Source organism: Pseudomonas sp. D(2018) (genome assembly GCF_005502555.1).
GTDB classification, from domain to species: Bacteria; Pseudomonadota; Gammaproteobacteria; order Pseudomonadales; family Pseudomonadaceae; genus Metapseudomonas; species Metapseudomonas resinovorans.
Window position 1 is genome coordinate 1 of sequence record NZ_SCOK01000038.1, and the last position, 55,587, is coordinate 55,587.

Here is a 55,587-nt window from a genome sequence, read left to right on the forward strand (position 1 = left end):
GGTCGGGTGGGGGTGGCAGGTGAGGGCGATGTCTTCGGCCGAGGCGGAGAACTCCATGGCCACGCAATACTCGCCGATCATCTCGCTGACGCTCGGGCCGACCATGTGCACGCCCAGCACTTCGTCCGTGCGCTCGTCGGCCAGCACCTTCACGAAGCCTTCGGTCTCATGGTTGATCTTGGCCCGGCTGTTGGCGGTGAAGGGGAACTTGCCGACCCGGTAGGGGCGTCCTTCGGCCTTGAGCTGTTCTTCGCTCTTGCCGACGCTGGCCACTTCCGGGCGGGTGTAGATCACGTTCGGGATGAGGTTGTAGTTCACCTCGGCGGCTTGTCCGGCGATGCGCTCGATGCAGACGATGCCTTCGTCTTCGGCCTTGTGCGCGAGCATTGCGCCGGAGGTCACGTCGCCGATGACCCAGACGCCGGGGGCGGTCGTCTGGTGGCGTTCGTTGGCGAGCATGCCGCGCGAATCCGTGGCCAGGCCCACTGTCTCAAGGCCCAGCCCTTGGGTGTAGGGGCGGCGACCGATGGCCACGAGCACGTAGTCGGCCTTGAGGGTTTCCGCGAGTCCGCCGGCAGCCGGTTCGATGGAAAGCTCAACGCCGGTCTTGCTGGATTTGGCGGCGGTGACCTTGGAACTGAGTTTGAAGCTCATGCCTTGCTTGGTGAGCGCGCGCTGCAGGGTTTTGGCGGTCTCGTCATCCAGGCCCGGACAGATGCGGCCCAGATACTCGACCACTGTCACCTGGGCGCCCAGGCGGCGCCAGACCGAGCCCAGCTCCAGGCCGATCACCCCGGCGCCGATCACCACCAGGTGCTTGGGTACTTCCGGCAGGGATAGGGCGCCGGTGGAATCGAGAATGCGCTCGTTGTCGATGGTCACACCGGGCAGGGGCGTCGGCTCCGACCCTGTGGCGACGACGATATTGTGGGCTTCCAGGGTCTGCTGCTGGCCATCGGCGGCGGTCACCACGACCTTGCCCGCGCCGTCGATGCGGCCCCAGCCCTTGACCCACTCCACCTTGTTCTTGCGGAAGAGGAACTCGATGCCCTTGGTCAGCGCCGTCACGCTCTCGGCCTTCTGCTTCATCATCTGCGCCAGGTCCAGCTTGGGCTCGACCTGGATACCCAGGGTAGCGAATTCCTTGCCGGCTGCGGCCTCATAGAGCTCTGAGGCATGGAGCAAGGCCTTGGAAGGCATGCAGCCGACGTTGAGGCAGGTGCCGCCCAGGGTCTCCCGGCCTTCGACGCACGCCACTTTCATGCCCAGTTGCCCGGCCTTGATCGCCGCGTTGTAACCACCTGGACCGCCACCAATCACCACCACGTCGTATGCGCTCATGGGCTCTACCTGTCGAAAAGTCGTATGGGGAATGCAGAAGCCTAGTGGACAACCAGCAGCCTTCCAGCCAGGCAATAATCTGCTTGGATTACGCCAGTAATATTATTGGTGTCATATTTCCCGTCAAGAGCACGCTCGAAGGGGGCCGTTACCAGTCCAGGCTCAGGCGGCTCTCAAAGCAGCGGGGTTCGCCGCTGATGGGGTCGTTGAAGGCCAGGCTGCGGGCGAGCAATTTGAGGGGACGCTGGTAGTCGTCCGGCCCACCTTTGTCGGTCAGCTCCGGGTAGAAGCCATCGTTGCAGATGGGCGCACCGAGGGCCGCCAGATGCACCCGCAGCTGATGCTGCTTGCCGGTGATGGGGTAGAGGTCGTAGCGCCAGAGTTCGCCGTTCTTTTCCAGCACGTCCAGGCGCGTGCGGGTGTTGGGCTCGCCCTCTACTTCCTGCATGCGGAAGAAGGGTTCGCTCTTGCCGAGGCGCGTTTCCCGCAGCAGTGGGAAGTCGAGGCTGGGCAGCGCGGGGGCTATCGCTTCGTAGCGCTTGTGGATTTCCCGATCGCGGAACAGGGCGTGATAGATGTTGCGGCTGGCCGGGTTGGCGGAGAACAGCACCAGGCCGGCGGTATGGCGGTCGATGCGGTGCAACGGCACCAGGTGGGGGTTGCCCAGGCGCCGGGTGAGACGTGCCTGCAAGGTTTCTTCGACGTACTCGCCCGCAGGCATCACCGGCAGGAAGTGGGGCTTGTCGGCCACCACCAGATGTTCGTCGATGTGCAGCACCGATTCCTCGAAGGGAATGGCCTTCTCGCCCTTCACCTCGCGGAAGTAGTGCACGCGCAGCGCCTCCTGATAGGGGTGCTCCGGGCTGAGTGGATTGCCCTCGGCGTCGGTCACCTTGCCGCCTGCCATGCGCTCTAGCCAGGTCTCGCGGGGAATGGCCGGGAAGCGCGCGCACAGGCAGTCCAGCACCGTGCTCCAATCGCCCTGGGGCAGGTGGAGGGTACTGGGGCGGATGCTCGGGATACGGGACATTGAGTGTTTCGGCAGGTTGCAGGGGCGGGGCATTAGGCCGCAGCCGACTGACCGGAGTCAAAGGCAGAGGATAGAATGCATCGGCCGTGCGCCCGCGGGCAGGAGCCCCGCCGCGATGGAAGCCCCGTTGCAGACGCACGCCAGGTTATTTTCAGAAGAGGACCGCTGTATGTACTTCAAACCGATTTCCCTCAGTCTTGCCCTTACCGGCCTGCTCCTGGCCGGCTGCAGCTCGACTGACAAGCCCACCGCGCCCACTGCCGCCAGCCCGGCCGCCGAGGTATCCACCAGCGCAGCCGCGCCGTCATTCTCCGGCACCTGCGATGCCGCCGCCGTAGCCACCCTGGTCGGCAAGACCGCCAACACTGCCCTGGTCGAACAGGCCAAGCGCCAATCCGGTGCTGAAACCGCGCGGATACTGCGCCCCCATGATGCCGTGACCATGGACTACAACTCTCGCCGCCTGAATATCGACGTGAGCGAAACCGACGTCGTCAAACAGTTCACCTGCGGCTGATCGGCCGTCAGAGCAACCTCAGCAGCACCACCCCTGCGGCGATGACCCCACACGCCAGCAGACGGATCGGCGGCAGCGGCTCCTTGAGCAGCAGCGCGCCGATCAGCAGGGCAAACAGCACACTGGTTTCCCGCAAGGCTGAAACCAGCCCGGCTCAAGACCTGCCAGAGCCACGCACAATAAAAATGGCCACGACGCAGTTGAGGGCCTAGGACTCCTGCTGCGGCGTGGCCATCGGGGCTCAAAAGCCCCTGAACTAAAGCTGTTTGAGCATTTCTTCCAGGTGCACGTAGTCCATATGGTGGGCAGCGGCGACGCTGCCGTTGGTGAGGCGTCCCTTGGCCACGTTCAGGCCATGGCGCAGGTGCAGGTCGTCTTCCAGCGCCTTGCGCGTGCCTTTCTGCGCCAGGGCGATGACGAAGGGCAGGGTGGCGTTGTTCAGCGCCAGGGTGGAGGTGCGCGCTACCGCACCGGGCATGTTGGCCACGCAGTAATGCACCACGCCATCCACCACGTAGGTCGGTTCGGCATGGGTGGTGGCCCGGGAGGTTTCCGCACAGCCGCCCTGGTCGATGGCCACGTCCACCAGCACGGCGCCTTCCTGCATGCGTGCGACCATTTCGGCGGTCACCAGCTTGGGTGCCGCAGCGCCGGGAATCAGCACGCCACCGATCACCAGGTCGGCCGCCAAGACCTGGTCACGCACGGTGCCATGGGTGGAGTAGAGCGTGGTAATGCGGTTCCCATAGAAGGAATCCAGCCGGCGCAGGGCGTCCACGCTCCTGTCCAGCACGGTCACGTCAGCGCCCAGCCCAATGGCCATGGCCAGGGCGTGGGTGCCGACCACGCCGCCGCCGAGGATCACCACCTTTGCGGGTGCGACACCGGGCACGCCGCCCAGCAGCACTCCTCGGCCACCCTTGGCTTTCTCCAGGCAACTGGCGCCGGCCTGGATGGACATGCGCCCGGCCACTTCCGACATGGGCGCCAGCAGTGGCAGGCGGCCGTGGCTGTCGGTGACGGTCTCGTAGGCGATGCAGGTGGCCCCGGAGGCAATCAGTTCGTTGGTCTGGGGACGGTCAGGGGCCAGGTGCAGATAGGTAAAGAGCGTCTGCTCGGGACGCAGGCGGGCGCGTTCCTGGGTCAGCGGCTCCTTGACCTTGACGATCAGTTCGGCCTGTTCGAAGACCTCTCCCGGGCTGCTGGCTACCTTGGCGCCGGCAGCCTGGTAGTCCTCGTCCGAAAAGCCGATGGCGACCCCGGCCTTGGCCTCCACCCAGACTTCATGCCCCAGGCGGGTCAACTCGGCTACGGATTGCGGGGTCAGGCCGACCCGGTATTCGTGGTTCTTGATCTCCTTCGGCACTCCGATACGCATGGCGATCTCCCAGGTTCTTGTTGTCCTTTCAACAAGTGTAGAAACCCACCCGTCGTGCCCTCGCCGAATAGTGGCGGGTTTTCAGGGAATCCCCCTGAAAAAGGCGGGTAAATCAGAGTGTCGCTGGAAGGCTGTCAGTCTTCCTGGTCCTTTTGCCTTCTTTTTTGCATACCGCCGAGCAACTCCACTGGAAGGGGGAAGACGATGGTTGTGGTCTTGTCGTTGGCGATGGAGCCCAGGGTCTGCATGTAGCGCAATTGCATGGCGCCAGGCTGGCGGCTGAGCATTTCCGCGGCCTGCATCAGTTTCTCCGAGGCCTGCAGCTCACCGGCTGCGTGGATCACCTTGGCTCGCCGTTCGCGTTCGGCCTCGGCTTGGCGTGCAATGGCACGCACCATGGTTTCGTTGATGTCCACGTGTTTGATCTCGACGTTGGACACCTTGATGCCCCAGGCATCGGTCTGCGCGTCCAGGGCTTGCTGGATGTCGACGTTGAGCCGTTCGCGCTCGGCCAGCATCTCGTCCAGTTCATGCTTGCCGAGCACCGCGCGCAGCGTGGTCTGGGAGAGCTGGCTGGTGGCCATGAGGAAGTTCTCCACCTGGATGATGGCGCGCTGTGGGTCGAGCACACGGAAGTAGACCACCGCATTGACCTTCACCGAGACGTTGTCGCGGGAGATCACGTCCTGGGGCGGCACGTCCATGACCACGGTTCGCAGGTCGACCCGAACCATCTGCTGGATGGCCGGGATGATCAGAACCAGCCCCGGCCCCTTGACCTTCCAGAAACGCCCGAGTTGGAACACCACGCCTCGTTCGTACTCGCGCAGGACGCGGATGGCCGAGACCGCCAGCACGATCAGCAGGAACAGGAAGGTGGCAAAGCTCAGCGGAAAGGCCATGGTCAGTCTCCTTTGGGCGAACGTTCATCCGCCGTCACGTCCAGCAACAGTCCATTGCGCGCCAGCACGCGCACGCGCTGGCCGCTCCTCAGGGGGGCATCGCTGCGCACCTGCCAGCGCTCACCCTGCAATTGCACCCAGCCGCTGCGCGCGTCGTCCGTCACCAGGTCGAGCAGGGTGGCTTCGCTCCCTACCAGGCCTGCGTCGCCACTGACGAGCGCACGCCGGCGGGCGCGGACGGCCATGGCAATGATGGCGAAGATCACCAGCGAACTGGATAGCGCCACCGTGATGATCAACGAGAGGGGAATGCCAAAGCCCGGCACCTCGGTGTCGATCAGGATCACGGCGCCGACCACGAAGGCGGCGATGCCGCCGAAGCCGATGATGCCGAAGCTGGGCATGAAGGCTTCCGCCGCCATGAACAGGATGCCCAGCAGGATCAGCGCAACGCCGGCGAAGTTGACGGGTAACAGCTGCAGCGCGTAGAGGGCGAGGATCAGGCAGATGCCGCCGATCACGCCACCGACGCCACTGCCGGGGTTTGAGAATTCGAAGATCAGTCCGTAGACCCCGATCATCATCAGGATCAGCGCGACGCTGGGGTTGGTGATCACCGCGAGGATCTGCGCGCGCCAGTCCGGCTCGCGCTGGATCAGCGGCGCACCGTTGGTGGCCAGTGTGAGTTTCTGCCCGGCGATGTCGAGGGTCTTGCCGTCGAGCTGGCGGAGCAGGTCGTGGAGGTCATGGGCCACCAGGTCCACCACCTTCAGGCGCCGGGCATCGGCAGCGGAGAGGCTGACGGACTCGCGAACCGCCTTTTCGGCCCAATCCGCATTGCGTTCGCGCATCTGTGCCAGGCCGCGGATGTAGGCGGCCGCATCATTGACCTGCTTGCGGGTCAGGGTTTCCTCGTTGCTGCGTTGCGCGGCCTTCTCATCCTTCTGCTTCTCGTCCTTGTCGCCGCTGGGCTTGCCGCCTTCCGGCTGCCCCGGCATGCCGCCGATCTGCACCGGCGTCGCCGCCCCGAGGTTGGTGCCCGGCGCCATGGCTGCGATATGGCTGGCGTAAAGGATGTACGTGCCGGCGCTGGCAGCCCGTGCGCCGCTGGGTGCGACGAAGCTGGCTACTGGCACGGGGCTGGCGAGGATCGCCTTGATGATGCTGCGCATGGAGGTGTCGAGGCCACCGGGTGTGTCGATCTGGATGACCACCAGTTGCGACTTGTCGGCCTCCGCGCGTTCGATGCCACGGGTCAGGTAGTCGGCGGTGGCCGGGCCGATCGGGCCGTCCACGGTCAGCACGGTGACGCTACCGGCGGCCAGCAGCGTACCGGGCAACAGCATGACCAGGCACAGGAGCCTGCGTAGCAGCCGGCGGATCATGGCGACCTCCCGCTATGCCGTGTTCACTTACAGCATAGTTGAGGCCATTTGTCGGGTATTTGCGGAGGGGATGGAGGAATGATGGGCGATGTCAGCATTACGTGTTGCAGGCAGCTGCATTGCCCGTAGGAGCTGGCTTGCCAGCTCCTACAAGGCTCTTGGCCTCTCGCAACAGCTAACGCAGACATAGCGAATGAATTCGCCCCTACAGGCCTGGGACTGATTCGCCCTTACAAGGCCGCGCGGAAGAGCGGTTTGCACGCCTTGGCTATCTGCTCGACATGGCGGTGGTCGGTGCCGCAGCAGCCGCCCATGACGTTGATATGGGGCAGGCGCTGGCGCAGCCGGGCGTACTGCGCACCCAGTTCCTCGGGGTCGCCGCTGTCCAGGGCCGTGGCCTCGTTCAGTTCGGCGTGGCTCTTGCGCGAGGCATTGGCGCGAAGCCCGCGTATGCGTTGCACCCAGCGGCTGCCCGGTACCAGCACGTCCTCGAAGTGGTCAGGGTGGGCGCAGTTGACCATGTAATAGGCCGGATAAGAGGCGGTGGCGCTGTCCACCTGTTCGATGGCCTCTTTCAGCGGCTGGCCGGTGGGCAGCCTGCCGTCGGTTTCCACGGTGAAGGAGATGGCCACGGGTAGGCGCAGCTCGCGCGCGGCCAGGGCGACGCCCAAGGCTTCTTCCACGTAATTCATGGTGATGGCGGTGACCATGTCGGCAGCGGTTTCGGCGAAAACGCCGATCTGTTCGCTGTGGTACTGCTGGGCCTGGAACTCGTCCATGGCTTCATCGGCGATGTAGCCATCACCCCGCGGGCCAACGCAACCGGAGATCACCACGGGGGTGCGGCCACTTGCTACTTCATTGCGCAGCGCTTCCAGCAGGGCGATGGCCTGGCGGTTGGCCTCGGCCAGGCCTTGGGGTGTGAATCCGAGGCGAGTGGCCCAGTCGGGGTTGGCGCGCCACGTCGGGCTTTCCAGAATCAGGCCGGTGCCGTAGTGGCTGGCGATGGCGCAGTAGGCGCGGAAGTATTTGCGCAGGGCGTCCTGGCCATCGGGGTAGTTGAGCAACACGAAGGCGGCGAAGTCGGGGAGGGCAATGCCTTCGTGGAAAACCAGGGTCGTTTCGATGCCGCCATCAGTCAGGAAAAGTTCGCCCTCCAGTTGTGGAAGGGCGCCGCGATATTGGGCCATGGTGTTGACTCCGTGACCTGTGGACGTGGACGTCCGCAGTGGGCCTCATGGCGAAGGCGGGGCGGACAGCCGGATTGGCCTCGGGCTTGTTCCGCGGTTGAAGGTGTGGCCCGTAGGCACTACGCCGGGCGGGCTCTGGCGCCCGGTGGGTAAGAGGAAAGGCTAGCACCCGTGCGAGGCCTAGCTGCGGTGGGCTGATGGGTGGGGGCAGCGCAGCTGCCCCAATCGGACCGATGGGCAGGACTTCGTTCTGCTTGGCGAATGAATTCGCCCCTACGAAAACGATCGCGCCCACACGTCAGGGCGCGGTCGCGTCACTCGCTTCGTTGCGTTCATGGCGATACGCGCTCACCGCTTCGTAGACCGCCTTGCGCAGTCGGTTGATGCCGCCGATGGGGCGGTGTTCGGGCAGGCCATGCCAGGGGTTGAAGGACAGGTTGTCACAGGCGAGGTTCTGCTCGCGGCTGTCGAAGTCCTGGGCCGGGACCTTGATGGTGGCAACGGTCACGAAGGGCGAGATGGACTCGTCCCACTCCACGCTGGTGTCTTCGATCGGCATGTAGTGCTGGGCGTTCTGCTTCTGAACCTGGAGCGCGAAGCAGGCCGGCACCCGGTCCAGCGACAGTTGCTGGTAGAGGGCGTTGCGCAGGAAGTTGGGCAGCGCGGTGTTCTGTTCCGGCAGCTGGTAAGGCGGGCAGCTCTGCGGGTCGGGGATGACCCGGTACTTGATGTTCGCTTCGCCCAGCTTGTACGGCGAGATCGAGCTGTAGGTGGCACTGACCGGGCTGTCCGGTGCTGGAGCCAGGGTCTTGAGGGCAATGACCAAGTGGCGGATTTCCCAGCTGCGTGGGTCCCAGCTGGGGAAGAAGGCACCGACTTTCTCGCCATTGGCCTGGGCGTTGAAGTTCTGCCGGTACTGGGCCACGTCGCGCACGAAGAACACCGGATGGTTGAACATCACGAAGTCCTGTTCGTTGGCGTGCGTCGGGCTCTTCATCAGTTTCTCGCCAGGCACGTCGAGCAGCTTGATCGCCATGCCACGAGCGTCGCGCGCGCTGTCGAATTGCGGGTAGGCATTGCCGTTGGACAGGCGCATCCAGGCCTGCCAGGTCTTGCCTGGTTCGGCGAAGACGCCGGCGCGCAGGTCGCCATCGAGGTTCGGCAGTACGCTGACTTCCGCCTTCACGCAGCCATGGGCCTTGGCGTGGGCGTCGCGCAGTACACGGGTGTTGTCGCGGTGTTGTTCGACGATGCGCACGGCGTCGTCGATGATGGCGCGGGTCTGCGCGGCCTCATCGGCGGGAATGACCTCTTCGGTGGCGACCGGGCCGGAGAATTTCCAGCCGTAGTAAGCCTCACCCGCCAGCCAGCCGATGAGGCCGACGACCAGCACGAAGAGCAGGAGTTTGCCGAGTACTCGGCCGAGCCAGAGCCAGAAGCGCTTGAGCATGGGTGCTTGAGTCCTTTGTCTGCTGCAGTCGGGGCGTGGTCAGGAACCTGGTCCTAACCCGCGCAGTCCGGGCCGGGTGTCCAGGGCCTGGCTTCGACTGGTGTGAGTTGGCCTTCCAGTGCCGGGTTGCCCAGAACCTTGAGGTATTCGATCAGTGCCAGGCGCTCGTCCGGCGACAGGGCGCGGCCGATCACACCGTCCTTGCGGCAGCCATCGCGGAACTCATGCCCGTGGTTGCCGTTGCCCTTGATGGTGGTGTCCAGCAGGAAACTGCCGGGGAACGCCGAGGTCTGGAAGCCCACGAATTTCGGGTCGTACTCGAAGCTGCCGACATTGAACTGGCTGACCCGCTCGGTGACCGGCGAGAGCAGTTGGAACAGGGTCGGGACCGAGCCGTTGTGCAGGAAGGGCGGCGTGGCCCAGATGCCGTCCAGCGGGCGCGCCTTGTAGCCGCGCTTTTCCTGCACGCCGATGGGCAGGCCGAAACCGTCCATGCGAGCGCGTTCGTCACCGGAGATGCCGGCTTGCTTGTAGGCCTGGTCTTCAACGAAGGCGGTGATGTAGGCCAGGCCCTTGGCACTGGAGATGTTGCTGAAATCCACCTGGTCCAGCTTGGCGCCGAACAGCTTGACGTCGAGCTTGGCCAGTTGCTCGTGGGTCCAGCCCAGTTTGCTGATGTCGAAGCGGTGGTCGGCGATGTTGTCGGCCGTGGTGGAGTCGGTGCCGATGATGTCGATGGGCACGATGCGCATGTGCCATTCCGGGTCGCGGCCGGGGGCCATGCGTTGCTCCGGCGGCACGACGTTAGGGGCGTGGCAGTAGGCGCAGTTCTCGACGAAGAGTGCGCGCCCCTGGCTTGCGCGAGCCAGGTCCACTTTGCCGAGGACGGCTTCCGGCCAGGTGGGTGGGGTGAGTTTCTTCAGGGTTTCTTCCAGGGTATGGAGGTCACGCACGCGCACGCTGGAGGCGTAGCGGTCGGCTTCCGGCACCTGTCCACCGTCCGGCTGGAACAGGTGCAGGCTGGCGCCTACGCCGAGGGCTTCGCCGATGTTGCGGGCCATGGGCTGCATGGCCGAACCGTTCCACTGCACCCAGTCGAACTTCCAGATATCCCAGAGGTGCGGGTAGCTCACCGGGGCGTCGGCGATCCGGTAGTTGTCCGGGCTGATGGCGTCGCCATAGACGCTGTTGGCGATTCGGCCGAAGGCGTCGGTGCGGCCGAAGCCTTCTTCGGTGGGGTAGAGGCCGCGATGGGTGTCGTTCCAGGCGGTACCGAGCAGGCGGTCGAGGACTTTCTTGAACTCGCTGCGCAGTTCCCTCTTGCCGTCGGGGTAGCGCTCGCCCAGCACAGTCTCGGCGAAGCGGTTGAACTTCAGCGGGTTGTAGTAGGTGAAGGCCATGCTCATGCCCAGTGCCTGGCCGAAGCTGCCACCGCGCAGGGTGGGGACGGTGGAGGCCAGGGAGTGCAGGGCGGCCCCGCCGTCGATACGCACCGCCTGGCCTTTGTAGCGCAGTTCTCCGGTGTGGCAGGCGGCGCAACTGATGTCCAGGTACTGCACGCCGGTCTTCTCGTCTTCGTGGCGAGCCATGCCCACCGGCAGGTTGCCAGGGTTCAGCGGCGTGGGTTTCTGCTGCGGGTCTATCAGGAAACCGAAGCGCGCCAGGTAGTCCGGATGGGCGAACTTGTCGCGGGAGAAGGGTAACTCGAGGGCGGTGAACCACGCGTAGCGCAGCCCCTTAACCGTCGTGCCCTGGGGGGTGTAGTAGTAGGTCTGGCGCTCCTGGTCGCTCCATTGGTCCAGGTAGTGCAGCTGGTTAGGTGCCTGGTAGGCCGGAAGATTGGGGTTGGCGATGTAGTAAAGGACAACCGCAAGGCCTGCGAGCAGGAGAAATAGCACCAGCCAAAGGACACGGCGGAGAGCGCGCATCAGATACTTCCTTGTAGCTTGCTGAAATTGCCTACGTTATGCCAATCGGTTGGGGTGTTGGCAAGGTGCTACTACGCAATAGCGCTAAGTCCCTCGCGGGTAGAGCACCACTGCCGCACGCTGCTTACCCTGACCGAAGTGGCTTATGCGCTCGAATTCCCGATGGGTGACCGGGACGTGCTGGCAGTCCTGTGGGCGTCGCTGCAAGCTGCGCTCGGCGTTGGGGTCGTGCAGGTAGATGAAATTGCGGTCGCAGTCGGTGACCAGGACCCAGTGGGGGGCGCGGCTGCGGCTGCGGCGATGGCCGTCTACCAGCACCAGGGGCTGGCCACCGGACGCCAGCAGTGGGCGCAGGTCCAGCTCTTCGCCCAGATGCTGCTCGATGTCGGTGTCCTTCAGGGCGCTGCAGAAATCGTCGTGGGCCTGGCGGATCACGTCGCGTTTGCCGGCGTCGCGTACCTCATCGAGAAACGGTGGTCCCTGGTCGCTCAGGTGCAGCCTGACCCGGTAACCGCGTCTCCAGGCCGCCAGCGCAAGGCCATGTGGGCTGCAGCCGCCGTGGCCGCCGGGCATGTGTACGCTGCTGGCTTCGCGCCAGAGGCGCAGCTCGTCCTGGTGGTTGCCGGGCACGACGCCGTCCAGGGCGCCCATGGCCATCAGCAGGCACGCGGGGCCGCAGGTGAACTCGGTGGTCTGGTGGTAGTACGGAACGTGGCGCTGCAAGGCTTGCGGATGCTGCACCACGCGCTTCTCCATGCGCAGGGCATCGCGGTGGCCGGGGAGGAAGTCCGTCAACAGCCCCAGGTTGCTGTAGCCATTGCGCTCGAACAGGGCCACTGGCTGGCGATCGTCCACGCACACCTCCAGTCGCAAGTAGGCACAGTCATGCTCACGGGCGGCGGTTTCGGCCGCTTCCAGCAGACGTTGGCCGATGCCGTTGCCACGTGCACGGGGGTCGGTGGCGATGGAGTGGAGGCGGGCCAGTGTGCTGCCCTGGCGAAACAGCACCAGGGCATAACCCAGGAGGGAGTGGCCGTCGCCCTCGACGACCGTGAGGTGGGCGTTGGCTTCCACCATCATCCAGCGGAACTGTTGCCGGCCGAGGCGGGCAACCTCGAAACAGCGACTCTCAAGCTCCACCAGCGCCGACAGGTCGTCGAGCGTGGCGGTACGCAGAAGCAGGTTCATGGCAGGCCCCGCAAGGCAGGGAAGGAGTCGCCCGAGTATTGGCCTTGATTGGAACGCTGTCGAGACGCTTCCGGGGTGTGGGGGCCAGACGAAAGCGCGAAGGGAAATTGCCCTTATAGAGAAACGTTCCAAAGACCGCCAAGGTTCTTGCTAGCGTTACAAATGGCCGTCACAACCTATTGTTTTTATTGATAAATCAATTTTTTGACGTCAAGGAATGTTCATCGTGGAATCTATCTCCTCCGCACCGCGACGTCTCATGTTGGTCGACCCTTGCGACCACTGCCGGCGGATCCTCCCGCACCTGGAAGAAGCCGGTTGGTCAGTCTCCAGCCAGAGCCTGGATGCGGCGCTTGCAGCGAGCTACGACATCGGTCTGCTGCGCTTGCGCAGCGGCCACCTGGAGCGTCCGGAAGGGGTCAAGCACCTGATTAGCCGCAGCGGTACGGAATGGATCGCCCTGGTCGATCCGATGACCGAGCCGGTGTCGGGGCTGGACGAGTTCATCGGTGAGTGGTTCTTCGATGCCCTGCCGCTGCCGGTGGACATGCCGCGCCTGCAGGGCCTGTTGGGGCGCGCCATCGGCATTGCCCGCTTGCGCGGCATCGGCAATCGCCGCGGCGACCAGCATGAGCTGCTGGGGCAGAGCCGGCCGCTGCGCGAGCTGCGCAAGCAACTGTCGCGCCTGGGGCCGAGCGAGAAGCCCGTGCTGATCCTGGGTGAAAGCGGCAGCGGCAAGGAATTGGTAGCGCGCACGCTGCACCGGATGTCGCGACGGGTGGCCGGACCATTCGTCAGTTTCAACTGCGGTGTGCTGCCGGAACCGGAAACCGCGAGCCTGCTGTTCGGCCATCAGGGCAAGCTGGCTTCTGCCAATGGCGGCACCCTGTTCCTCGATGCCATTCATGAGCTGCCGCTGAGTCATCAGGAGCGACTCTTGACCTGCTTGCGCAGCAAGACCCTGCGCCACGCCGACGGTGAGGTGTTGGCGCTGGATGTGCGGGTACTGGCCTCAACGCGGGAGGAACTGGGCGAGATGGTGGAGCAGGGGCGTTTCCATGCCGCGATGCGTCAGTGGCTGGAACAGAACCGCTTGCTGATCACGCCGCTACGCAAACGCCAGGGCGATATCGCCCTCCTGGCCGGATACTTCGCTGATCTTTACAGCCTGGAGGCCGGGCGCCGAGCCAGTCATTTCAGTGAGGAGGCCCTGGCCGCGATGTCTCGCCACCGGTGGCCCGGCAATGTACGCGAACTCGCCAGCCGGGTAAGGCGCGGCTATGCCTTGGCCGAGAGCGGACCGATCGAAGCGGATGACCTGGGGTTGCAGAGTGCCCCAGTGGACGGTGCCTTGCTGGGCACGCTGGAAGACTACAAGCGGCGGGCCGAGTACCAGGCGTTGTGCGACGCGCTGGCCCACTACAGCAGCAACCTCAGCCATGCGGCCAAGGTGCTGGGGGTATCGCGGCCGACGTTCTATCGGCTGCTGCATAAGCATCAGTTGCTGTAGCGCAACTGCCGCGTTTACATGCCGTTGGCGAAGGCCGGGATGCTCATGTCGATGGCTTCGCGAACCGGCTTCAGCGCTTCGGCGTAGCGGGCGAGGATGTCCAGGTCGTAGTCCATGCGTGCGCGGATGCGCTGGTCGTCTTCACTCACCGGCTCGACGTCGTTCAGGACTTTCTCCACGCCACGAATGATCAGGTGCTCCGGCAGGTAGCAGAGGCGGCAGTTCTTGAAGCTGGAGGCGCGCAGCTCGCTGATTGGGTAGCCACCGCCAATGCCGGAGGAGACGCCAACCAGCAGGCCCGGCTTGTGCGCCAGTTCGGCTTTGCTGGCGTAGATGAAGAAGTTCTTGATGGCCGGGCAGGCCATGCCGTTCCACTCGGGGGCGATGACGACTACCGCGTCGGCGTCACGCAATTGCTGCTGGTATTCGCTCCAGGGACCGGTGTCTTCGGCCGGCCACAGGGGCAGCGGACCTTCGCCGAGGTCGATGATGCTGCAGGAGCTGGGGCTGGCCTTGTCGAGTTCGATCAGGCGCTGGCGGATGAAACGGGCGACCTTGCCCGATTGGCTGTTGGCGCGGCTGGAGCCGGCGATCAGGACGATGTTCAGCATCTGGGGGTTCCTTGTTTAGACCGCGGGCAGGCTAGCGGGCGGCGTACGAGCCGGCAAGGGAGTGGACGTCAGTCCGAGGTGCGGATGGTGCCAATGAAGGTCGGGGCGGGGGATATGGGCTCTTGGGCAGGCCTGCGGCCTGCTTGGCGAATGAATTCGCCCCCACAGAGAAGCGGAACGGCGCTGGTGAGCGCGAAGTTGCCGGCGCGCGTCACCCCTCTCCCAGAGGGCGAGGGGTGACTCGCGCCGGCGAGGCACGAACCATCCTGAAGCCCGCACGGGCCTGACACCGGGCAGACGTGGTGGGGCAGCGACTACGCCCCTTCAGGAGGCTGAGTGGAATCGTTGCGCAGGGGGACGAGCGGCATGGATGCCGCGAGAGGCGTGTGGGGCCATGGATGGCCCCTCGCGCCGGGCCCCCGGAGCAACGATGGAGGGAGGGAACCCGACGAAGTCGGGCCGGATGGTGGGGCAAGCCCTTTTGGTTTCTTTTGGGGCGACTGCCAAAAGAGACTCGCCTCGGAAGGCGAAACCAGAAACATCCGCAGAACTCGGCAATCAACTTGGCGAAGGACGTTCTAGCAACACTTAACGCAGACATAGCCAATGAATTCGCCCCCACAGAGAAGCGGAACGGCGCTGGTGAGCGCGAAGTTACCGGCGCGCGTCACCCCTCTCCGCTTCAGGGAGAGGGGCCGGGGGTGAGGGAAATCAGGCGCCGCTGGGCGTTCGTTGGGCAGGCCTGCGGCCTGCTTGGCGAATGAATTCGCCCCCACAGGGGGGGGCGCGTGGCGATCTACGCCCGGAACTGATCCATCAATCCCTGCTGGTGGTTGGCCAGACGGTTGAGGGCCTGGCTGACCTGGGCGGATTCCTCGGCCTGGCCGGAGAGGGACTCGGTGACGTCGCGGATCGCTGCCACGTTGCGGTTGATCTCCTCGGCCACCGCGCTCTGCTCCTCGGCTGCCGAGGCGATCTGTAGGTTCATGTCGCTGATCACCGTCACCGCGTCGCCGATGCGCTGCAGGGCGACCACCGCCTGTTCCACCTGCTCGACGCTGCCCTGGGCCTGGCGGTGGCTGCTGTGCATCGAGCCGACCACTTCGCGGGTGCCGTGCTGCAGGCCTTCGATCACCTGGCGGATTTCCTCCACCGAGTCCTGGGTGCGCTTGGCCAAGTTGCGTACCTCGTCCGCCACCACGGCGAAGCCACGGCCGGCCTCACCGGCACGGGCGGCCTCGATGGCGGCGTTGAGCGCCAGCAGGTTGGTTTGCTCGGCGATGGCGCGGATCACTTCCAGCACCGAGCCGATCTGCTCGCTGCTGCTGGCCAGGCTTTGCACTTCATCCATGGCCGCGCTCATCTCGCTGGCCAGTTGCTCGATGGCGCTGGTGGTCTTGCCGATCACGCCGAGGCCCTCGCGGGTGGCGTGGTCGGCGCCACGGGCGGCTTCGGCGGCCTGGGCGGCGCTACGGGCGACGTCCTGGGCGGTGGCGCTCATCTCGTGAGAGGCGGTGGCCACCTGGTCGACTTCGCGGTACTGCTGCTGCATGCCGGCGCTGGTCTGGCTGGCGATGGCGGCGGACTGGTCGGCGGTGCTGCGGGCGTCCTGCACCGAGCGCTTCACGTCGGCGATGATCGGCTGCAGCTTGTCGAGGAAGCGGTTGAACCAGCCGGCCAGTTCACCCAGCTCGTCCCGGCGGGCGTAGTCCAGGCGGCGGGTCAGGTCGCCTTCGCCGCTGGCGATGTCCTTGAGCATGCTGGCCACGCCCTGGATCGGCCGGGTCACGCCACGGGCGGTCAGCCACACCAGCAGCAGGCCGGCGATGCCAGCGACCAGACCAATCAGCAGGCCGGTGAGGTTGGCAGCCTGGTTCTGCGCATCGAGCTTGGTGCTCAGCTCCAGCGCAGGGGTCAACAGGACTTTCTCCGGCACTTCCAGCAGCACGCTCCAGGGGGCAGCGGTGGGGATCGGCTTGAAGGGCTGCATCACGCGCAGCATGCCGTCGTGCTGTATTTCCACGGCCTTGCCGGCCTGGAGGTTGCCGGCCAGCTCGCTGGCCTTTTCGCCAAAGGCCTTGTCGAGCTTGGCGCTGAGCAGGCTGGCGTCGCGGCTGTGGCCGGCAAGCAGGCCCGCCGGGCTGAGGATGCTGACATGTCCATTGCCGTCGTACAGCTCACGGTTACCAGACACGCTCAGTTGCTGCAGGCTTTCCAGGCTGATGTCCAGGCCCATGACACCCACGGTCTTGCCGTTCAGTTGCAGGGGGAAGGCGATGCTGGTCATCAGCACCTGGCGGTCGCCGACGTTATCGAAGTAGGGGTCCAGTACGCAGGCCTGGCCGGTCTTGATCGGACAGGTGTACCAGGCGTTGTAGGGGGCGCCACTGGGACCGGCGCTGCTGTCGGCGAGCAGTTCCTCGGTCATGGATTCGGATTCCAGCTTACCGGGAGTGGGTTGCGCCCAGTAGAGGGAGAACCGGCCCTTGTCGTTGCTGCCGAGTTCGGCCTGGTCAACGAAGAGTTCGTCCTTGCCGTCCAGGGCATTGGGTTCGAAGACCAGGTAGAGGCCGAGGATTTCCGGGTTGGCTTCCAGGCTGGTACGCACCTGACGAGTCAGGTCTTCACGCAGGTCGAAGGCGTCGAGGAAGCGCTTTTCCGCCTGTTCCTTGAGGAACAGGACCTGGCGCAAGAAACCCTTGCCGTACTGATAGTTGTCCATGAAGTAGCGCTGGATGCGGATGGCCTGCAGTTCCGCACGGGCCTGCAGGCGCAATCGCGCGCTCTGGTCCAGCATCTGGCTGCTTTCGGCTTTTACCAGGCTGGCGCTGCGTTTGGACTGATACAGGGACGAACCGACCAGCAAGGTCACGATGGCCAGCAGGCAAATGCCGGCCAGCAAGGTGATCTTCCACTGGATGGACAGGTGATTGAACGGCATTGGGACTTCCTTCTGACTCGTCGGAACTTCATTCGATATCGGCGCGACAGGCGATTTCTTGACGCGTAGACGACGAATAGCCGTGCGGAATGCACGAGGGCGCAATTTGCAGGCAAGAATTATGCACACTCCGCACGATATTCCGAACGCTTTTGACAGCGGTGGCCGGTTTGGGCAGAGTGCGCCCTTTTTTTCGCGGCGAACCCGCGGTTGGCTTGGCCCCGGAACCTGAGGAGAGGCTATGAATGCGGTAGTGGCGGCGGTGGGAATCATGTTGGTTCTCAGCCTGTGCCGGGTGCACGTGGTGGTGGCCCTGATCGTGGGTGCCCTGGTGGGTGGAATGGTCGGTGGCCTGGGAATCGAAGGTTCGCTGACGGCCTTCAACAAGGGACTGGGGGGCGGTGCCACCGTGGCGCTGTCCTATGCGCTACTGGGCGCGTTCGCCGTGGCCATCGCCCGTTCCGGCCTGGCCCACGCCCTGGCGGACAAGGCCCTGGCCCTGGTGGGCCGGCAGGAAGCCAACGGCGGTCATGCACTGAAATGGCTGCTGGTCGCACTCCTGCTGTGCGTGGCGATTTCTTCGCAGAACATCCTGCCGATCCACATCGCATTCATTCCGCTGCTGGTGCCGCCGCTTCTTTATGTATTGACGCGCCTGTCCATCGACCGTCGGCTGATTGCCTGCGTGATCACCTTCGGCCTGATCACGCCGTACATGTTTTTGCCAGTGGGTTTCGGCAACATCTTCCTGAACGAGATCCTGCTGGCGAATGTGGTGAAAAGTGGCGTCGACGTTACCGGTGTGAACGTCACCCACGCGATGCTGATACCGGCCCTGGGCATGGTCGCCGGTCTTTTCATCGCGGTGTTCGTCAGTTACCGCGGCAAGCGCGTCTATGACCTGGAACGCATCGCCCAGGCCGAGCAGGTGAGCGTTGCCTATAACCCGCTTAGCCTCGGTGTGGCGGGGGTGGCCATCCTGGTCGCCTTCGTGGTGCAACTGTGGCTCGACTCGATGATCATCGGCGCGCTGCTGGGCTTCGTGATCTTCTCGCTGTCGGGCGTGGTGCGCTGGAAAGAGGCGGACGACCTGTTCACCGAGGGCATGAAGATGATGGCCATGATCGGCTTCATCATGATCGCCGCTTCGGGCTTCGCCGAGGTGATGCGCGAAACCGGCCAGGTGGAAACCCTGGTGGATGCCTCGGCCGGCTGGATCGGCCACAGCAAGGCGCTGGGTGCATTGCTGATGCTGCTGGTGGGGCTGCTGGTGACCATGGGGATCGGCTCGTCCTTCTCCACCGTGCCGATCATTGCGGCCATCTTCGTGCCGCTCTGCGTGCAACTGGGCTTCAGCCCGCTGGCCATCGTCAGCATCGTCGGCACTGCGGGCGCCCTGGGTGACGCCGGCTCGCCGGCTTCCGACTCGACCCTGGGGCCGACGTCGGGCCTGAATGTGGACGGCCAGCACAACCATATCTGGGACACCGTGGTACCGACTTTCCTGCATTACAACCTGCCTCTGATGGCATTCGGCTGGGTCGCGGCGATGGTGCTCTGAGGCGCCTCAACCCAGGCGCTCGTTTAATCATTTCGACTCAGTGGTCGTTTAAGGTGCGCGCGGGGTTGCCGATACATCGGCAACCCCGCTGTGCTTTCTGGCTCTGCCTACCGAGGATTGCTCCATGCGATTGACCCTGAAGACCAAAGTCCTGCTGTTGGCCCTGGTGCCAGTGATTCTCTTTGCGCTGGTGCTGTCCGGCGCAGTGACCCAGGTGATTCACAGCCTCGCCGAAGATGAGGTGAAGAACACCCGCGAGCGCCTGATCGAGGAAAGTCGCCAGGAACTGAAGAACTATATGCAGATCGCCCTGGGTTCGGTGCAGGCGTTGTATGACGCTTCGTCTTCCGGCGACACCGCCAGCCGCGACCAGGCCATCGCCATTCTGTCGAAGATCAAGTACGGCAAGGATGGTTACTTCTTCGGCTACGACTCGCAGGTCGTGCGCCTGTTCCGTGGCGACAGCCCGGTGGATGTGGGCAAGAGCTTCACCGGTCGCAAGGACCCGAACGGCGTGGCGGTGAATGATCGCCTGGTGGCTGTGGCCAAGGACGGTTCCAACTATGTGGAGTACAGCTCTTCCCTGCCGGGTAACGAGAGTGTGCTGGTACCCAAGCTGGCCTACAGCTACTACCTGCCCAAGTGGGACCTGGCCCTGGGCACCGCGGTGAACCTGGACGGTGTGGCGGCCCAGGTGGCCAAGGTGGAAAGCGAGATTGACGAGCGCGTCAGCACCATCGTGACCAGCGTGGTGGTGATCGCTGCCGTGCTGCTGGTGGTCTTCGGCCTGGTTGGCCTGAGCCTGGCCAATGCCCTGGTACGTCCGCTGCAGCGCATCAAAGCCAACCTGGACGACATCGCTGCCGGTGAAGGTGACCTGACCCGTCGCCTGGTGGTGGACAGCCATGACGAGCTGGGTGAGCTGGCGGGTTCCTTCAACCGCTTCGTCGAGAAGATCCATGGCCTGGTGCGCCAGATCGTCGACATGACCGGCCAGCTCACTGGCCTGGTAGGCGAGGTGGCGGCGCAGGCACAGCGTTCCGAGCAGGCCATGGAGCGCCAGCGTCACGAGACCGATCAGGTGGCTACGGCCATCAACGAGATGTCCGCTGCGGCCCACGAAGTGGCCAGGAGTGCCCAGGGGGCTGCCGAAGCTGCGCAGCAGACCGACCAGGAAGGGCAGGCCGCCAAGCAGGTGGTGGACGGCAGTATCACGCGTATCCATGCATTGGTCGGCGATATACGCAGCAGTGGCCTGTCCCTGGACAGCCTGCAGCAGGACGTGCAGTCCATCGTCAGTGTGCTGGGCGTGATCCGCTCCATCGCCGAGCAGACCAACCTGCTGGCGCTCAACGCGGCCATCGAGGCTGCCCGTGCTGGCGAGGCGGGCCGCGGTTTCGCCGTGGTAGCGGACGAGGTGCGGGCCCTGGCCAGTCGTACCCAGCAGAGCACCCAGGAAATCCAGGGCATGATCGATCGCCTGCAGCAAGGCACCCAGGATGCCGTGACCGCCATGCGCCGCTCCAGCGATGCTGGCGACACCACCAGCAACCAGGCCAACCAGGCCGGCGCCTCCCTGGACGCCATCGCCGGGCTGATCGGCACCATCAATGCCATGAACGCGCAGATCGCCAGCGCTGCCGAAGAGCAGACTGCGGTGGCGGAAGAGATCAACCGCAGCGTGCACCAGATCGCAGTGGCAGTGGACAGCGTGGCCGAAGAAACCCGCCATGGCGCGGACACCGCCCGCAGCCTGGCCCGACTCGGCGACAGCCTGGGTGGGTTGGTGAAGCAGTTCAGGATCTAAGCCCTTTTACCGGGGTTGCTCCTTCGCGCCGCCCCGGTCCCCTCTACTCGCCCAGTCTTGAACATCGGCGTCGCCGCCGCTGCCGATAGTGCCGCTTTCGGTAATCGGCTACCTCGTCTGACCTCTGTTTCGTTTCTCATCGTGCGCTGTTACTGCTCTTTCGCTGGCGGTTGTCCTGGCGTTGGGCGCTGGTACAGGCCCACCTGAGCGGTCGCAGGCGTTTCCAGCACCCACAAAAAACCCGGCAGGTGCCGGGTTCTTTGTTGCTCGGGGTTCGCCTCAGTTGGCGAGTGCCACCAGGCCGGAGTGCTGGACCAGGTCCAGCAGCGGCTGCGGGTAGACGCCGAGGAAGAAGGCCAGCAACGCCACGAACAGCAGCATGATGCCGCCAGCTCGCTGGGCCCAATGCATGTCGGCATCGTGGCGGCGCAGGTTCGGCTCGACCAGGAACAGCGTGACCATGACGCGCAGGTAGTAGAACACGCCGATAGCGCTGCCCAGGACCATGGCGCCCAGCAGCCACCACAAGCCGGACTCGACACCGGCGGCGATCACGAAGAACTTGCCGATGAAGCCAGCAGTGAGCGGGATACCGGCCAGGGACAGCATCATCACGGTGAGCACGGCGGTCAGATACGGGCGGCGCCAGAACAGGCCGCGATACTCGTACAGGGCGTCGCAGTCACGGCCGCTGTAGGGGGTCGACATCAGGGTGACCACACCGAAGGCGCCCAGGCTGGTCAGCACGTAGGTGGCCAGGTAGACACCGATGGCTTCCACCGCCAGGCCCTTGCTCGCGATCAGCGCCACTAGCAGGTAGCCGAAGTGGGCGATGGAGGAGTAGCCCAGCAGACGCTTGATGTTGTTCTGCACCAGCGCCAGCAGGTTGCCGAAGATGATCGACGCAATGGCGATCACGGTCAGCAGGTCGTTCAGCCAGCCACCGGCGGTGGCCGGGGACAGCTGGTACAGGCGCAGTAGCACGGCGAACACGGCAACCTTGCTGACGGTGGCCAGGAAGGCGGCGACCGGCGCGGGTGCGCCTTCGTACACGTCCGGGGTCCAGAGGTGGAAGGGCACCAGGGACAGCTTGAACGCCAGGCCGATCAGCATCATGCCGATGCCGAGCTGGGACAGCACGCTGGAGGTTCCGGCAGCGGCCAACTGGCTGAAGCTCAGGCTGCCGGCGTCGGCGTAGAGCAGGGCCATGCCGAACAGCAGGAACGCGGAGCCCGCGGCGGACAGCACCATGTACTTGATGCCGGCTTCCAGGGAGCGCTTGTTGAAGAAGGCGTACGCCACCAGGCCATAGACCGGCACCGAAAGCAGTTCCAGGCCGATGAACAGGCCGGCCAGGTGCTGCGCAGTGACCAGTACCAGGCCGCCGGCGGCGGACAGGAGGATCAGCAGGTACATCTCTTCGCGGTTGCCCGGGTAGCCTTTGCCCGACTCGCCACCCAGGTAGGCGTGGATCAGGGTGACGCAGGCGAGGGTACCGGCCAGGACCAGCGCCATGTAGAAGGCGCCGAAGTGGTCCACCATCATCAGCGGGGTCACCTCCAGGGGGGTGACCTTGAGCGCCGGCAGGATGGAGAGCAGGGCGAGGTTGAGACCGATGACCGACAGGCCGAAGGTCCAGGAGTGGTGCCGCTTCCAGGCAATGGCCAGCATGACCACGACAATAGTGGCGCAGGTGACCAGCAGCGGCAGCAGGGCGATCAGGTGTTGAGTCGTGAATTCCATAACCTACTTACCGGGCAACGAGTTGATTGACGGCGGAATCCAGCCACTGGTGCACGCCATGCATGGTCGCAGCAGAGGTATCCAGTACCGGTTGCGGGTAAACACCGAGCAGGATCAAGAGGCCGGCAAGGCCCAGGACCATGGTCAGTTCGCGGTATCTCAGGCCTTCGTAGGCGTTCTCGTTCTTCGCCGGGCCGAAGTAGGCGCGGTGAATCATGATCAGCGAGTAGACCGAACCGAACACCAGGCCGGTGGAGGCCAGGACGGCGATCCAGGGCACTTGCTGGAAGGCGCCGACCAGGATCAGGAACTCACCGACGAAGTTGCCGGTTCCCGGCAGGCCCAGTGCCGCAGCAGCGAAGAACAGGCTGATGGCGGGCAGGTAGGGCATGCGGTTCCAGATGCCACCCATCTCGCGCATGTCACGGGTGTGCAGGCGCTCGTAGAGCTGGCCACACAGGATAAAGAGTGCGGCGGCGGAGAGGCCGTGGGCGATCATCTGGACGACGGCACCTTGCAGCGCGATCTGGCTACCGGAGTAGATGGCGATCAGCACGAAGCCCATGTGGGACACGCTGGAATAGGCCACCAGGCGCTTGATGTCGGTTTGGGCGAAGGACAGCAGGGCACCGTAGACGATGGCGAACACGCCAAGCCACTGGGCGATCGGCGCGAACTCGGCCGAGGCGGTGGGGAACAGCGGCAGGGCGAAGCGGATCATGCCGTAGGCAGCGGTCTTCAGCAGGATGCCGGCGAGGTCGACGGAGCCTGCGGTCGGTGCCTGGGCGTGGGCATCGGGTAGCCAGGAGTGGAACGGCACCACCGGGAACTTCACTGCAAAGGCGATGAAGAAGCCGAGCATCAGCAGGTACTCGGTACCCGGGGCGAGCTGGGCCTTCAGCAGGTCGGCGTAGTTGAAGGTCAGCACGCCGGTGTTGCTGTAGTTCACCAGCACCAGGCCGAGGATGGCCACCAGCATGATCAGGCCGCTGGCCTGGGTGTAGATGAAGAACTTGGTGGCGGCGTTGATCCGGGTCTTGCCCTTGCTGCCGCTGTGACCCCAGAGCGCGATGAGGAAGTACATCGGCACCAGCATCATTTCCCAGAAGAAGAAGAACAGGAACAGGTCGATGGCGAGGAAAACGCCGACCACGCCGCCGAGGATCCACATCAGGTTGAGGTGGAAGAAGCCGACGCGGTTCTGGATCTCACGCCAGGAGCAGAGTACCGAAAGCACCCCGAGCAGGCCGGTGAGGACGATCATCAGGACCGAGATGCCATCCATTGCCAGGTGGACGGTGACGCCGAAGCGCTCGATCCATTGCACCTGGAACTCATGGGCCCAGACCGGATCGGTGCCAGGGGCGGGTGCCAGGGTGAAGTCACCGGTCGCCCACAGCCAGAGGCCGAGGACGAACAGCAGGGACATGGTCAGCAGGGCGATCCAGCGGGGCAGGGTGGCGCTGAAGCGCTCACCCTGCCAGCAGAGCAGGCCGCCGATGAAGGGAATCAGGATTAGCCAGGGCAGAATCATGACGGGCTCAATTCCTTAAGAAGATTCAGGTCAGCAGCACGGCGCCGAGCACGAGCACGGCTCCGCCGACGATGGATACGGCGTACCAGCGCAGCTGGCCGGTCTGACTACGGCTGAGGGCAAAGTTGCCGCCCCTTACCACGCGTGGAACCAGGCCGATGGTGCCGTCGATGGGATCGCGACGGAGCAGGCGGCAGACCAGCAGGTAGGGTTTGACGAACAGCAGGTCGTAGAGCCAGTCGAAGCCCCAGGCTGCGTACCACCAGGCACCAAGGAAGCGGCCCGGTGCACTCTGGGCGAGTGCGCTGACGAAACGGCGCTTGCCAAGGAAGAGCAGGGCGGCCAGCAGGATGCCCGCCAGGGCGATGGCGCCCGAGGCGATTTCCAGGCTGTGCTTGGCTTCGCCACCGGCGTGGCCGACGCTTTCCGGCAGGACGCCGGCCAGCGGCGGCGTGATCAGCGCGCCGATGAAGGTAGAGAGCACGATCAGCACGGTCAGCGGCAGCCAGTGGGCGACGCCGTGGCCAGCATGGGCTTCGGTCTGCGCTTCTCCATGGAAGGCGATGAAGATCAGGCGGAAGGTGTAGATCGAGGTCAGGAAGGCGCCCGCCAGGCCGGCGTAGAGCAGGCCGGAGTGACCACTGGCGAAGGCTTCCCAGAGGATCTCGTCCTTGGAGTAGAAACCGGCGGTGATCAGCGGCAGGGCTGCCAGTGCCGCACCACCGACGATGAAGCTCGCGTAGGCCAGCGGCAGCTTCTTCCACAGGCCGCCCATCTTGAAGATGTTCTGCTCGTGGTGGCAGGCGTTGATCACCGCGCCCGAAGCGAGGAACAGTAGGGCCTTGAAGAAGGCGTGGGTCATCAGGTGGAAGATCGCCGCGTCCCATGCGCCAACGCCCAGGGCGAGGAACATGTAGCCGATCTGGCTCATGGTGGAGTAGGCGAGGATACGCTTGATGTCGGTCTGCACCAGGGCGGCGAAGCCGGCCAGGACCAGGGTCACGCCACCGACGATACCCACCAGCTCGAGGATTTCCGGGGTCAGCAGGAACAGGCCGTGGGTACGGGCGATCAGGTAGACGCCCGCGGTCACCATGGTCGCCGCGTGGATCAGCGCGGAAACCGGGGTCGGGCCCGCCATCGCGTCGGCCAGCCAGGTCTGCAGCGGCAGCTGGGCGGATTTGCCCACGGCGCCGCCGAGCAGCATCAGGGTCGCGACCCACAGCCAGGTGTCACCGGCGACGTACTTCTCGGGGGCCAGCTTCATCAGCTCCTGGATGTTCAGGGTGCCCAGGTGGAAGAACAGGATGAACAGGCCGATGGCCATGAACACGTCGCCCACGCGGGTCACGATGAAGGCCTTAAGCGCCGCGTTGCCGTTGGCGGTGTGCTTGAAGTAGAAGCCGATCAGCAGGTACGAGCACAGCCCCACGCCTTCCCAACCGAAGTAGAGGAACAGCAGGTTATCGCCCAGCACCAGGAACAGCATGCTGGCGATGAACAGGTTGGTGTAGGCGAAGAAGCGCGAGTAGCCCTCTTCACCACGCATGTACCAGGAGGCGAACAGGTGGATCAGGAAACCGACGCCGGTGACCACGCCGAGCATGGTCAGGGAGAGGCCGTCCAGGTAGAGGGTGAAGCTGGGCGCGAAGCCCGCCACGCTCATCCACTGCCAGAGCACCTGGGTGTAGACGCCGCCTTCCGGCGGGGCCACGTTGAACTGCCAGATGATCCAGGCGGCGATCAGGGCCGAGAGGCCCACGGAACCGACGCCGATGACGGCGGAGGTGTTTTCGGAGAAACGCCCGCGGGAGAAGGCCAGGATGAACCAGCCGAGCAGCGGGAACAGGCAAGTGAGGAATAGAAGGTTCATCCGCGCATCTCGCTGGCAGCGTCGATATCGAGGGTATGGAAGCGGCGGTACAGCTGCAGCAGGATCGCCAGGCCGATACTGGCTTCGGCGGCTGCAAGGCTGATCACCAGAATGAACATGATCTGGCCGTCAGGCTGGGCCCAACGGGCGCCGGCGACCACGAAGGCCAGCGCGGCAGCGTTCATCATGACTTCCAGGCTCATGAGCACGAAGAGGATGTTGCGGCGCACCATCAGGCCAGTCAGCCCCAGGCAGAAGAGTATGCCGGCGACCGCGAGGCCATGTTCCAGTGGGATTGCGTTCATGGCTTATTCCTTAGCTTCGTGGCGGCCGAGGTGAAAGGCGGCGACCAGGGCTGCCAGCAGCAGCATGGAAGCCAGCTCCACAGCGAGCAGGTACGGGCCGAAGAGGGCGATGCCAACGGCCTTGGCGTCCACGGTGGTGTGACCGATGGTGGCGCCAGTGGCATTGCCGAACAGCACATACAGCAGTTCGGCCAGCAGAATCAGGGAGAGCAGGGCTGGGCCGGTCCAGATGCCGGGCTTGAGCCACTTCTTCTCCTGTTCGGCGATTGCCGGACCGAGGTTGAGCATCATCACCACGAAGACGAACAGCACCATGATGGCGCCCGCGTAGACGATGATTTCCAGTGCGCCGGCAAAGGGCGCGCCCAGGGCGAAGAAACACATCGACACCGCCAGCAGCGAGACGATGAGGTACAGCAGGGCATGCACCGGGTTGGTGTTGGTGATCACACGCAGGGTGGAGACAACGGCCACACCAGCGGCGAAATAGAAGGCGAATTCCACGCGCGTCTCCTTAGGGCAGCAGGCTCTTCACGTTGATCGGCTCGGCCTCGTTCTGCGCGGCACCTTTCGGCTTGCCGGCAATGGCCATACCCGCCACGCGATAGAAGTTGTAGTCCGGGTTCTTGCCAGGACCGGAGATCAGCAGGTCTTCTTTCTCGTACACCAGGTCCTGGCGCTTGAACTCGCCCATCTCGAAATCCGGGGTCAGCTGGATCGCGGTGGTGGGGCAGGCTTCTTCGCACAGGCCGCAGAAGATGCAGCGGGAGAAGTTGATGCGGAAGAACTCGGGGTACCAGCGACCGTCCTCGGTCTCGGCCTTCTGCAGGGAGATGCAGCCGACCGGGCAGGCCACGGCGCAGAGGTTGCAGGCTACGCAACGCTCTTCGCCATCGGGGTCGCGGGTGAGGACGATGCGGCCGCGGTAGCGCGGCGGCAGGTACACGGGCTCTTCCGGGTATTGCAGGGTGTCACGCTTGCGGAAGGCATGGCCGAAGATCATCACCAGGCTGCGAAGCTGGGTGAAGGTGCCATGCACGACGTGGATGATTTCTTTGATCATGGTGTTTCTCCTTACTGGGCCGCGGCCAGCACGAGCGCGCCGGTCACCAGCAGGTTGATCAGGGTCAGCGGCAGGCACACCTTCCAGCTGAAGGCCATCACCTGGTCATAGCGCGGGCGCGGGATCGACGCGCGCAGCAGGATGAACAGCATGATGAAGAAGGCGGTCTTGAGCGCGAACCAGATGAAGGGGATCTGCGGCAGGATGCCGAACGGGCCATGCCAGCCGCCGAAGAACAGGGTCACGAGCAGGGCGGAGATCAGCACGATGCCGATGTACTCACCCACGAAGAACATGCCCCATTTCATGCCGGCGTATTCGATGTGGTAGCCGTCGGCCAGTTCCTGTTCCGCTTCCGGCTGGTCGAACGGGTGACGGTGAGTCACGGCGACGCCAGCGATGAAAAAGGTACAGAAGCCGAAGAACTGCGGAATGATGAACCACAGGTTCTGGGCCTGGTATTCAACGATGTCGCGCATGTTGAAGGAGCCGACCTGGGCCACGATGCCCATCAGCGACAGCGCCAGGAACACCTCGTAGGAGATGGTCTGGGCCGAGGCACGCAGGCTGCCGAGCAGGGCGAACTTGTTATTGCTCGACCAGCCGGCGAAGAGCACTGCGTAGACCGCGATGCCGGCCATGGCGAAGAAGAACAGCACGCCGATGTTCAGGTCGGCCACGCCCCAGGTGGGGGTGACCGGCACCACGGCAAACGCGATCAGCAGGGCACTCATCGCGATGATGGGCGCCAGGGTGAAGATCAGCTTGTCGGCGAACGGCGGGGTCCAGTCTTCCTTGAAGAACATCTTGATCATGTCCGCGCCAAGCTGGAAGGCACCGAACGGGCCTACGCGGTTCGGGCCGTAGCGGTCCTGCCACAGGCCCAGCAGACGGCGTTCCACCCAGGAGAGCAGCGCACCGGTCACGACCACCCCGAGCAGGATTACGATGGCTTTGAGGACGGTGACGACGATGTCGATCAGTTCGGGCGTCAGCCAGCTCATTGCGCGGACTCCTGTACGGCAGTGACGACGGCACCGGCGAAGACCGCCGGAATACCCGGCAGACCGGCAGGCAGGCCGATCAGGCCGATACCCATTTCTTCCTTGACGGCAAGCGGCAGACGCAGGGTCTGGCCATTGATGGTCAGGGCGAGCAGGGCGCCATCATTGACGCTGAGGCGATCGGCTTCGTCCTTGGCCATGGCCACGTAGGGCTGCGGGATGCGCTCTTGCACCGGAGCGGCGCGGGAGCTGTTCTCCTCGCTGCCGAACAGGTGGTGCAGCGGCACGGCCTGCCAGGTGCCCTGGGCCGGGTTGAAGGCAGCATTGACGCTGAACCAGGGAAGAGCCTGGCCTTTGGCTTCGATCAGACGAATGCCCGGGTCGCCGGCGCGCAGGTGGCCACCGACTTCGTCCTGGAATTTGTTCCAGGCCTGCGGCGAGTTCCAACCCGGGGACCAGGCGAAGGGGATCTGCTGACGGGGTTCGGCGCTGCCGGCATAACCTTCCATGGAGAAGGCGAAGGCCGAGTCCTTGTCCTGCGGCTGGCGCGGCTCGTGCACGCTGATGTTGGCGCGCATGGCCGTGCGGCCACTGTAGCGGTGCGGCTCACGGGCGAGCTTCAGGCCCTTGATGCGGAACGAGGCGCTCGGAGCCGCGTCGCGGATGCCGGCCAGCAGCGAGCTGCTGTCGGCGCAGGCGGCGGTGACCTGGTCCAGTTGCGTCCAGTCGACGGACTTGCCCAGCAGGGTGCTGTGCAGTGCGTGCAGCCAGCGCCAGCCTTCGCGAACGAGGATGTTGGCGTCGTAGTAGGACGGGTCATAGACCTGGAAGAAACGCTGGGCACGGCCTTCCAGGCTGACCAGGGTGCCATCGCCTTCGGCGAAGCTGGCAGCCGGGAGCACCAGGTGGGCGCGTTCGACGGTGGCGGTCTGCTGGTGGTCGGCAACGATGACGACCTTGGCGGCTGCCAGGGCAGCGTCCACCTTGGCGGCGTCGGCGCGGCGGTACAGGTCGTTTTCCAGGACCACGACAGCGTCGGCCTTGCCGGAGGTCAGGACCTCCAGGGCGGCTTCCAGGGACTCGCCACCGAACAGGGCCAGGCCCATGCTGTTGGCTTCTGGTACTACCAGGCTGATGGAGCCGTTCTTCTCACGGTTCTTCAGGGCGCTGGCGATGTTGGCGGCGGCTTCGATCAGGGCTTTTTCGCCAAGGGAAGCGCCGGAAATGACCAGCGGACGCTTGGCGGCCAGCAAGGCATCGGCAATGCGTTTGACCAGTTCGGCCGCTTCGCCTTCCAGGCCTTCCACGGCCGGGGCGCTCGGGTCGATGGCGTGGGCCACGGCGAAACCGATGCGCGCCAGGTCAGCCGGTGCGGCGTGGACGCTTTCAGCGGCGACGTCATCCAGGCGGGTGGCGGCAACGCTGGCGATGAACAGTGGGTTCAGGGCGTTCTGGGCGACGTTCTGCACGGCGGCCATGTGCCAGTCCTGGATTTTCATCGAGGCGGCGATTTCGGTGGCCTTGCCCTTGACGGCCTGGCGCAGGGCGAGGGCCATGCGGGCAGCAGTCTGGGTCAGGTCTTCACCGAGGACGAAGATCGCGTCGTGCTTCTCGATGTCGCGCAGGGTGGGGACCGGTAGCGGGCCGTTCTGCAGGACGTCGCGGATCAGGCGCAGGTTCGCCAGTTCGCTGGCGGCGATGCCGGAGTAGTAGTTCTCGGTGCCAACCAGTTCGCGCAGGGCGAAGTTGCCTTCGAGACTGGCGCGGGGCGAACCGATGCCGATCACGCGCTTGCCTTTCAGCAGTTCGGCGGCCTTGTCCAGGGCGCCGTCCAGGCTCAGCTTCTGGTTACCCAGCAGCGGCTGGCGCGGGCGATCCTCACGGTTGACGTAGCCGTAGCCGAAGCGGCCGCGGTCGCAAAGGAAGTACTGGTTCACCGAGCCGTTGAAGCGGTTCTCGATGCGGCGGATCTCGCCGTAACGCTCACCGGGGCTGATGTTGCAGCCGCTGGAGCAGCCGTGGCAGATGCTCGGGGCGAACTGCATGTCCCACTTGCGGTTGTAGCGCTCGGAGTGGGTCTTGTCGGTGAACACACCAGTCGGGCAGACCTCGACCAGGTTGCCCGAGAACTCGCTCTCGAGGGTGCCGTCTTCGACGCGGCCGAAGTAGACGTTGTCGTGGGCGCCGTAGACGCCGAGGTCGGTGCCGCCGGCGTAGTCCTTGTAGTAGCGCACGCAGCGGTAGCAGGCGATGCAGCGGTTCATCTCGTGGGCGATGAACGGGCCGAGTTCCTGGTTCTGGTGGGTACGCTTGGTGAAGCGATAGCGACGGGCGTTGTGGCCGGTCATTACCGTCATGTCCTGCAGGTGGCAGTGGCCGCCTTCCTCGCACACCGGGCAGTCGTGCGGGTGGTTGGTCATCAGCCATTCGACGACGCTGGCGCGGAACTGCTTGGCCTCTTCGTCATCAATGGAAATCCAGGAGTTGTCGGTGGCGGGGGTCATGCAGGACATGACGAGGCGACCGCGTTTGTCGTTCTCGTCGGTGTACTGCTTCACCGCGCACTGGCGGCAGGCGCCGACGCTACCGAGCGCCGGGTGCCAGCAGAAGTAGGGGATGTCGAGTCCGAGGGACAGACAGGCCTGCAGGAGGTTGTCTGCACCATCGACTTCGAGCGTCTTGCCGTCTACGTGGATAGTGGCCATGGTTCAGTCTTCATCTGCCCGTGTGACCGGGCTTTGGCTAATGGAATCAGCGTGCGCGCGGGGCCGGGTTGCGGCCGCCGCTGCGCGAATCCTTTTTCTTAGGCGCCGACGGGGATCGGTCGCGCTGCCGGGATCTGGCGTGCGATGCCTGCCTCGAACTCCGGACGGAAATATTTCATGGCACTGCCCAGCGGCTCGACGGCGCCCGGTGCATGGGCGCAGAAGGTCTTGCCTGGGCCGAGGAAGCCGACGAGCTGCTCCAGGGTCTCCAGGTCGCCGGCTTGGCCTTCCCCGCGCTCCAGCGCGCGGAGGAGCTTGACGCTCCAGGGCAGACCGTCGCGGCAAGGCGTGCACCAGCCGCACGACTCGCGCGCGAAGAACTCCTCCATATTGCGGAGCAGGGAGACCATGTTGATGCTGTCGTCCACGGCCAGGGCGAGGCCGGTACCCATACGGGTGCCCACCTTGGCGATGCCGGCGGCATACATGGGCGCATCGAGGTGCTCAGGGAGCAGGAAACCGGTACCGGCACCGCCGGGCTGCCAGGCTTTCAGCTTGAAGCCATCACGCATCCCACCAGCGTAGTCTTCGAACAGCTCGCGAGCCGGAACGCCGAAGGGCAATTCCCACAGGCCGGGGTTCTTCACCTTGCCGGAGAAGCCCATGAGCTTGGTGCCCATGTCTTCGCTACCCGGGCGGGCGAGGGTCTTGTACCAGTCCACGCCGTTGGCGACGATTGCCGGCACGTTGCACAGGGTCTCGACGTTGTTGACGCAGGTGGGCTTGCCCCAGACGCCGACGGCGGCGGGGAAGGGCGGCTTGGAGCGCGGGTTGGCGCGGCGACCTTCCAGGGAGTTGATAAGGGCGGTTTCTTCACCACAGATGTAACGGCCGGCGCCGGTGTGGACGAAGAGTTCGAAGTCAAAGCCCGAACCCAGGATGTTCTTGCCCAGCAGGCCGGCGGCCTTGGCTTCGTCGATGGCGCGGTTGAGGTTGCGCGCCGCGTCGACGTACTCGCCGCGCAGGAAGATGTAGCCGCGATAGGCCTTGAGGGCGCGGGCGCTGATCAGCATGCCTTCCACCAGCAGGTGCGGCAGCTGTTCCATCAGCATGCGGTCTTTCCAGGTGTTGGGTTCCATTTCGTCCGCGTTGCACAGGAGGTAGCGGATGTTCATGGATTCGTCGGCCGGCATCAGGCCCCACTTCACGCCGGTGGGGAAGCCCGCACCGCCGCGGCCCTTGAGCCCGGAGTCCTTGACCTGCTGAACGATCTCGGCCTGGGCCATTTCGGTCAGGGCCTTGCGAGCGGCGGCGTAGCCGTTCTTCTGCTGGTACTCGTCGAGCCATACCGGCTGCGCGTCTTCACGCAGGCGCCAGGTCAGCGGATGGGTTTCTTCGCTGCGGGCGATGCGGTTGGCCGGACCGATGGAGGTAAGGGTCTTCATTGGTAGGCCTCCAGCAGTTGGGCAACGCCGTCAGGCTGGACGTCGCCGAAGGTGTCGTCGTCGATCATCACGGCCGGGGCCTTGTCGCAGTTGCCCAGGCAGCAGACCGGCAGCAGGGTGAAGCGGTTGTCGGTGGTGGTCTGGCCGAGTCCGATGCCGAGTTGCTTCTGCATCTCGGCAACGACGGATTCATGGCCGCCGACGTAGCAGGTCATGCTGTCGCACACGCGGATCACGTGGCGGCCGACCGGCTGACGGAAGATCTGGCTATAGAAAGTAGCCACGCCTTCGACGTCGCTGGCGGGGATGCCAAGAATCTCGCCGATGGCGTCAGCAGCGCCGTCCGGCACCCAGCCACGCTCTTTCTGGACGATCTTCAGGGCTTCGATGGACGCCGCACGCGGGTCCTCGTAGTGATGCATTTCGTGCTCGATGGCCGAGCGCTCGGTTTCGCTGAGGACGAAACGGTCGGTCTGGATAAGGGTGCTCATATCAGCGGTCCACGTCAGCCATTACGAAGTCGATACTGCCCAGGTAGGCGATCAGGTCTGCCACCATGCTGCCGCGGATCACCGAAGGAATCTGCTGCAGGTGGGGGAAACTGGGCGTCCGGATCCGGGTGCGGTAGCTCATGGTGCTGCCGTCGCTGGTGAGGTAGTAGCTGTTGATGCCCTTGGTCGCCTCGATCATCTGGAAGGCTTCGTTGGCCGGCATGACCGGGCCCCAGGAAACCTGCAGGAAGTGGGTGATCAGGGTTTCGATGTGCTGCAGTGTGCGCTCTTTCGGTGGCGGCGTGGTCAGCGGGTGGTCCGCTTTGTACGGGCCTTCCGGCATGTTCTTCAGGCACTGGTCGATGATGCGGATGCTCTGGCGCATCTCTTCGACGCGAACCATGCAGCGATCGTAGGCATCGCCGTTGTGGGCCAGCGGTACTTCGAACTCGAAGTTCTCGTAACCGGAGTAGGGGCGTGCCTTGCGCAGGTCGAAGTCGCAACCGGTGGAACGCAGGCCAGCACCGGTGACGCCCCATTCCAGGGCTTCCTTGGTGTTGTACTGGGCCACGCCGATGGTACGGCCACGCAGGATGCTGTTTTGCAGGGCGGCCTTTTCGTACTCGTCGAGGCGCTTGGGCAGCCATTCGACGAACTCTTTCACCAGGCCATCCCAGCCGCGCGGCAGGTCGTGGGCGACGCCGCCGATGCGGTACCAGGCCGGGTGCAGGCGGAAGCCGGTGACGGCTTCGATGACCTTGTAGGCGCGCTGGCGGTCGGTGAAGGTGAAGAACACCGGGGTCATGGCGCCGACGTCCTGGATATAGGTACCCAGGAACAGCAGGTGGCTGGTGATCCGGAAGAACTCGGCCATCATCACGCGGATGAAATCGACGCGCTGCGGCACCTTGATGCCGGCGAGCTTCTCGACCGCGAGCACGTACGGCAGGTTGTTCATCACGCCGCCGAGGTAGTCGATGCGGTCGGTGTAAGGAATGAAGCTGTGCCAGGACTGGCGCTCGGCCATCTTCTCGGCGCCGCGGTGGTGGTAACCGACTTCCGGCACGCAGTCGACGATCTCTTCGCCGTCCAGCTGCAGGATGATGCGGAAGGCACCGTGGGCGGAGGGGTGGTTCGGGCCGAGGTTGAGGAACATGTAGTCCTCGTTCTCGCCGTGGCGTTTCATGCCCCAGTCTTCCGGGCGGAAGCGCGCAGCTTCTTCTTCAAGCTGGTGCTTGGCCAGGGTCAGGCTGAAGGGGTCGAATTCGGTGGCGCGCGCCGGGTAGTCCTTGCGCAGCGGGTGACCTTCCCAGGTGTTGGGCATCATGATCCGCGACAGGTGCGGGTGCCCGGCAAAGGTGATGCCGTACATGTCCCAGACTTCGCGCTCGTACCAGTTGGCGTTGGGCCAGATGCCGGTGGTGGTGGGCAGGTTGAGGTCGCCCTCGGACAAGGCCACCTTGATCATCACGTCACTATTACGTTCCAGCGACATCAGGTGGTAGAACACCGTGAAGTCTGCGTTCGGCAGGCCGCGACGCTGGGTGCGCAGGCGCTCGTCGACGCCATGCAGGTCGTACAGCATGACGTAGGGGCGCGGGAGATTGCGCAGGAACTTGAGGACGTCGATCAGCTTGTCACGGGCGACCCAGATCACCGGCATGCCGGTGCGGGTCGATTGGATGGTCAGGCTTTCGGCGCCAAAGCGGGAATTGAGCTCTACGACGACGTCTTGGTCGTCAGCCTTATAAGGCGGAATAGACAGAACGGTGTCTGCAGTCATGGTCTCGGTCGCTATCGGTCAACGTAAAGAATGAGCCTGGGGTCTTCCGGAGAAGAACAGGCTCAGACTTCGTCGGGGCTGCGCAGGTTGGTGACCTGAATACGCTGTTCGCGGCGCTTTTCCCGCTCGGAGGGCATGTCGGCACGGTAAATGCCTTGGTCCCCCACGACCCAGGATAGCGGGCGGCGCTCCTGGCCGATGGATTCCTGCAGCAGCATCAGGCCTTGCAGGAACGCCTCCGGACGGGGCGGGCAGCCGGGAATGTAGACGTCCACGGGAAGGAACTTGTCCACGCCCTGAACGACCGAGTAAATATCGTACATACCGCCGGAGTTCGCGCACGAACCCATGGAGATCACCCACTTGGGCTCCAGCATCTGCTCATAGAGGCGCTGGATGACCGGTGCCATCTTGATGAAGCAGGTGCCGGCGATGACCATGAAATCCGCCTGGCGCGGTGATGCACGAATGACCTCCGCACCGAATCGCGCGATGTCGTGCGGTGCGGTGAAGGCGGTGGTCATCTCCACGTAGCAGCAGGAGAGGCCGAAGTTGTACGGCCACAGGGAGTTCTTGCGACCCCAGTTGACTGCGCCGTTGAGAACATCCTCGAGCTTGCCCAGGAAGATGTTCTTGTGCACCTGATCTTCTAGCAGCGGGTCGGAAACGGTCTCCCGTTCGCCGATCGGATACTGCTCATAAGTGGCATCCGGATCGATCCGAGTAAGTTTGTATTGCATTGCCAAAGCCTCATTGTTTTAGCTTCGCCTGCCGCTTGCGACGACCTTCGGGAGCCCAATCAAGCGCCCCGATGCGCCAAAGGTAGACAAGACCTGCCAACAGAATTGCTATGAAAATGGTTGCTTCGATAAAGCCGGCCCAGCCGCTTTCACGGACGGAGACGGACCAAGCGAAGAGAAAGAGGGCTTCGACGTCGAAGATCACGAAGAGCATCGCGACCAGATAGAATTTTGCGGAGAGGCGGAGGCGAGCAGTGCCGGTGGGGAGCATGCCGGATTCGAAGGGGTCGTTCTTGCTGCGACCGATGGACTTGCTGCCGAGCAGGCTAGAAACCCCGATCATGAAGGCGCAGAGGCCGACGACACCCAACAGGAAAACAGCGAAACCCCAGTTGTGGGAGATGATGGCAGTAGCGTCCGACATGCCGGAACTCCTTAAGACAAGGAACGGCGTTCACTTGCGTTAAAAGGTTTAATGCCGGGGATCAATGATGCCCAGGCAATCGATTCCGACAATTTTATGCCCGAGCGGGTGTGCAAGTAAATTTTTCAAGCCAAAAAATTGCCCGTGCAGCCGGATTCTGGGCTGCTTGCTTGGCTGTAGGCCAATGGCGGCGGGGTTTTCAGGGTTTTATTAGGCCTTTGTCTGATTGCGGCCTTATGTCGCACAGAGGGTTGGTAATGCCATGGTAATGATAGTCATTAGCGTTTGATTGGTGGTTAATTAATCACTACACGAGAATGGTCTTGCAGAACTTAAAAACTGCAAATAACAAATACTCCTGGCGTCCTCCTAAGTTGCTCTTCAAGTCGTTTTCATAATTGCGACAATTCCATTTGTTTTTGTTCATGCTGCCTTTCCAGGGTGGAAAAAGAGGCCGACCCGCATGGGTCGGCCGAAATCCTTGAGGGGATTCAGAGTAGGCGGCGGCCGTCTTCGCGCGTGATGACCACGGTGGAGGAGCGCGGGCGCTTGCCTGGGCCGTCGGGCCAGGTGCTTAGCAGGTTCGTGGCGGTGGAGCCTTCGCCCGGGTGCTGGATGTTGACGAACAGGGTGCGGAAGTCCGGCGTCGCGCTGATGCCGGTCACTTCGGCGCCTGTTGGGCCGACCAGGAAGCGCTTCAATTCGCCGCTGCGCGGGTCGGCTACCAGCATCTGGTTGTTGCCGAAGGGGCCGGCGCTCAATTGGCTGCCGCTCATGTCGGTCTGGATCCACAGGCGACCCTCGTCGTCGAACCAGAGGCCGTCCGGGCTGGCGAGGATGTTCTGCGCGCCCAGCGGATTGCCGTTCGGGCCACGGCTATCTCCCTCGGGGCCGGCGAGCAGGAAGATGTTCCAGTCGAATCGATGGCCTGCATGGTCGCGACTGTTCTCGCGCCAGCGGATGATATGGCCGTAGGCGTTGGCCGGGCGCGGGTTCGCTGCGTCGGCGTTGGTGCGCGCGGTGTTGTTGGTGAGGGTGAAGTAGACCTCGCCATTGTCCGGATTCACCGCGCCCCATTCCGGGCGGTCCATACGGGTGGCGCCAACGATGTCAGCGGCCAGGCGTGTATTGATCAGTACTTCGCCCTGATCGGCAAAAGCGACGCCGGCGGTCAGGCAGGCCTTGAGGAAATTGCGGTCGTTGATGTCCAGGGCCAGCCAGTCGCCGCTGCCATCGGCATTGAAGCGGGCGACGTAAAGGGTGCCTTCGTCCAGCAGGCGACCGTTGGCCTGTCCGGGACGGTACTTGTCGCGACTGACGTATTTGTAGATGTACTCGTTCTGGGAGTCGTCGCCGGAGTAACAGACCACGGGCCGGCCTGGTTTCACTGGGGCGAAGATCAACCCCTCATGGGCGAAACGACCCAGGGCGGTGCGCTTGATCGGCGTGGAGTCCGGATCGAAGGGGTCGATCTCGACAATCCAGCCAAAGTGGTTCGGCTCGTTTCGATAGTCGCCCTTGGCGTCGGCCGCTTTGCGAGTGGCGTCGAAGCGTTCGAACTCGTCGCCCGGCAGGGTTTCCCAGCCGAAGCGGCTGCTGCTGCGAAGGCCGTAGCGCTTGAGTTCGCGGGGTAGGTCGGCGTCGCGGGTGGCGAAGTAGCCGGCCCAGTTCTCCTCGCAGGTGAGGTAGGTGCCCCAGGGGGTGAATCCGTTCGCGCAGTTGTTCTGGGTGCCTCGGGTGGCTGTGCCTTGCGGGCTGTAGCGGGTTTGCAGCAGCTTGTGGCCACGGGCCGGGCCGGAGATCTTCATGGGTGTGGCGGCGGTGATGCGGCGGTTGCGGCGACTCGGCACGACCTCCCATTCCCCGCGAACATTTCGGCGGATCTCTACCACAGACACACCGTGTGCGTTGATCTCCTTGCGTACTTCATCGGCGCTGACCCGCTTGCCATCCACGACTGTCGGGCCGTTGGGGTGCAGCAGCGGGGCGTCGATGTATTCATGGTTCAGTACGAGCAGGCCGTGGTCCGAACGCATGCCGGAACCGCGGCGGGCATCGATGGGGAAGAAATGCATGCCGTCATGGTGCATGCCGATCTGCTCCGCCTGGTCCTGGGCGCTGTTGCTGGCGTCATCGGCAAAGGCCGGATAGCGTCCGGTGATCGGCGTACCCCAGGGAATGAAGGGCGTGGCCGTGTAGCCCGGCGGAACGGTAATGCTGTCTACGCGGCCGGTAGGAATGGCCTCGAAGGGCAGGCGAGAGCGGGGCTTGAAGGGGAAGCCTTTGGCGTGTGGCTCTGCTGCCAGGGCTTCACCCGGAATGGCGGCGCCAAGGAAGGCGAGGGTGCTCATGGCGGCGCCACCGATCAACAGTTGACGGCGGTTGAGTCCGCCAATCAGGTCGTTGATGTGCGGGTTGTCGGATGTGTTGCTGGGCAGTTCGTCGCCGTTGCCAAAGAGCACGGCTTTGTCGTTGTGTTGGTTCAAGGCGGATCTCCACGCAGGCGAATCGACGGAGATCTGACGCTAAATGCTGAAGGCGACGGAACGGTGACAGTGAGATGGAGAAGCTGTTGCGTGGGAGGGGCAGCATGGTTTGCGTTAGTTGTTCGCCACGGCTTGGCGCTTCTGGCTGATGGCGAAGATCAGCGCGCCACCCTTCAGTTGCGCGATGACCTGGTCTCGATCAGTGCTGGCCAGGACCAGGCAGCCGTAGCTGCGCCCTGGTACTCCGTGCTCAAGGATGAAGGCGTCCTCCATATACGCGTTGGCGTGAATGACGATGGCGCGCGCTTCGGCATTGCTGTTGCTCGGGCTGAGGCCGATGAGGCGCATGGAGCGGCCATGTCCGGGTTCTTCGCTGTCGAATACCTGTGACGTGCGGAACAGGCCAAGGGAGGTAGCGCGGCTGCCGAAGTCGTTGGAAAAGCGGTCGGCGTAACTATCGTGATCCGGGTCCGATCCCTTGCCGTGCGCAACCCGGAAGCTGCCTAGCAAAGCGTGGCTGCGGCTGTCGAACAGGTAGAAGCGGGGGAGTGTGGAGGCGCGACCGTAGTCGACCACGGCGAAGCGCGGGTGCTGGTTGTTTTTCAGTTCGCCAAGGAGCAACGCCAGTTGTGGCGGGCTGACCAACAGTTCCAGGTCGCCGGCGCGCAGGGCGGGGGAGATGAGCAGCAGGATCAGCAGCAGGGTTCGCGGCACGGCCGGAGCTCCAGGTTTTTCGCTGATTCTAGGAAGGTACCGCGCCTTGGCAACCCATTGCGGACGGCAGGTTGGTTCTGTCCGGCAACAGGGTAAAGGGGCAAAAGAAAACCCCGGTGCAAGCACCGGGGTTTTTGACTCGCCATGTCCGGCCGATGCGTGGTCGGCCGGTGGCAGTTCCTCTTAGTGGAACTGGTTCATGGTGTTGTCTTTGCCGCTCGCTTTCAGAGCCGCTTCGCCAGCGAAGTACTCTTTGTGGTTGTCGCCGATGTCGGAGCCAGCCATGTTCTGGTGCTTGACGCAGGCGATGCCCTGACGCAGTTCCTGACGCTGAACGCCCTTCACGTAGGCCAGCATGCCCTGGTCGGCGAAGTAGCCCTTGGCCAGGTTGTCGGTGGACAGTGCGGCAGTGTGGTAGGTCGGCAGGGTGATCAGGTGGTGGAAGATGCCGGCGTGGGCCGAACCATCGCGCTGGAAGGTGCGGATCTTCTCGTCTGCAACCTGGGCCAGCTCGGTTTCGTCGTACTCGACGCTCATGAGCTTGGCGCGGTCGTAGGCGGAAACATCTTTGCCTTCAGCAACGAACGCATCGAACACTTGCTGGCGGAAGTTCAGGGTCCAGTTGAAGGACGGGCTGTTGTTGTAAACCAGCTTGGCGTTCGGGATGACCTGGCGGATGCGGTCAACCATGCCTTTGATCTGGCCAACGTGGGGCTTCTCGGTTTCGATCCACAGCAGGTCGGCGCCGTTCTGCAGCGAGGTGATGCAGTCCAGGACGCAGCGATCTTCGCCGGTGCCCTTGCGGAACTGGAACAGGTTGCTCGGCAGGCGCTTCGGACGCAGCAGCTTGCCGCCGCGGTTGATCACTACGTCGCCGTTCTGCAGGTCGGAGGCGTTGATTTCGTCGCAGTCCAGGAAGGAGTTGTACTGGTCGCCCAGGTCGCCCGGTTGCTTGGTCACGGCGATCTGCTTGGTCAGGCCGGCACCCAGAGAGTCGGTACGGGCAACGATCACACCATCATCAACGCCCAGCTCGAGGAAGGCGTAGCGAACAGCGTTGATCTTGGCAAGGAAGTCTTCGTGCGGAACGGTCACTTTGCCGTCCTGGTGGCCGCACTGCTTCTCGTCGGAAACCTGGTTCTCGATCTGGATGCAGCAGGCACCGGCTTCGATCATCTTCTTGGCCAGCAGGTAGGTGGCTTCCGGGTTACCGAAACCAGCGTCGATGTCGGCGATGATCGGTACTACGTGGGTTTCGTAGTTGTCGATCTGGGCCTGGATTTCAGCTTCCTTGGACTTGTCGCCAGCGGCGCGAGCGGCGTCCATGGCGGTGAACAGCAGGTCCAGTTCGCGGGCGTCAGCCTGGCGCAGGAAGGTGTAGAGCTCTTCGATCAGACCGGAAACGGCGGTCTTTTCGTGCATGGATTGGTCGGGCAGCGGGCCGAAGTCGGAGCGCAGCGCAGCAACCATCCAGCCGGAGAGGTAGAGGTAGCGCTTGTTGGTCGTCTTCAGGTGCTTCTTGATGGAGATCAGCTTCTGCTGACCAATGAAGCCATGCCAGCAGCCCAGGGACTGGGTGTAGACGGAGGAGTCGGCATCGTACTCGGCCATGTCCTTGCGCATGATGGCCGCGGTGTACTTGGCGATATCCAGACCGGTCTTGAAGCGGTTCTGTGCGCGCATGCGGGCAACCGACTCGGGGTTGATAGCGCTCCAGCTGTTACCGTTCACTTCTTTCAGTGCGGCAATGGCCTTGATGTCGTTTTGATATGCGGACATGGTCAATCCTTCAAAGTGTATATGTGGTTGAGCACCGACTTTCCCACTCAAAAACCTGCGTTCTGAAGGTTATTGCGGGTTGCTCACCGCAGCGCGTCGAAGGACCAACTGGAAGAGATTGAAGCTGAGGGTAGGGTGAGGAGATGCACACGCTCACAGGATCGATGGGTAAATTTGCACTCCTGGCTCACTTGCCGGTTCGTGGAAACCGTTGGGTGATGGCCGGGCACTGCCTTCGATCTTGCGGATGTTGCTGACGCTTCCCCGTCCCTCAGGACAACTACGTTCCAGTCGCAACCTCGTCGCACTGCCTTATGGGCCGTTACAACACGGATCGGCTCGGCTGGTTGGCCGGGAGCGCGATCCGGAGGCCCTATTCAGGGCCCCTGGCTAGCGGGAGCGAGGCCATCATGCTCTTTCAAACAGGCGTTCGTCAAACGTTTTGTAGTGTTTTTTTTGGACTACTACATAATACTTTTGGCTGAGACTGGCCGGTCTGAAAATGTGCAGTCAGTCGACCGCGTCGACCTTGAGGCGCAGGGTCATGTCTTCACGGCCCTGAGTGGTGCGGTGGCGCAAAAAGCCACTTTGGTCGGACTGGCTGTCTTCGTTCACGGCGCCGATGGTGATCCATTCGCCGAGGCGACCGCTGACTTTGGTGTCGGTGCTCTGCACGTCGATCACACCTGGCTGGCTGCTGTTCAAGCGGTCGCGGTTGCTGCTGATGTTGACGTGCACCAGCTCGCCCGTGAGCGTCGCGGTGACGTAGAAACCGCGTGTGACATTGCGGTATTCGGTGTTGCTGTACACCTCGCCGTAGGGGCCGCTGCTGGTGGAGGTGATGGGTACGCTCTGGCCGACCTGGATTAGCGCCGGATAGCCTTCTGTGGTCTGGACCTGCTGCACACCGCCGCCGCGGCTGTCAGTGCTGCGGCGGATGATGCGCACCTGGTCACGTCCATGGACTTCGCCGCGACCCGCCTGGACATCGACTCCACCGACGCTGGCTGATCCGTTGACTGCATAGCCGCGGTCGCTCTGGAAGTTGCTGTCGCTGGTGTCGACGCTGATCAGCAGGCGTCGCGGTTGGGTATCGAGCTGGTCCAGCAGATTGCGCAGTTCGGTGATCTTCGCTGGTTCGGCATTGACGATGAGCTGGTTGCCGTAGGCGCTGACTCGACCCTCGTTGCCCAATACGGATTGCGCCATCGGCAGCAGCTCATCGGCTGTGCGATAGCGCAGCTGGATGAGTTCCGTCGCCGCCTGCAGAGGCAGGCAGATGATCAGGAGGAGGGCAGCGAGCAGGGCGCGTGGGGTCATATCAGGAAGTTCCGCAAGTCGGGGTCGGTAATGCTCAGGTCCCAGGCCTGGTCGAAGCGGGTTTGCTGCAGCCGGGTCCTTCCGGGGTCGTTGTACAGCGCGTAGCCGGCGTACTGCTCAGGCTCAGGGCGCACGAGCAGGCCGCGGTCGTCGGCAATGAGATAGGCCAAGTCTTCCGAGGGGTGGTCGGGGTTGATCCGGCGAATCTGGAAGTTGCTGGAAATGCGCCGGCTCAGGCTGAGCAGCCGGTGGCCTTCCTTTACGGCGCGGCTCAGGTCGCGCACGAGAATTCGCAGCTGGCATTTCGGGTCGCTGACCAGAAGCCGGGTGCAGGCCTGCTGGATGGCGCTGTTGTGGTAGAGCCAGGGCTCCAGATCGGGGCTGTACAGGCAAAGCCGGCGGCGTGCCTGCTGCATCAGCGCCAGGGCGTGGGCGCGTGCGTCCTCCGGGACGCTGAAGCGTTCGAGGCGGTCGTGGGCGCCTAGGCCGAAGGGAGCGGGTTCCCATTCGGGCGCTTCGGTCTGGAGGGAGGGGTTGTGAACGCTGAAGCGCCCCGGCGACTGGAATTCGATGGCCGGTAGTTCGACTTCGTTCTCAGTGAGTTCCGGGGCGTTCTCGTTCATCTGGGCCTCTACTGGCTTTCGCGCACCATGTCCACGTGGGGAATGCCAGCCTCGAGGAACTCGCTGCTGACGATCTTGAAGCCGTGGCGTTCATAGAACGCGGTAGCGTGGACCTGGGCGGAAAGCATCTGACGCTTCAGACCACGACGTTCGGCTTCGGCGATAGCGGCTTGTAGCAGCCGATCGCCAACCTTCAGTCCGCGCCAGTCCTTGAGCACCGAAACGCGGCCGATATGGCCGTCGGGAAGCAGGCGGGCGGTGCCGATAGCATAGTCCCGCTCGAAGGCGAGAAAGTGCACGGCGTCCGCATCTTCGGTGTCCCACTCCAGCTCCGGTGCGACGGACTGTTCGGCGATGAACACGGCCTCACGGATGCGGCGCAGGTCGGCATTGTCCTTCTGCCAGTCGGCAACGCGGACGTGTATCTCACTCATCGGCAAACTCCAGACTTCCTTGCTTGACCAGTTCCAGTAGAAGCTTACGCCCCTCGTCATCGGCCAGCCATTGGCCGAGATTCTCCAGGTGCAGTGCCTCGGCAGCGCAGATCAGCTTCAGCAGGTCGCGCAGGCTGGCGGGCAGCAGGCGGCTCTGGCCGCTGGCGAAGAGCACCAGGCCAATGTCCACCTCGGACCAGGCCAGGCGCGCGCTTGGGTTGCGGACCAGCACTGCGCCGTCTTCGATGGCGCCCAGGAAATCGTCCTCTTCCACTTCGGCGCCGGCCAGCAGTTCCGGGTAGCGCGGCTCGGTCATGAACTGGCCGAACCAGGTAAGCAGCAGGCGCTCGTCGCTCATGTGCTCGGTGAGCAGGGACTTGAGTCGGTCCAGGGCGTCCCGTTGAATCTCGTGGGGATCGCTGACAGGCGCTGCGCCGGCGTCGCTGTAACGCTCCTCGTCCGGCAGGAACTGGGCCAGGAAGTCGGTGAAGTGGGTCAGTACCTCGGCGGCGCTGGGCGCGCGGAAGCCCACGGAGTAGGTCATGCAGTCGTCTTCGGCGATGCCGAAGTGGGCGAGACGCGGCGGCAGGTAGAGCATGTCGCCGGGTTCCAGCACCCATTCGTCGGTCTGCTGGAAGTCGGCGAGGATGCGCAGGTCGGCGTGGGGTAGCAAGGCGCTCTCGGCGTCACACATCTGGCCGATTTTCCAACGGCGGCGGCCGTGACCCTGGAGAAGGAACACGTCGTAGTTGTCGAAATGCGGCCCTACGCCACCGCCTGGCGCGGCGAAGCTGATCATCACGTCATCAATGCGCCAGCTCGGCAGGAAGCGGAAATTTTCCAGTAGCTCGGCGACTTCCGGCACGAACTGGTCGACCGCCTGGACCAGTAGGGTCCAATCGCGTTCGGGCAGGTTCTGATAGGTATCTTCGGCGAACGGGCCGCGGCGCAATTCCCAGGGGCGTTCTCCGTGCTCGAGCACCAGGCGAGACTCGACTTCCTCTTCCAGGGACAGGCCCGCGAGTTCGTCAGGGGAAATGGGGCTTTCGAATCCGGGGATGGCCTGGCGGATCAGGAGTGGCTTTTTCTGCCAGTAATCGCGCAGGAATTCGCGCGCGGAGAGGCCACCCAGAAGTTGAAGAGGAGTATCAGGATTCATGTCTAAGCCTTTGAAATAAAAACGCCCGGCACAGCCGGGCGTGCATGGGTACAAGACCGATCAGATGCGCTTGGCCTGAGCTACGGCGTTGCCGATGTAGCTGGCGGGGGTCATTTTGCGCAGTTCGGCCTTGGCCTCGGCCGGGATGTCCAGGCCATCGATGAAAGTCTGCAGGGCTTCCGGGCTGATGCCCTTGCCACGAGTCAGTTCCTTGAGCTTCTCGTACGGATTCTCGATCGCGTAGCGGCGCATCACGGTCTGGATCGGCTCGGCGAGGACTTCCCAGCAAGCGTCGAGGTCTTCAGCAATGCGTTGAGCATTCAGCTCCAACTTGCTGATTCCCTTGAGGGTGGCCTCATAGGCGATAACGCTGTGGGCAAAGCCAACACCAAGGTTGCGCAGCACGGTGGAGTCGGTCAGGTCGCGCTGCCAGCGGGAGATCGGCAGCTTGCTGGTCAGGTGCTGGAGCAGCGCGTTGGCAATGCCGAGGTTGCCTTCGGAGTTCTCGAAGTCGATCGGGTTGACCTTGTGCGGCATGGTCGACGAGCCGATCTCGCCAGCGATGGTCTTCTGCTTGAAGTAGCCAAGGGAGATGTAGCCCCAGACGTCGCGATCGAAGTCGATGAGGATGGTGTTGAAGCGGGCGACGGCGTCGAACAGCTCGGCGATGTAGTCGTGCGGCTCGATCTGGGTGGTGTAGGGGTTCCAGGCCAGGCCCAGGTCGCCTTCGATGAACTCGCGGGCGTTGGCTTCCCAGTCGACGTCCGGATAGGCGGACAGGTGGGCGTTGTAGTTGCCCACTGCACCGTTGATCTTGCCCAGCAGCGGAACGGCGGCAACCTGGGCGATCTGGCGCTCCAGGCGGTACACGACGTTGGCCATTTCCTTGCCGAGGGTGGTCGGCGAGGCCGGCTGGCCGTGGGTGCGGGAGAGCATCGGCACATCAGCGAAGCGTACGGCCAGGTCGCGGATGGCGTCGGCCAGTTGGCGCATCAGCGGCAGTACGACCTGGTCGCGGCCTTCGCGCAGCATCAGGGCGTGGGACAGGTTGTTGATGTCCTCACTGGTGCAGGCGAAGTGGATGAACTCGCTGACTTTTGCCAGCTCGGGCAGCTTGGCGGCCTGCTCCTTGAGCAGATACTCAACAGCTTTCACGTCGTGGTTGGTGGTGCGCTCGATTTCCTTGATGCGCTCGGCATGTTCCAGCTGGAAGTCTTCGGCCAGCTTGTCGAGCAGGGCATTGGCTTCGGCGGAGAAGGGCGCGACTTCCGGAATACCGGCGTGGGCGGCGAGGCGCTGCAGCCAGCGGACCTCTACCTGGACGCGGAAACGGATCAGGCCGTACTCGCTGAAGATCGGGCGCAGGGAGCTGGTTTTGCCGGCGTAGCGGCCATCTACGGGGGAAACCGCGGTGAGCGAGGAAAGCTGCATGAGGGCGTTCTCGGACAATCGGTCAACGAAAAGGGGCGCACATCATACATGTATTTCCCCCAACTCGCCGCTTCCGCGCCACGGTCGTCGACACATGGCGCGGTGCGGGTCAGCCGCGCAGGAGCGGATAGAGCTCGTTGAGCAGCTTGCGGCGGCTGAACAGCAGTTGCCAGCGGTTGCCGCCAAGCTGGCGCCAGAGTCGCGCGGCTCGGATGCCGGTGAGGAGCAGGGCGCGGATCTTCGCGGCGTTACTGGGTTGCTGCAGGTGGCGCATGTCGCCGTGTACCTGGATGCGCTGGCGGAAGGTACTCAGGGTGTCCTGGTAAAGGCCGGCGCAGGCGGCAATGACGTTGTCGTGCACGAGGCCGAAGTGCTGTACCTGTTGCTGGATCTGGTCCAGGCGGTTGCCGATGACGTCCAGCATATCGCCACGTTTGGCCAGTTGACGTTCCAGGGTCAACAGGGCGAGGGCGTAGCGCAGGGGTTCGCGCTGCAGGCTTGAGGGCTCACGCTCCAGGGCGCTTACAAGGGCCTTGTAGCCATCGCGCAGGTTGAGGTCGTCGCCGCCGTAGACTTCCAGGGTGTTCTTCGGATCGCGGATCAGCAGGCTGCCGAGCATGCAGCCGAGCGGCGGCTCGCTGATCTGGCCGGTCTTGGCGATGCGGTCGACCAGGGCGGCGGCTTCGAAGACGGCACCGAGCGCGACCAGTTGTTCGCGGGTCTGGTTCATGGGCGCTGAACTCCGGCATCGGAGGGTTGGGCGCTTTCGATCACGCCGCCACCCAGGCAGATTTCGCCGTCGTAGAACACTACCGACTGGCCCGGCGTGACCGCGCGCTGCGGCTCGTCGAACATCGCTACGTAACCGTCGCTAGTCTTTTCCAGGGTGCAGGGCTGGTCGCTCTGGCGATAGCGCACCTTGGCCTTGAGGCGGCGCGGCAGGCTGAGGTCGATGGGGTTCACCCAGTAGATCTCGGACGCTTTCAGCGAGCGGGAGTAGAGCCAGGGGTTTTCGTTGCCTTGGCCGACGATCAGCACGTTGCGCGAAAGGTCTTTCGCCAGGACGTACCAGGGATCATCGCTTGCGTCTTTCATGCCACCGATGCCCAAGCCCTGGCGCTGGCCGATGGTGTGGTACATCAGGCCGTGGTGGCGGCCGATGACGTCGCCTTCGGTGGTCTCGATATCCCCAGGCTGGGCGGGCAGGTACTGCTTGAGGAAATCAGTGAAACGACGTTCACCGATAAAGCAGATACCGGTGGAGTCCTTCTTGCGAGCGGTGGCCAGGCCGTGCTTCTCGGCGATGGCGCGCACTTCCGGTTTTTCCAGTTCGCCGACCGGGAACAGGGTGCGGGCGATCTGCTCGCCACCCACTGCATGGAGGAAGTAGCTCTGGTCCTTGTTTGGGTCCAGGCCTTTGAGTAGCTCGGTGCGGTTGTCGATGTCACGGCGGCGCACGTAGTGACCGGTGGCGATCAGGTCCGCGCCCAGCGACAGGGCGTAGTCGAGGAAGGCTTTGAACTTGATTTCGCGGTTGCAGAGGATGTCGGGGTTCGGCGTGCGGCCTGCCTTGTATTCGGCGAGGAAGTGCTCGAACACGTTGTCCCAGTACTCGGCCGCAAAGTTGGCGGTATGGAGCTTGATGCCGATGCGGTCGCAGACGGCCTGGGCGTCGGCCAGGTCCACCTTGGCGGTGCAGTACTCGGTGCCGTCGTCTTCGTCCCAGTTCTTCATGAACAGGCCTTCCACCTTGTAGCCCTGCTCGAGAAGCAGGAGGGCGGAAACCGAGGAGTCTACGCCGCCGGACATGCCGACTATGACGCGGGTATTGGCTGGATCACGCATGGGAATCTGCACTGGTCGTGTAAGCAAAAGCGGAATTCTATCAGAACCGGTTCGCGATCAGCTGCGCGTCGGCCCTGCTGCGTTGAAAGCAGGCTCGGAATGCTCATTTACGGCTGTAAACTTCGCTTCCTCGCCTGCTTTCGCCTTGCATGGCTCTAGCTCGCAAGATCGTGAGCAGGTTGTTTGAGCTGGAATGTTTAAGAGGCGCGGATCAGGCTGAGGGGGAAACGTTCGCCTTCCAGGTAGTCGTCAATGCAGCGCAGGACGAGGTGGCTGCGCCAACGGTCTTTGTTAGTCAGGAGCTCGTCGCGGGTCAGCCAGCGTGGTCCGATGATGCCTTCGTCCAGGGGGTGATCGGGATGGTGGCGCAGTGGCTTGGCGGCAAAGCAGACGCGCTGGTAGGTCACGCCGTTGCTGGGAGCCGTATAGAGGTAGATGCCAGTCACGGCGGTCAATTCGACCTCCCAGCCGGTTTCCTCGAAGGTTTCGCGAATGGCGGCTTCGAGCAGGGTTTCATCGGCTTCCAGGTGTCCGGCGGGCTGGTTGAGTACCGCGTGTCCTCCGGCCAGTTCCTCGACTAGCAGGAAGCGGCCTTGGTCTTCGATGATCGTTGCGACTGTGATGTGAGGTTGCCAGCTCATACGCGAGGGTTCCAGGGCAAATCGACATGATACGGCGCGGGCGGCCCCAAAAAGAAACCCCGGGCATTGGCCCGGGGTTTCCCGATACAGCGTGTGGCGTTTAGGCCAGGCCGTCGATCGCAGCGTTGAAGGTGGCGCTGGGGCGCATCACCTGGCTGGTCAGGTCCGGATTCGAACGGTAGTAACCGCCGATGTCCACAGCCTTGCCCTGGGCACCGTTCAGTTCGGCGACGATAGCCGCTTCCTGTTCCGTCAGGGTCTTGGCCAGCGGGGCGAAGTGCGCCTTCAGCTCGGCGTCTTCGTCCTGGGCTGCAAGGGCTTGAGCCCAGTAGAGCGCCAGGTAGAAGTGGCTGCCACGGTTGTCCAGCTCGCCGACCTTGCGGGAGGGCGACTTGTTGTTGTCCAGCAGCTTGCCGGTGGCTTCGTCGAGGGTCTTGCCCAGCAGCTTGGCCTTGGCGTTGCCGGTTTTGATGCCGGTTTCTTCCAGGGACACGGCCAGGGCCAGGAACTCGCCGAGGGAATCCCAGCGCAGGTAGTTCTCTTCCACCAGCTGCTGTACGTGCTTCGGAGCCGAGCCGCCGGCACCGGTCTCGTACATGCCGCCGCCCGCCATCAGCGGAACGATGGACAGCATTTTGGCCGAGGTGCCCAGTTCCATGATCGGGAACAGGTCGGTCAGGTAGTCGCGCAGGACGTTGCCGGTCACCGAGATGGTGTCCTGGCCGCGCAGTTGGCGCTCCATGCTGGTACGGATGGCTTCGTTGTAGCCCTTGATGCTGATGTCCAGGCCGGTCAGGTCGTGGTCCTGCAGATACAGTTCGACCTTTTTGCGCAGTTCGCGATCATGGGCGCGTTCCGGGTCCAGCCAGAAGATGGCCGGGGTGTTGGACAGGCGGGCGCGGGTGACGGCCAGCTTGACCCAGTCGCGGATCGGGGCGTCCTTGGTCTGGCAGGCGCGCCAGATGTCACCGGCTTCGACTTCGTGCTGCATCAGCACGGTGCCATCGGCGGCCACGACGCGCATGGTGCCGTCGGCGACCATCTCGAAGGTCTTGTCGTGGGAGCCGTATTCCTCGGCTTTCTGCGCCATCAGGCCGACGTTCGGCACGGTGCCCATGGTGGTCGGGTCGAAGGCGCCGTTGGTTTTACAGAAGTTGATCATCTCTTGGTAGATGCGGGCGTAGGTGCTCTCCGGCATCACCGCCTTGGTGTCCTTCTGCTTGCCGTCCTTGCCCCACATCTGGCCGGAGTTGCGGATCATCGCCGGCATGGAAGCGTCGACGATCACATCGCTCGGGATGTGCAGGTTGGTGATGCCTTTCACGGAGTCGACCATCGCCATTTCCGGGCGGTGGCTGTACACCTCATGGATATCGTGAAGGATCTCTTCCTGCTGGGAGGCGGGCAGTACCTTGATCTTGTCGTAGACGCTGCTGATGCCGTTGTTCGGGTTGACGCCCAGTTCCTTGAACAGCTCGCCGTACTTGTCGAACACGTCCTTGTAGTAAACGCTGACGGCGTGGCCGAAGACGATCGGGTGGGAGACCTTCATCATGGTCGCCTTGACGTGCAGGGACCACATGACGCCGGTTTCCTTGCAATCCTGCAGGGTCTGCTCGAAGAAGGCGCGCAGTTTGTTGCAGCTCATGAACATGCTGTCCAGGACTTCGCCGTCCTGCAGGGAGAGCTGCTTCTTGACCTCGACCTTACCGTCCTTGCCGACGAACTCGATGCGCACGTCACCGGCCTTGGCCATGGTGATGGATTGTTCGCTGGAGAAGAAGTCGCCGCCGCGCATGTAGTCGGCGTGGGAGCGGGAGGCCATGCTCCACTTGCCCATGGAGTGCGGGTGCTTGCGAGCGTAGGCCTTCACGGCGGCCGGCGCGCGGCGGTCGGAGTTGCCTTCGCGAAGGACCGGGTTCACGGCGCTGCCCAGGACTTTGGCGTAGCGGGCGCGAGTGTCTTTCTCTTCTTCGGTCTGCGGGTCTTCCGGGAAGTCCGGCACGTTGTAGCCCAGCGCCTGCAGTTCGGCGATGGCGCCTTTCAGCTGCGGCACGGAGGCACTGATGTTCGGCAGTTTGACGATGTTCGCGTCAGGCGAGGTGGCCAGCGTGGCCAGGTAGGCCAAATCGTCTTCGATGCGCTTGTCTGCGGCAAGCTTGTCAGCGAAGGAGGCCAGGATGCGTCCTGCAAGAGAGATATCGCGGGTTTCGACGTCGATCCCTGCCGAGGCGGCGAATGCTTTGACGATGGGAAGGAGCGAGTAGGTGGCGAGCGCAGGGGCTTCGTCGGTGAAGGTGTACGTAATCTTCTGACGGTTGGACATTAACGTTTAACTCTCTTCTTTTCTGGGCGCGCACAGAGTCTCGAAGCGCACTGGTAGACGCATTCGCTCAATGTCGACGTTGAGCTGAGCCGAGAATTGCCGCGGGGGTAATGGAGCGCCAGTAAAGCGTTGTACGGCCTTGCCATGGTGGTGGCCTGGCCGTTGCGAGGACAGTGAGTCTGGTCCCAGACTGCTCGACCCCGATGACTGTTAGGTCACGGCGCGCAGTATATCACCCCTTTTGGCGGGGTGACTCAGGGGCGTGTTTTCGACTAAGGAAGATATGGTCGATGACCGCCCAACTGGAGTAGGCTCACGAGCTGCAAGAGCGTTCTCAACCACAACACGGAGCTCAGCATGGGATACCAAAAGATCCAGGTGCCGGCAGTCGGTGACAAAATCACCGTCAATGCAGATATGTCCCTGAAGGTACCGAACAACCCGATCATTCCCTTCATCGAGGGTGACGGCATCGGCGTCGACATCAGCCCTGTCATGATCAAGGTGGTAGATGCCGCCGTTGCCAAAGCTTACGGCAGCGATCGCAAGATCTCCTGGATGGAGGTTTACGCGGGTGAGAAGGCCACTCAGGTCTACGATCAGGACACTTGGCTGCCGAAAGAAACCCTGGAAGCCGTTCGCGACTACGTTGTTTCCATCAAGGGCCCGCTGACCACTCCCGTTGGTGGTGGCATTCGATCCCTCAACGTGGCCCTGCGCCAGGAGCTGGATCTTTACGTTTGCCAGCGCCCGGTTCGTTGGTTCGAAGGCGTTCCGAGCCCGGTGAAGAAGCCCGGTGACGTTGATATGGTGATTTTCCGCGAGAACTCCGAAGACATTTACGCCGGTGTCGAGTGGAAGGCTGGCAGCCCCGAGGCCGAGAAGGTCATCAAGTTCCTCACCGAGGAAATGGGTGTCAAGAAAATCCGTTTTACCGAGAACTGCGGTATCGGTATCAAGCCGGTATCCCTGGACGGTACCAAGCGTCTGGTACGCAAGGCCTTGCAGTACGCCGTGGACAACGATCGCAGTTCTGTGACCATCGTCCACAAGGGCAACATCATGAAGTTCACCGAGGGTGCCTTCAAAGAGTGGGGCTACGAAGTTGCTCGTGACGAGTTCGGTGCCGAGTTGCTGGATGGCGGTCCGTGGATGCAGTTCAAGAACCCGCGCACCGGCAAGAGCGTCGTGGTCAAGGATGTGATCGCGGACGCCATGCTGCAGCAAATCCTGCTGCGTCCGGCCGAGTACGACGTGATCGCCACGCTGAACCTGAACGGTGACTACCTGTCCGACGCCCTTGCGGCCGAAGTGGGTGGTATCGGTATCGCCCCCGGCGCCAACCTGTCCGATACCGTTGCCATGTTCGAAGCGACCCATGGCACCGCGCCGAAATACGCCGGCCAGGATAAGGTTAATCCGGGCTCCGTCATCCTCTCTGCGGAGATGATGCTGCGCCACATGGGCTGGACCGAAGCAGCCGACCTGATCATCAAGGGCACCAATGGTGCCATCGCTGCGAAGACCGTCACCTACGACTTCGAGCGTCTGATGGAAGGTGCCAAGCTGCTGTCCTGCTCCGAGTTCGGCGACGCTATCATCGCGCACATGTAAGCCTTCGGGCAGAAACAAAAAGGCCGGTCATTTGACCGGCCTTTTTTATGCCCAATTGTTGCGTGGGCTCAAACTTCTACCGTGCTGCCCTGGGGGTGGCTGATGGCGGCAGGCGCTTCGGAGGTGGCCGTGACGGGGCGAATGTTCACGGCGTGCAGCCCTTTCGGGCCCTGGATGATATCGAAGCTTACCGGCTGTCCAGCCTTTAACGTCTTGTAGCCCTCCATCTGGATGGCCGAATAGTGGGCGAACAGGTCCTCATCTCGGCCGTCGGCAAGGATGAACCCATAGCCTTTGGCGTTGTTGAACCACTTGACCTTACCGCTAAGCATGCTGATATCCCTCTGCAAAGGACTCCATCACTGGAGTATCATCCACTTCGACTCCACGCCATGCGGGCCGCCTTGGCCGCGCGCGCGGAACCCCTGATACCCGAAGACGGGTATTCACTGGTTGTAACACCGTTTTGCCGTTAGTCAAGGCGTTCCCCGCATCGCCTGAGAAACGGATCAAAGTCTTTCCAGAGGCCGTTTTTCATCCATCCAATGACCTTTATTTCCAGCATGCATGCAAGCAGCCAGATTCGACTAACATTCAATCAGGACAGTCCGCAGCATCACGAGGACGACTCCACGGGCCTGGCGGTGCAGGAAGCCAAGCCGGCCCTGCAGGCGCCACCTATGTATAAGGTGGTGATGTTTAACGATGACTACACCCCTATGGATTTCGTGGTCGAGGTGCTCGAATTGTTCTTCGGTATGAACCGGGAACTGGCCACCAAGATCATGCTGACCGTGCATACAGAGGGCCGGGCGATTTGTGGCGTGTTCACTCGCGACATAGCCGAAACCAAGGCCATGCAGGTCAATCAATATGCGAGAGAGAGCCAGCATCCGCTGCTCTGTGAGATCGAGAAGGACGGTTAACGCCGCCGCTTGGGTATGAGGTGAAGCCATGTTGAACCGCGAGCTCGAAGTCACCCTCAATCTTGCCTTCAAGGAGGCCCGTGCCAAGCGCCACGAATTCATGACGGTCGAGCACTTGCTGCTCGCCCTGTTGGACAACGAAGCCGCCGCCACAGTGCTGCGCGCGTGTGGCGCAAATATGGACAAGCTGCGGCATGACCTGCAGGAGTTCATCGATTCCACCACCCCGCTGATTCCTCAGCATGATGAAGATCGTGAAACCCAGCCCACGCTCGGCTTCCAGCGAGTGCTGCAGCGTGCAGTGTTCCATGTGCAGAGCTCCGGCAAGCGCGAAGTGACCGGCGCCAATGTGCTGGTGGCCATCTTCAGCGAGCAGGAAAGCCAGGCCGTGTTCTTGCTGAAGCAGCAGAGCGTCGCGCGTATCGATGTCGTCAACTACATCGCCCATGGGATTTCCAAGGTCCCGGGTCACGGTGAGCAGCACGACCACGATCAGGAAATGCAGGATGAGGAAGGTGGTGAGGCTGCAGCGTCCGGTCATCCGCTGGATGCCTATGCCAGCAATCTGAACGAATTGGCGCGCATGGGGCGCATCGACCCGTTGGTCGGGCGTGAGAGTGAAGTTGAGCGCGTCGCGCAGATCCTGGCGCGTCGTCGCAAGAACAACCCGCTTTTGGTCGGTGAGGCAGGTGTTGGCAAGACCGCCATCGCTGAGGGCCTGGCCAAGCGCATTGTCGACAACCAGGTGCCCGACCTGCTGGCTGAAAGCGTGGTCTACTCCCTGGATCTCGGTGCCTTGCTGGCGGGAACCAAGTATCGCGGCGATTTCGAGAAGCGCTTCAAGGCGCTGCTCAATGAACTGCGCAAGCGCCCGCACGCCATTCTGTTTATTGATGAGATTCACACCATCATTGGTGCCGGTGCGGCATCGGGTGGGGTGATGGATGCGTCCAATCTGCTCAAGCCGCTGTTGTCCTCGGGTGAGATCCGTTGCATCGGTTCGACCACCTTCCAGGAATTCCGCGGCATCTTCGAGAAGGATCGGGCTCTGGCGCGTCGCTTCCAGAAGGTCGACGTCACCGAACCATCGGTTGAAGACACCGTGGGTATCCTCAGGGGGCTCAAGGCGCGCTTCGAGCAGCATCACCATATCGAGTACAGCGATGAGGCGTTGCGTGCAGCAGCCGAGCTGGCAGCTCGTTACATCAATGACCGGCACATGCCTGACAAGGCCATTGATGTGATCGACGAGGCGGGCGCCTATCAACGTCTGCAGCCGGAAGAGAAGCGCGCCAAGCGCATCGAGGTGGCTCAAGTCGAAGACATAGTCGCCAAGATCGCGCGAATTCCTCCAAAGCATGTCAGCAGCTCCGACAAGGAGCTGCTGCGTAACCTGGAGCGTGACCTGAAGTTGACGGTCTTCGGTCAGGATGCGGCCATTGACTCCCTGTCGACCGCTATCAAGCTGTCACGCGCAGGGCTCAAGTCTCCGGACAAGCCGGTAGGTTCCTTCCTCTTTGCTGGACCCACGGGGGTCGGCAAGACTGAAGTGGCCCGCCAATTGGCGAAGGCGATGGGGATCGAGCTGCTTCGATTCGACATGTCCGAGTACATGGAGCGGCACACCGTTTCGCGTCTGATCGGTGCGCCTCCAGGCTATGTCGGTTTCGATCAGGGTGGTCTGTTGACTGAAGCCATCACCAAGATGCCGCACTGTGTGCTGCTGCTGGATGAAATCGAGAAGGCCCATCCGGAAGTCTTCAACCTGCTGCTGCAGGTGATGGATCACGGCACGCTGACTGACAACAACGGCCGCAAGGCGGACTTCCGCAACGTGATCCTGGTCATGACCACCAATGCTGGTGCCGAAACTGCTGCGCGGGCTTCCATCGGCTTCACTCTGCAGGATCACTCCTCGGATGCCATGGAGGTCATTCGCAAGAGCTTCACGCCGGAATTCCGCAATCGCCTGGATACGATCATCCAGTTCGGCCGCCTGAGCCATGAAGTGATCAAGAGTGTCGTGGACAAGTTCCTCACCGAGTTGCAGGCACAGCTGGAGGACAAGCGCGTGCAGTTGGTGGTCAGCGACGAGGCGCGGGGCTGGCTGGCTGAGCGCGGCTACGACGCACAGATGGGGGCTCGCCCCATGGCGCGCCTGATCCAGGACAAGATCAAGCGACCACTTGCGGAGGAGATTCTGTTTGGCGAGTTGGCCGAGCACGGCGGCGTGGTGCACGTCGACGTCAAGGACGAGGAGCTCAGCTTCGAGTTTGAGACTACGGCAGAGATGGCCTGACGAGCCATCCACAAAAAAGCCCGGCAGATCAGACTGTGTGAAAACCTAGCCGTCTGAGTCGAAGCTGAAGACAATGCCCGTATCGATCGATACGGGCATTGTCGTTTATGGGCTACATCCAGGGAGAGGCGCGCGGTCAGG

At 63.3% G+C, this 55,587-nt stretch carries 43 protein-coding genes and 4 pseudogenes; 8 read left to right on the forward strand and 39 right to left on the reverse strand.

Annotated features, from left to right (window positions below; translation table 11 throughout):
• Window positions 1-1,341, reverse strand: a 1,341-nt coding sequence (lpdA, locus tag FFS60_RS20755; protein WP_137823033.1) for a dihydrolipoyl dehydrogenase, incomplete at its 3' end; no start/stop codon positions are given.
• 148 nt (window positions 1,342-1,489) lie between these two features.
• A complete protein-coding gene (locus FFS60_RS20760) occupies window positions 1,490-2,371 on the reverse strand; it encodes an RluA family pseudouridine synthase (RefSeq protein WP_137823034.1) in 882 nt (293 codons plus the stop codon).
• A 169-nt stretch (window positions 2,372-2,540) separates the two neighbouring features.
• Here FFS60_RS20760 and FFS60_RS20765 point away from each other — a divergent pair, with 169 nt between their 5' ends.
• On the forward strand, window positions 2,541-2,888 hold the full coding sequence (locus tag FFS60_RS20765; RefSeq protein WP_137823035.1) for an I78 family peptidase inhibitor: 348 nt from the start codon (window positions 2,541-2,543) through the stop codon (window positions 2,886-2,888).
• Between the two features lie 7 nt (window positions 2,889-2,895).
• Here FFS60_RS20765 and FFS60_RS20770 read toward each other — a convergent pair.
• From FFS60_RS20770 to FFS60_RS20805, 8 genes and pseudogenes are all read right to left on the reverse strand, one after another.
• Window positions 2,896-3,036, reverse strand: a pseudogene (locus FFS60_RS20770) (EamA family transporter); the annotation flags it as partial.
• Window positions 3,037-3,144: 108 nt separating this feature from the next.
• Window positions 3,145-4,266, reverse strand: a complete 1,122-nt coding sequence (gene ald / locus FFS60_RS20775; RefSeq protein WP_028631297.1) for an alanine dehydrogenase — start codon at window positions 4,264-4,266, stop codon at window positions 3,145-3,147.
• Between the two features lie 134 nt (window positions 4,267-4,400).
• The gene (locus tag FFS60_RS20780) at window positions 4,401-5,168 is read right to left on the reverse strand and encodes a slipin family protein (protein WP_028631298.1); all 768 of its coding nucleotides are present in this window, start codon (window positions 5,166-5,168) and stop codon (window positions 4,401-4,403) included.
• A 2-nt stretch (window positions 5,169-5,170) separates the two neighbouring features.
• Window positions 5,171-6,553 carry a nodulation protein NfeD gene (locus FFS60_RS20785; protein WP_137823036.1) on the reverse strand — a complete coding sequence of 461 codons (1,383 nt, stop codon included), beginning with the start codon at window positions 6,551-6,553 and terminating at the stop codon, window positions 5,171-5,173.
• Between the two features lie 230 nt (window positions 6,554-6,783).
• On the reverse strand, window positions 6,784-7,743 hold the full coding sequence (locus tag FFS60_RS20790; protein WP_137823037.1) for a homocysteine S-methyltransferase family protein: 960 nt from the start codon (window positions 7,741-7,743) through the stop codon (window positions 6,784-6,786).
• A gap of 298 nt (window positions 7,744-8,041) precedes the next feature.
• On the reverse strand, window positions 8,042-9,193 hold the full coding sequence (locus FFS60_RS20795) for a catalase family protein (RefSeq protein ID WP_028631301.1): 1,152 nt from the start codon (window positions 9,191-9,193) through the stop codon (window positions 8,042-8,044).
• A gap of 53 nt (window positions 9,194-9,246) precedes the next feature.
• Window positions 9,247-11,121: a di-heme-cytochrome C peroxidase gene (locus FFS60_RS20800; RefSeq protein ID WP_137823038.1), complete on the reverse strand. Its 1,875-nt coding sequence runs from the start codon at window positions 11,119-11,121 to the stop codon at window positions 9,247-9,249.
• An 84-nt stretch (window positions 11,122-11,205) separates the two neighbouring features.
• A complete protein-coding gene (locus FFS60_RS20805; protein ID WP_028631303.1) occupies window positions 11,206-12,309 on the reverse strand; it encodes a GNAT family N-acetyltransferase/peptidase C39 family protein in 1,104 nt (367 codons plus the stop codon).
• A gap of 217 nt (window positions 12,310-12,526) precedes the next feature.
• Between FFS60_RS20805 and FFS60_RS20810 the strand changes: the two genes are divergently transcribed.
• Window positions 12,527-13,819 (forward strand): sigma-54 dependent transcriptional regulator, encoded by a 1,293-nt coding sequence (locus FFS60_RS20810; RefSeq protein WP_171016553.1) that lies wholly within the window; start codon window positions 12,527-12,529, stop codon window positions 13,817-13,819.
• 14 nt (window positions 13,820-13,833) lie between these two features.
• Here the strand turns inward: FFS60_RS20810 and FFS60_RS20815 are convergent, their stop codons facing one another.
• From FFS60_RS20815 to FFS60_RS29485, 3 genes and pseudogenes are all read right to left on the reverse strand, one after another.
• Window positions 13,834-14,430 carry an NADPH-dependent FMN reductase gene (locus FFS60_RS20815; protein ID WP_137823040.1) on the reverse strand — a complete coding sequence of 199 codons (597 nt, stop codon included), beginning with the start codon at window positions 14,428-14,430 and terminating at the stop codon, window positions 13,834-13,836.
• Between the two features lie 796 nt (window positions 14,431-15,226).
• Window positions 15,227-15,982 (reverse strand): methyl-accepting chemotaxis protein, encoded by a 756-nt coding sequence (locus FFS60_RS29480; RefSeq protein ID WP_371926463.1) that lies wholly within the window; start codon window positions 15,980-15,982, stop codon window positions 15,227-15,229.
• A gap of 102 nt (window positions 15,983-16,084) precedes the next feature.
• Window positions 16,085-17,644, reverse strand: a pseudogene (locus tag FFS60_RS29485) (HAMP domain-containing protein); the annotation flags it as partial.
• Between FFS60_RS29485 and FFS60_RS20825 the strand changes: the two are divergent.
• From FFS60_RS20825 to FFS60_RS29495, 3 genes and pseudogenes are all read left to right on the forward strand, one after another.
• Entirely contained in the window at window positions 17,613-18,932 is a 1,320-nt protein-coding gene (locus tag FFS60_RS20825; protein ID WP_137823042.1) for a Na+/H+ antiporter family protein, read from the forward strand. The pseudogene FFS60_RS29485 and the gene FFS60_RS20825 overlap by 32 nt on opposite strands.
• A 124-nt stretch (window positions 18,933-19,056) precedes the next feature.
• Window positions 19,057-19,881, forward strand: a pseudogene (locus tag FFS60_RS29490) (cache domain-containing protein); the annotation flags it as partial.
• Between the two features lie 261 nt (window positions 19,882-20,142).
• Window positions 20,143-20,739 (forward strand): annotated as a pseudogene (locus FFS60_RS29495) (methyl-accepting chemotaxis protein); the annotation flags it as partial.
• A 279-nt stretch (window positions 20,740-21,018) separates the two neighbouring features.
• On the opposite strand, the gene nuoN reads toward FFS60_RS29495, so the two are convergent.
• The 25 genes from nuoN to FFS60_RS20960 form a co-directional block, all read right to left on the reverse strand.
• The gene (gene nuoN / locus FFS60_RS20835; RefSeq protein WP_028628756.1) at window positions 21,019-22,482 is read right to left on the reverse strand and encodes an NADH-quinone oxidoreductase subunit NuoN; all 1,464 of its coding nucleotides are present in this window, start codon (window positions 22,480-22,482) and stop codon (window positions 21,019-21,021) included.
• A 7-nt stretch (window positions 22,483-22,489) separates the two neighbouring features.
• Window positions 22,490-24,016 carry an NADH-quinone oxidoreductase subunit M gene (nuoM, locus tag FFS60_RS20840; RefSeq protein WP_137823044.1) on the reverse strand — a complete coding sequence of 509 codons (1,527 nt, stop codon included), beginning with the start codon at window positions 24,014-24,016 and terminating at the stop codon, window positions 22,490-22,492.
• 25 nt (window positions 24,017-24,041) lie between these two features.
• Complete coding sequence (nuoL, locus tag FFS60_RS20845) at window positions 24,042-25,889, reverse strand: NADH-quinone oxidoreductase subunit L (RefSeq protein ID WP_028628754.1); 1,848 nt, start codon at window positions 25,887-25,889, stop codon at window positions 24,042-24,044.
• Window positions 25,886-26,194 carry an NADH-quinone oxidoreductase subunit NuoK gene (nuoK, locus tag FFS60_RS20850; protein ID WP_028628753.1) on the reverse strand — a complete coding sequence of 103 codons (309 nt, stop codon included), beginning with the start codon at window positions 26,192-26,194 and terminating at the stop codon, window positions 25,886-25,888. Before nuoK ends, nuoL begins: the two co-directional genes overlap by 4 nt.
• Before the next feature lie 3 nt (window positions 26,195-26,197).
• Window positions 26,198-26,698: an NADH-quinone oxidoreductase subunit J gene (nuoJ, locus tag FFS60_RS20855; protein ID WP_137823045.1), complete on the reverse strand. Its 501-nt coding sequence runs from the start codon at window positions 26,696-26,698 to the stop codon at window positions 26,198-26,200.
• 10 nt (window positions 26,699-26,708) lie between these two features.
• Window positions 26,709-27,257 carry an NADH-quinone oxidoreductase subunit NuoI gene (gene nuoI / locus FFS60_RS20860; protein ID WP_028628751.1) on the reverse strand — a complete coding sequence of 183 codons (549 nt, stop codon included), beginning with the start codon at window positions 27,255-27,257 and terminating at the stop codon, window positions 26,709-26,711.
• An 11-nt stretch (window positions 27,258-27,268) separates the two neighbouring features.
• Entirely contained in the window at window positions 27,269-28,261 is a 993-nt protein-coding gene (nuoH, locus tag FFS60_RS20865) for an NADH-quinone oxidoreductase subunit NuoH (protein WP_028628750.1), read from the reverse strand.
• Entirely contained in the window at window positions 28,258-30,966 is a 2,709-nt protein-coding gene (gene nuoG, locus FFS60_RS20870; RefSeq protein WP_137823046.1) for an NADH-quinone oxidoreductase subunit NuoG, read from the reverse strand. Before nuoG ends, nuoH begins: the two co-directional genes overlap by 4 nt.
• 98 nt (window positions 30,967-31,064) lie before the next feature.
• Window positions 31,065-32,411 (reverse strand): NADH-quinone oxidoreductase subunit NuoF, encoded by a 1,347-nt coding sequence (gene nuoF, locus FFS60_RS20875; RefSeq protein ID WP_028628748.1) that lies wholly within the window; start codon window positions 32,409-32,411, stop codon window positions 31,065-31,067.
• Window positions 32,408-32,902, reverse strand: coding sequence for an NADH-quinone oxidoreductase subunit NuoE (nuoE, locus tag FFS60_RS20880; RefSeq protein WP_028628747.1), 495 nt, complete (start codon window positions 32,900-32,902; stop codon window positions 32,408-32,410). Before nuoE ends, nuoF begins: the two co-directional genes overlap by 4 nt.
• Window position 32,903: 1 nt before the next feature.
• Window positions 32,904-34,685, reverse strand: a complete 1,782-nt coding sequence (gene nuoC, locus FFS60_RS20885; RefSeq protein WP_028628746.1) for an NADH-quinone oxidoreductase subunit C/D — start codon at window positions 34,683-34,685, stop codon at window positions 32,904-32,906.
• Window positions 34,686-34,747: 62 nt separating this feature from the next.
• Complete coding sequence (locus FFS60_RS20890) at window positions 34,748-35,425, reverse strand: NADH-quinone oxidoreductase subunit B family protein (protein ID WP_028628745.1); 678 nt, start codon at window positions 35,423-35,425, stop codon at window positions 34,748-34,750.
• 10 nt (window positions 35,426-35,435) lie between these two features.
• Complete coding sequence (locus tag FFS60_RS20895; RefSeq protein ID WP_028628744.1) at window positions 35,436-35,849, reverse strand: NADH-quinone oxidoreductase subunit A; 414 nt, start codon at window positions 35,847-35,849, stop codon at window positions 35,436-35,438.
• 491 nt (window positions 35,850-36,340) lie between these two features.
• On the reverse strand, window positions 36,341-38,335 hold the full coding sequence (locus FFS60_RS20900; RefSeq protein WP_137823047.1) for a PhoX family phosphatase: 1,995 nt from the start codon (window positions 38,333-38,335) through the stop codon (window positions 36,341-36,343).
• A gap of 114 nt (window positions 38,336-38,449) precedes the next feature.
• Window positions 38,450-39,049, reverse strand: coding sequence for a murein L,D-transpeptidase catalytic domain-containing protein (locus FFS60_RS20905; protein ID WP_137823048.1), 600 nt, complete (start codon window positions 39,047-39,049; stop codon window positions 38,450-38,452).
• Between the two features lie 183 nt (window positions 39,050-39,232).
• Window positions 39,233-40,828 (reverse strand): isocitrate lyase, encoded by a 1,596-nt coding sequence (locus FFS60_RS20910; RefSeq protein ID WP_137823049.1) that lies wholly within the window; start codon window positions 40,826-40,828, stop codon window positions 39,233-39,235.
• Window positions 40,829-41,338: 510 nt separating this feature from the next.
• Window positions 41,339-42,148 (reverse strand): secretin N-terminal domain-containing protein, encoded by an 810-nt coding sequence (locus FFS60_RS20915; RefSeq protein ID WP_028628740.1) that lies wholly within the window; start codon window positions 42,146-42,148, stop codon window positions 41,339-41,341.
• Window positions 42,145-42,771, reverse strand: coding sequence for a histone acetyltransferase HPA2 (locus FFS60_RS20920; RefSeq protein WP_137823050.1), 627 nt, complete (start codon window positions 42,769-42,771; stop codon window positions 42,145-42,147). Before FFS60_RS20920 ends, FFS60_RS20915 begins: the two co-directional genes overlap by 4 nt.
• Window positions 42,772-42,779: 8 nt before the next feature.
• Window positions 42,780-43,205 carry a GNAT family N-acetyltransferase gene (locus FFS60_RS20925; protein ID WP_028628738.1) on the reverse strand — a complete coding sequence of 142 codons (426 nt, stop codon included), beginning with the start codon at window positions 43,203-43,205 and terminating at the stop codon, window positions 42,780-42,782.
• Window positions 43,198-44,364 (reverse strand): cupin domain-containing protein, encoded by a 1,167-nt coding sequence (locus FFS60_RS20930; protein ID WP_028628737.1) that lies wholly within the window; start codon window positions 44,362-44,364, stop codon window positions 43,198-43,200. Before FFS60_RS20930 ends, FFS60_RS20925 begins: the two co-directional genes overlap by 8 nt.
• Window positions 44,365-44,424: 60 nt before the next feature.
• The gene (purB, locus tag FFS60_RS20935; protein WP_137823051.1) at window positions 44,425-45,795 is read right to left on the reverse strand and encodes an adenylosuccinate lyase; all 1,371 of its coding nucleotides are present in this window, start codon (window positions 45,793-45,795) and stop codon (window positions 44,425-44,427) included.
• Window positions 45,796-45,904: 109 nt separating this feature from the next.
• Window positions 45,905-46,525, reverse strand: a complete 621-nt coding sequence (hflD, locus tag FFS60_RS20940; protein ID WP_028628735.1) for a high frequency lysogenization protein HflD — start codon at window positions 46,523-46,525, stop codon at window positions 45,905-45,907.
• Entirely contained in the window at window positions 46,522-47,640 is a 1,119-nt protein-coding gene (gene mnmA, locus FFS60_RS20945; protein ID WP_137823052.1) for a tRNA 2-thiouridine(34) synthase MnmA, read from the reverse strand. The genes hflD and mnmA overlap by 4 nt, the downstream gene beginning before the upstream one ends.
• A gap of 197 nt (window positions 47,641-47,837) precedes the next feature.
• Complete coding sequence (locus FFS60_RS20955) at window positions 47,838-48,281, reverse strand: NUDIX hydrolase (RefSeq protein WP_028628733.1); 444 nt, start codon at window positions 48,279-48,281, stop codon at window positions 47,838-47,840.
• Between the two features lie 100 nt (window positions 48,282-48,381).
• Entirely contained in the window at window positions 48,382-50,607 is a 2,226-nt protein-coding gene (locus FFS60_RS20960) for an NADP-dependent isocitrate dehydrogenase (protein WP_137823054.1), read from the reverse strand.
• A 357-nt stretch (window positions 50,608-50,964) separates the two neighbouring features.
• Here FFS60_RS20960 and icd point away from each other — a divergent pair, with 357 nt between their 5' ends.
• Complete coding sequence (gene icd / locus FFS60_RS20965) at window positions 50,965-52,221, forward strand: NADP-dependent isocitrate dehydrogenase (RefSeq protein ID WP_028628731.1); 1,257 nt, start codon at window positions 50,965-50,967, stop codon at window positions 52,219-52,221.
• A 68-nt stretch (window positions 52,222-52,289) separates the two neighbouring features.
• On the opposite strand, the gene cspD is transcribed toward icd, so the two are convergent.
• Window positions 52,290-52,553: a cold shock domain-containing protein CspD gene (gene cspD, locus FFS60_RS20970; RefSeq protein ID WP_028628730.1), complete on the reverse strand. Its 264-nt coding sequence runs from the start codon at window positions 52,551-52,553 to the stop codon at window positions 52,290-52,292.
• A 231-nt stretch (window positions 52,554-52,784) separates the two neighbouring features.
• Between cspD and clpS the strand changes: the two genes are divergently transcribed.
• Window positions 52,785-53,147, forward strand: coding sequence for an ATP-dependent Clp protease adapter ClpS (clpS, locus tag FFS60_RS20975; protein WP_028628729.1), 363 nt, complete (start codon window positions 52,785-52,787; stop codon window positions 53,145-53,147).
• 28 nt (window positions 53,148-53,175) lie between these two features.
• A complete protein-coding gene (clpA, locus tag FFS60_RS20980) occupies window positions 53,176-55,446 on the forward strand; it encodes an ATP-dependent Clp protease ATP-binding subunit ClpA (RefSeq protein WP_028628728.1) in 2,271 nt (756 codons plus the stop codon).
• Window positions 55,447-55,587 lie beyond the last annotated feature (141 nt).

What these genes read in the sequence shown, in the direction of transcription:
- nuoH (WP_028628750.1), bottom strand. Translation starts at nt 28,261, where the DNA reads ATGAGCTGGCTGACGCCCGAACTGATCGACATCGTCGTCACCGTCCTC.
- FFS60_RS20810 (WP_171016553.1), top strand. Translation starts at nt 12,527, where the DNA reads ATGTTCATCGTGGAATCTATCTCCTCCGCACCGCGACGTCTCATGTTG.
- clpA (WP_028628728.1), top strand. Translation starts at nt 53,176, where the DNA reads ATGTTGAACCGCGAGCTCGAAGTCACCCTCAATCTTGCCTTCAAGGAG.
- FFS60_RS20800 (WP_137823038.1), bottom strand. Translation starts at nt 11,121, where the DNA reads ATGCGCGCTCTCCGCCGTGTCCTTTGGCTGGTGCTATTTCTCCTGCTC.
- cspD (WP_028628730.1), bottom strand. Translation starts at nt 52,553, where the DNA reads ATGCTTAGCGGTAAGGTCAAGTGGTTCAACAACGCCAAAGGCTATGGG.
- FFS60_RS20890 (WP_028628745.1), bottom strand. Translation starts at nt 35,425, where the DNA reads ATGCAATACAAACTTACTCGGATCGATCCGGATGCCACTTATGAGCAG.
- FFS60_RS20920 (WP_137823050.1), bottom strand. Translation starts at nt 42,771, where the DNA reads ATGAACGAGAACGCCCCGGAACTCACTGAGAACGAAGTCGAACTACCG.
- nuoL (WP_028628754.1), bottom strand. Translation starts at nt 25,889, where the DNA reads ATGAACCTTCTATTCCTCACTTGCCTGTTCCCGCTGCTCGGCTGGTTC.
- FFS60_RS20895 (WP_028628744.1), bottom strand. Translation starts at nt 35,849, where the DNA reads ATGTCGGACGCTACTGCCATCATCTCCCACAACTGGGGTTTCGCTGTT.
- nuoM (WP_137823044.1), bottom strand. Translation starts at nt 24,016, where the DNA reads ATGATTCTGCCCTGGCTAATCCTGATTCCCTTCATCGGCGGCCTGCTC.
- clpS (WP_028628729.1), top strand. Translation starts at nt 52,785, where the DNA reads ATGCATGCAAGCAGCCAGATTCGACTAACATTCAATCAGGACAGTCCG.
- FFS60_RS20930 (WP_028628737.1), bottom strand. Translation starts at nt 44,364, where the DNA reads ATGAATCCTGATACTCCTCTTCAACTTCTGGGTGGCCTCTCCGCGCGC.
- FFS60_RS20765 (WP_137823035.1), top strand. Translation starts at nt 2,541, where the DNA reads ATGTACTTCAAACCGATTTCCCTCAGTCTTGCCCTTACCGGCCTGCTC.
- FFS60_RS20805 (WP_028631303.1), bottom strand. Translation starts at nt 12,309, where the DNA reads ATGAACCTGCTTCTGCGTACCGCCACGCTCGACGACCTGTCGGCGCTG.
- FFS60_RS20760 (WP_137823034.1), bottom strand. Translation starts at nt 2,371, where the DNA reads ATGTCCCGTATCCCGAGCATCCGCCCCAGTACCCTCCACCTGCCCCAG.
- FFS60_RS20815 (WP_137823040.1), bottom strand. Translation starts at nt 14,430, where the DNA reads ATGCTGAACATCGTCCTGATCGCCGGCTCCAGCCGCGCCAACAGCCAA.
- nuoI (WP_028628751.1), bottom strand. Translation starts at nt 27,257, where the DNA reads ATGATCAAAGAAATCATCCACGTCGTGCATGGCACCTTCACCCAGCTT.
- FFS60_RS20910 (WP_137823049.1), bottom strand. Translation starts at nt 40,828, where the DNA reads ATGTCCGCATATCAAAACGACATCAAGGCCATTGCCGCACTGAAAGAA.
- icd (WP_028628731.1), top strand. Translation starts at nt 50,965, where the DNA reads ATGGGATACCAAAAGATCCAGGTGCCGGCAGTCGGTGACAAAATCACC.
- FFS60_RS20925 (WP_028628738.1), bottom strand. Translation starts at nt 43,205, where the DNA reads ATGAGTGAGATACACGTCCGCGTTGCCGACTGGCAGAAGGACAATGCC.
- purB (WP_137823051.1), bottom strand. Translation starts at nt 45,795, where the DNA reads ATGCAGCTTTCCTCGCTCACCGCGGTTTCCCCCGTAGATGGCCGCTAC.
- mnmA (WP_137823052.1), bottom strand. Translation starts at nt 47,640, where the DNA reads ATGCGTGATCCAGCCAATACCCGCGTCATAGTCGGCATGTCCGGCGGC.
- FFS60_RS20780 (WP_028631298.1), bottom strand. Translation starts at nt 5,168, where the DNA reads ATGGCCTTTCCGCTGAGCTTTGCCACCTTCCTGTTCCTGCTGATCGTG.
- hflD (WP_028628735.1), bottom strand. Translation starts at nt 46,525, where the DNA reads ATGAACCAGACCCGCGAACAACTGGTCGCGCTCGGTGCCGTCTTCGAA.
- FFS60_RS20790 (WP_137823037.1), bottom strand. Translation starts at nt 7,743, where the DNA reads ATGGCCCAATATCGCGGCGCCCTTCCACAACTGGAGGGCGAACTTTTC.
- nuoE (WP_028628747.1), bottom strand. Translation starts at nt 32,902, where the DNA reads ATGAGCACCCTTATCCAGACCGACCGTTTCGTCCTCAGCGAAACCGAG.
- nuoK (WP_028628753.1), bottom strand. Translation starts at nt 26,194, where the DNA reads ATGAACGCAATCCCACTGGAACATGGCCTCGCGGTCGCCGGCATACTC.
- ald (WP_028631297.1), bottom strand. Translation starts at nt 4,266, where the DNA reads ATGCGTATCGGAGTGCCGAAGGAGATCAAGAACCACGAATACCGGGTC.
- nuoN (WP_028628756.1), bottom strand. Translation starts at nt 22,482, where the DNA reads ATGGAATTCACGACTCAACACCTGATCGCCCTGCTGCCGCTGCTGGTC.
- FFS60_RS20795 (WP_028631301.1), bottom strand. Translation starts at nt 9,193, where the DNA reads ATGCTCAAGCGCTTCTGGCTCTGGCTCGGCCGAGTACTCGGCAAACTC.
- nuoG (WP_137823046.1), bottom strand. Translation starts at nt 30,966, where the DNA reads ATGGCCACTATCCACGTAGACGGCAAGACGCTCGAAGTCGATGGTGCA.
- FFS60_RS20915 (WP_028628740.1), bottom strand. Translation starts at nt 42,148, where the DNA reads ATGACCCCACGCGCCCTGCTCGCTGCCCTCCTCCTGATCATCTGCCTG.
- FFS60_RS20955 (WP_028628733.1), bottom strand. Translation starts at nt 48,281, where the DNA reads ATGAGCTGGCAACCTCACATCACAGTCGCAACGATCATCGAAGACCAA.
- FFS60_RS20960 (WP_137823054.1), bottom strand. Translation starts at nt 50,607, where the DNA reads ATGTCCAACCGTCAGAAGATTACGTACACCTTCACCGACGAAGCCCCT.
- nuoC (WP_028628746.1), bottom strand. Translation starts at nt 34,685, where the DNA reads ATGACTGCAGACACCGTTCTGTCTATTCCGCCTTATAAGGCTGACGAC.
- FFS60_RS29480 (WP_371926463.1), bottom strand. Translation starts at nt 15,982, where the DNA reads ATGCAGCAGCAGTACCGCGAAGTCGACCAGGTGGCCACCGCCTCTCAC.
- FFS60_RS20825 (WP_137823042.1), top strand. Translation starts at nt 17,613, where the DNA reads ATGAATGCGGTAGTGGCGGCGGTGGGAATCATGTTGGTTCTCAGCCTG.
- FFS60_RS20785 (WP_137823036.1), bottom strand. Translation starts at nt 6,553, where the DNA reads ATGATCCGCCGGCTGCTACGCAGGCTCCTGTGCCTGGTCATGCTGTTG.
- nuoF (WP_028628748.1), bottom strand. Translation starts at nt 32,411, where the DNA reads ATGAAGACCCTTACCTCCATCGGTCCGGCCAACCGCATCGCCCGCAGC.